Source organism: Pelorhabdus rhamnosifermentans, assembly GCF_018835585.1.
GTDB lineage: Bacteria > Bacillota > Negativicutes > UMGS1260 > UMGS1260 > Pelorhabdus > Pelorhabdus rhamnosifermentans.
The window spans coordinates 1-57,671 of the sequence record NZ_JAHGVE010000014.1 but is presented as its reverse complement, the minus strand read 5'-3'; the positions used below and the strand labels follow the sequence as shown (position 1 = coordinate 57,671).

Sequence of the window (57,671 nt, the reverse complement as noted above, 5' to 3'; positions counted from 1 at the left end):
AAATAATGCAAAATCCCGTCGTTGTTCGGACAACGACGCGTCCTACCATTCCTTCGTCTGTTAAGCATTTCTATTTTATTGCTGAACGAAGAGATAAATTTGAAATTTTAAGAAAGTTAATTGGACTTATTCAGCCGCAGCAGGCCCTGGTATTTGTTAATTCCGGTGAGTCCATGGCTGATGTGACAGCCAAGCTTTGTTATCATGGTTTTAAAGCGGCGGGACTGCATGGTGGAAATGGTAAACAAGATCGTAAACAAACGGTACAAGATGTTCTCAAAGGAAAAACGAATATTTTAGTTGCCTCTGATATTGCAGCGCGTGGTCTTGATTTTCCTGATCTGACCCATGTGTTTCAGCTGGATTTTCCCGAAACGCCTCATGCCTATTTGCATCGGGCAGGACGTACAGGGCGGGCAGGAAAAGTCGGTGTTGTTATTTCTATTGTGACAGCAAGAGAAGTGGTGGAATTACATAAGGCAGCAAGTGCTTTATCTGTGTCATTTACAGAAAAGAAATTGTTGAAAGGCAAAATAGTAGATTTACATTGAAAAATGGTACGAGAAAGCAAAGGAGGCTGTACTTATGAAGACATTTGATTCATTAGGAATCGATGAGTCTGTGATTCAATTTTTGGCTGGCTCAGGTATTCATGAACCAACTCAGGTACAACAGCAGGCCATTCCCCCGGCCTTGACTGGACGGGATATAATGGTGCAGGCTCAAACAGGAACAGGCAAGACATTGGCTTTTTTATTGCCTTTGTTAAAAGTAGTTCAAGTAACCCGGCCTTTCGTACAGGCCCTTGTGCTTACACCGACGCGGGAACTGGCTTTGCAGGTTGCAAGAGAAGCGACGCAATTAGCCAAGTTAAAGGGAATGGATGTTCTTGCCGTGTATGGGGGCCGGGATATGGACAAACAAACGAAACGTTTGTCTGGTGCTCCACAGATTATTGTGGGGACACCAGGTCGCATTTTGGATCATATGGAAAAAGGCCATCTTGTATTAAATGGTGTGCGTTATCTTGTACTTGATGAGGCAGATACCATGCTGAGTATGGGGTTTATGGAAGAGGTTGACCATATCATTACCCGTTCGTCACCAAAACGGCAGACTCTATTGTTTTCGGCTACCCTTTCTCAAGCTGTGTGTATGATGGCTAAACAGTATATGACAAATCCCGAGCGTATTGAAATCGGTAGTGCTACAGTGACTTTGCCGGAGATTGAGCAGCGCATGATTGAAACAAGTGGTGATGAAAAGCAGTCCATTCTAGCAAAATTAATTTTAGAACACCGTCCTTACTTGGCTATTGTTTTCTGTCTTACGAAGCAGCGTGCTACAGATATTGCGAGTTATCTTCAAAGTCAGGGCATTGAATGTGAAGAACTTCACGGCGATTTGTCACAAAACAAACGGGAGCAAGTGATGAAACGGTTTCGTGAAGCCAAGATTCAAGTGCTTGTAGCAACAGATATCGCTGCACGCGGTCTTGACGTCGAAGGGGTTACGCATGTTTATAATTATGATATTCCTCATGATGTAGATAGCTATATTCATCGGATTGGTCGTACCGGTCGAGCTGGTGAAAAAGGTCTTGCTGTGACACTTGTTACGCCGCGTGATCGACATTATGTAGCCATGCTTACGAAAGTTATTCGTACTTTGTCTGTTAGTAGTGTAAGTAAGTCGGCGGCAAAACCGCGGGGAATGCGACGGAGGCTGGAACGAGGCAAGAAATTAGTGGGAGATAAAAACCATGGCGGTAACAATTTGCGCAGTCGGCACAAGCAAAAAGCAGGCGCTAGCGCGAAAAAGTAAAGATTTGAGGAGGATCAACATGGATAAGGCGGAAGAAATGCTGCAGGCTAAAACATGGGCTGTTGTAGGGGCTACCGATAATCAGTCTAAATTCGGTTATAAGATTTTTAAATTTATGGTTGATCGAGGGTTTGATGTTTATCCCGTAAATCCTGGTATTAATGAAGTCTATGGGAAGATTTGTTATGAATCACTTTCAGCTCTTCCTGTCAAGGTCGATGCTGTTGACGTTGTCGTTGCGCCGCGAATCGGAGAACGGATTATGAAGGATTGCAGTGAATTAGGTATTCGCAATGTCTGGCTGCAACCTGGGGCTGATGCAGCTTCTGTGGTGCAAGTTGCGAAAGAATTGAACCTCACTGTTGTAACGGATTGTATTATGGTTCGTGGTAGAGTATGACGACAATGATGGAGAATAAAGTTGTGTGGATCGTGAGTGCCGTTTATTCATCAGCAGGGGAATTGTCTGATTATGAAATTGAAGAACTGGATTTAACGGATAAACCCATGAAAATCGTCCAGTTGATTACGGCAAAAATGGGTGCAGGTGTTTTCAATTCTTATGAAGAGGCTAAAGCGTGGGTAAGTGGTGAAGCACAATGTGAAGGCTGTAGTCAGGAGCAGTCTGATTGTAGTAAGTGTTCTTCTAGAAGGTTGTGTAAGAAGAATAACTGAAATGCATAATTATGTAATTTCAATGAAAAATATAATTTTTTCTCAGCAATATCTAGTTTTTTATTTTAACAAAGTAATCAGTGAAATTCTCCTGTAAAAGGACAAATGTTCTCTGATTACTTTGTTTTTTATAATAATATATTGTATACATGATGGAAATGTTACTACTTTACACTTGCGATGGCAGGAATTTGACACTCTATGTTGAACTTACAAAAGTGAGGAATATTACATGATATTTTTATTCGTGCATAAAATAAGAACATACTACAGAAATCCTCGGAAAGAATAAACGGAAAGGCAGGTTGGGGAATATGAAAAATAGGGGGATACCTCCTAAACAGGGGATGTATAATCCGGAGTTTGAGCATGATGCCTGTGGTATTGGCTTCGTAGCTAATTTAAAAGGAAAAAAATCGAAAACCATTCTTCATCAGGCTTTAACCGTTTTGCTCAATATGGAGCACCGCGGTGGTCAGGGAGCTGACCCAAATACAGGGGATGGTGCAGGGGTACTGTTACAAATATCCCATAAGTTTTTCAAACACGAATGCGAGTTCTTAAACATTGAGCTTCCTCCAGCTGGTTCTTACGGCGTGGGAATGCTTTTTTTACCGCCTGAACGTGTTTTAAGAGAAAATTGTGAAAAGTCACTCGAAAAGATTATTGCCGAACAAGGGCAAATTTTGCTTGGGTGGCGTGATGTTCCTTATGATGCATCTATTTTGAGTGAAACAGCCAAGTCCGTACAGCCCTTTTTGCGTCAGGTCTTTATTGCACCTGATCTAAAAACGCAACAAGACTTGAAAAATGACAACAAAGCATTTGAGCGAAAATTATTTATTATTCGTAAACGAGCTGAAAATGAAATTCGTCGTAATGGTGTTCCTGGTAATGAATATTTTTATTTCTCCAGTTTATCATCAACGACAATTGTATACAAGGGAATGCTGATGCCGAAACAGGTGGAGGAATTTTATCTCGATTTACGTCATCCGCTGATGGAAACAGCACTGGCACTCGTTCATTCTCGCTTTAGTACCAATACATTTCCAAGTTGGGAACGGGCCCATCCTTATCGCTACATTATGCATAATGGCGAGATTAATACACGCCGCGGTAACTTAAATTGGATGAAGGCCCGTGAAGCTTTGTGCGAATCGGAATTATTCGGTGATGATTTGAAGAAAATTTTGCCGATTATTGATGAAGATAACAGCGATTCCGGTATGTTTGATAATTGTCTGGAGTTTCTCAGCCTGTCTGGTCGTACCCTTCCCCATGCTGCCATGATGATGATCCCTGAACCCTGGTCGAATCATGAAAGTATGAGTGATGAGAAAAAAGCCTTTTTTGAATATCATAGCTGTATGATGGAACCTTGGGACGGTCCGGCTGCAGTTGCTTTTACAGACGGAAAAATTATCGGTGCTGTTTTAGACCGGAATGGTTTGCGTCCAGCCCGTTATTGTGTGACAAAGGATGGTATGATTGTCATGGCCTCCGAAGTGGGGGTCTTGGATATTCCAGCGGAAGACATTATTGTGAAGGAACGGCTGCGTCCAGGCCGGATGCTTTTGGTCGATACTGAGATGGGGCGCATTGTGACGGATGAAGAAATAAAAAATCGTGTTGTTAATCAGCATCCTTATCGTAAGTGGCTTGATGAAAACATGCTTAATTTGTCTGAACTTCCTACCGGAAGCAAGGTACCTGATGTTAGCCACGCCACTGTGACGATGCAGCAGCAGACTTTTGGCTATACATTTGAAGAACTTCGGAAATTATTCCGTCCCATGGCGAAAGATGGTATTGATCCGATTGGTTCCATGGGCATTGATACGCCTCTTGCTGTATTATCAGGACAGCCACAACTCTTTTATAATTATTTCAAACAATTGTTTGCACAAGTGACAAATCCGCCAATTGATGGGTTGCGTGAAGCCATTGTGACGGCTACCGGAACGGCTATTGGACCGGAAAAAAATCTCATTGATCCCCAGCCTGATAGTTGTCGGCAAATTCGGGTCGCTACGCCCATATTAAGCAATGATGAACTGGCGAAGCTGCGCGATATTGATGAAGAAGGTTTTAAAGCTGTTACGCTTCCGATGATTTATCCGGTGAAGGAAGGCGGCGAAGGATTGAAGTCTGCTTTAGATGCCTTGTGTCGTCGTTCTGATGAAGAAATTCTCGCGGGCAATAATCTGCTTATTTTGTCTGACCGCGGTGTTGATGCCGAACATGCACCTATTCCGGCTCTGCTTGCTGTGGCTTGTTTGCAGCATCATATGGTGAAGCAGAAAACGCGCCTCAAAGCCAGCATGCTTGTCGAGACAGGCGAACCACGGGAAGTTCATCATTTTGCTCTGCTTCTTGGTTATGGTGCCGCAGGGATTAATCCTTATTTGGCTTTTGAAACGATTGAAGACATGATTAAGCAAAAGATGTTAACAGATATTTCGTGCGATAAAGCCATTCGAAATTATATTAAGGCCGTTACAAAAGGGATTATTAAAGTTGTGTCCAAAATGGGTATTTCTACGATTTCCAGTTATCGTGGTGCGCAAATTTTTGAAGCGATTGGCATTTCGCAAGATGTCATTGATCACTATTTTATTTCGACACCGTCACGCATTGGCGGTATTGGTTTACATGAAATTGCCAAAGAGGCGGCAGCGAGACATGATCGAGCTTTTTCTCAGCAGCCTGGTCGCGACAAGACGCTTGACAGTGGTTCATCGCATCAATGGCGTCATAACGGGGAAGAACATTTGTTTAATCCACAGACAATTACTTTGCTTCAAGAGTCTTGCCGTAAGGGCGATTATGATTTATTCCATCAGTACACTAAGCTGATTGATGATAGCGCAACTTATACGACACTACGGGGACTCTTACAGTTTAAAACGGATCGTACACCTGTACCGCTTGATGAAGTGGAATCAGTTGAATCGATTTGTCACCGTTTTAAGACAGGCGCCATGAGTTATGGATCCTTGAGTCAGGAAGCTCATGAATGTTTAGCTATTGCGATGAATCGCATTGGTGGGAAGAGTAATACAGGCGAAGGTGGCGAAAATCCGGCACGCTATCACGTGGATGCCAATGGCGACAGCAGACGCAGTGCCATTAAGCAGGTAGCTTCAGGTCGTTTTGGTGTGACAAGTGAATATCTTGTGAGTGCCGATGAAATTCAAATTAAGATGGCTCAGGGGGCGAAACCGGGTGAAGGCGGACAGCTACCCGGTCGCAAGGTTTATCCTTGGATTGCTGAGGTTCGCGGTACAACGGCTGGTGTCGGTCTTATTTCTCCTCCACCACATCATGATATTTATTCGATTGAAGATTTGGCAGAACTCATTTATGATCTGAAAAATGCTAATCCTAACGCTCGCATTACTGTGAAGCTTGTATCTGAAGTGGGCGTAGGTACTATTGCGGCGGGTGTGGCTAAAGCCCGTGCTGATGGTGTTTTAATCAGTGGTTATGATGGTGGGACAGGTGCATCGCCACGCACAAGCATTCAGCATACGGGCTTGCCATGGGAATTGGGTCTGGCTGAAACGCATCAGACACTTTTGCTTAATCAATTGCGGGATCGTATTGTTGTTGAAACAGATGGAAAACTGATGACTGGCCGTGATGTTGTTGTGGCAACGCTGCTAGGGGCAGAAGAATTTGGTTTTGCTACGGCTCCGCTTGTTACGTTGGGGTGTGTCATGATGCGGGTTTGTAATCTCGATACTTGTCCTGTCGGTGTTGCAACGCAGAATCCGGCACTCCGCAAGAATTTTTCCGGAAAACCTGAGTATGTTGTGAATTTTATGCACTATATTGCGCAGCAAGTTAGAGAATGGATGGCAGTGCTTGGGTTTAGGACTATCAATGAAATGGTGGGTCACACAGAGGTTTTGGAACCGAAGTCTGATGTTTCTCATTGGAAAGCTCAAACCGTTGACTTGTCAGCCTTGTTATATCAACCGGAAGTACCGGATGGTTCCACTCTTTATTGTTCACAAACGCAAAATCATGGTCTGGGAAAATCCATGGATCGACGGCTTTTGGAACATATCTGTAAACCCGCTGTGGAACGCAAGGAAAAAGTTGCCATGAGTTTGCCTATTTTTAATACGGATCGTGTTGTAGGCACATTAGTTGGCAGTGAAATTACCAAGCGATATGGGTCTCAAGGTCTTGATGAAGACACGATTTGTCTGAAATTTACCGGTTCTGCTGGTCAGAGTTTTGGAGCTTTTCTCCCGAAAGGCATGACATTGACCCTTGAGGGTGACTCGAATGATCATGTGGGCAAGGGACTTTCCGGCGGAAAAATTATTGTCTATCCTTCGACAGAAGCAGTTTTCCGACCGGAAAAAAATATTATTATTGGGAATGTCGCTCTCTATGGTGGGACTGCGGGTGAAGCCTTTATTCGGGGTGTGGCTGGCGAACGCTTTGGCGTACGTAACAGCGGCGTCAATGCTGTTGTTGAAGGAGTGGGCGATCACGGCTGTGAGTATATGACAGGTGGCCGGGTTGTTATTGTGGGAAAAACAGGACGTAATTTTGCTGCCGGCATGTCAGGCGGAATTGCCTTTGTCTATGATGAAGATGGTAGTTTGCCTGTCAGAACCAATCAGGAAATGGTGCTGTTAGAAAGCCTGGAAATGGATGATGAAATTGAGTTCGTGAAAGAAATGCTTGCCAAACATGTAAAATATACGGGTAGTGATGTGGCGAGAGCCTTGCTGACCAATTGGTATTCAGCGCGTCAGCGGTTTGTTCGCGTCATTCCGAAAGATTATAAGCGTATTTTAGAAGGAATTAACCGGTTCCGTCGTAAAGGATTGTCAGAATCAGCTGCTGTTATGCATGTGTTTGAAGAAAATCGCCATGAACAGGCGCGTGTGGGCGGAAATTAAGGAAACTGACTGAAGAAATGGGGGAAAACCATGGGAAAATCAACAGGCTTTATTGAATATGAAAGTGAACACCAGGCCGACCGTCCGCCCCTGGAGCGAGTACAAGATTGGAAAGAATTTCATTGCTCCATGCCAGAAGAAAAGCTTCAAGTGCAGGCCAGCCGCTGTATGGAATGCGGAACACCTTTTTGTCATACGGGGTTGATGATAAATGGCATGGTTTCAGGATGTCCGCTTCATAACCTGATGCCGGAGTGGAATGATCTTGTTTATTCTGGTCTGTGGCAAGAGGCTTTGGGACGTTTGCAAAAAACGAATAGTTTTCCGGAATTTACCGGACGTGTCTGCCCCGCTCCTTGTGAAGGAGCGTGTACGGCAGGTCTCGCAACAGATCCTGTAACAATTAAGAACATTGAATGCACAGTGGTTGATAAAGGCTTTGATGAAGGCTGGATTGAGCCTCAGTTGCCAACAAAACGTACAGGTAAGAAGGTCGCTGTTGTTGGTTCAGGTCCTTCGGGTCTGGCTTGTGCCGCTCAGCTTAATCGAGCGGGTCATAGTGTCACCGTTTTTGAACGAGCTGACAGGGTGGGGGGGTTGCTGATGTACGGCATTCCCAATATGAAACTCGACAAACGCGTTGTAGAGCGTCGTGTTAAGCTCATGAAAGATGAGGGTGTTATTTTCGAAACAGATACTGAAGTTGGCGTAAATTATGCAGGAGAAAAACTGCTCAACGATTTTGATGCTGCTGTATTATGTGGTGGAGCTACGGTGCCTCGTGATTTGCCTATTGAGGGACGGGAATTAAAAGGTGTTCATTTTGCCATGGACTTTTTACGGGCCAATACGAAAAGTTTGCTTGATTCGAATCTTGCGGATCATCAGTATATTTCGGCAGCAGGCAAGGATGTACTTGTCATTGGTGGCGGTGACACGGGGACGGACTGTGTGGGAACGGCTCTGCGTCACGGTTGTCGTAGCGTTCATCAACTCGAAATTATGCCGCAGTTGCCGTTGGAACGGAGCGATGGAAATCCTTGGCCACAGTTTCCACGTGTATATAAAGTGGATTATGGCCAAGAGGAAGCAGCCCAGCGTTTTGGTGCTGATCCCCGTAGCTATTTAGTGACAGCTAAACGGTTTGTAGGTGATGACAAGGGACAATTGAAAGAAGTTCATACAGTTCAGGTGGAATGGGTTAAGAATGACCGCGGACAATTTTGTCCTCAGGAAATTTCTGGAAGTGAAAAAATATGGCCTGTTCAGCTTGTGCTGCTTGCCATGGGCTTCTTAGGTCCAGAGGATACCCTATTAAAGCAGTTAAATATTGAACAAGACGGACGGTCTAATGTTAAGGCCGAATATGGTCAGTTCGCGACGAATATTCCTGGCATTTTTGCTGCAGGTGATATGCGTCGTGGCCAGAGCCTTGTGGTGTGGGCTATTCATGAAGGTCGTAGTGCAGCCCGCGAATGCGACAAGTTCTTAATGGGACAGACGCAGCTCGTGTAAATGGAAAAATTTGATATAAAAAAGGATTGGACTTCATTTAAATGAAGTCCAATCCTTTTTTTGTGATATAAGAATATATACTATTTCTTATGTATTGCTAACTCTCCAACATTCTACTTGATTTTCACTTATAGCAACGAGATTCCTATGCTTACTGAGTGTTGAAAGACCGATACCGTTTATTTTGTTGCAAAATCAAGTAAATTCATGAGCATGTCGATGGAATCTGGCATCACTGTTGAGAATACGAGCAAAATAGTCAGAATAATTAAGACCCAGGTGAATATCCAGGATACGATGCTGTACCAGGGGGAATTAGCGAAAGAACCCATAATATTTTTGTCATTGGCAATAAGTACCATAAAGATTAAAATAGGCGGTAATAAAATTCCATTGATGACTTGTGATGTTAGCATAATTTGATAAAGAGAGACGTCCGGCCACAATACCAGTGCAGCCCCTAGAATAATGAGAGCTGTATATAGTCCGAAGAATACAGGCGCTTCTTCTTGGGTCTTACTAATGCCCCGCTCAAAACCAAAGGCCTCACAGACGGCATAAGCTGTACTTAAGGGAAGAATAAAGGCGGCCAGCATGGAAGCGCCGAGGAGCCCAAAAGAAAAGAGCATACTGGCATATTTTCCAGCTAGTGGTGCTAAGGCAAGGGCGGCATCCCCCGCCGTTTCAATGGAAATCTGGTTGGCGTAGAGAGTAGCTGCTGTGGCTACAATGATAAAGAAGGCGATGAGCCACGTAAAGAAGGCGCCGATCATGACATCCCAGAAGGTAAAATGGTAATCTTTGGCTGTAATTCCTTTGTCAACGACTGAGGCTTGCACATAAAACTGTCCCCACGGTGTAATGGTTGTACCAATGACACCGATGGCCATAAGCAAGAAATCAGCATCATGGAAAAAAGTAGGTGTTACAGAAGCAAGTAATACTTCTTTCCAAGGTGGATCTACTATGACTCCTGAGATGATGTAGCTTAAAAAGGTTACGCAGAGGAGCAAGAATATTTTTTCAATTCGGTTATAGTTTGCCTTGAGTACGAGCCACCAAATTAATAGGGACATGATGGGAACAGATAAATACTTGCTGATACCGAAGATCTCAAAGCTTGTAGCAATACCGGAAAATTCTGAGGCTGTTGTACCAATATTGGCAATCAAGAGTACAACCATGGCGAAAAGGGTCCATTTTACGCCGAAGCGTTCACGAATTAAATCGGATAAGCCGCGTCCCGTGACAACACCTGTGCGAGCGGAAATTTCTTGCGCAATAGCTAGGCAAATACTGCTAATAAACATCGTAAAGAGCAGTCCATAGCCATATTTGGCACCGGCGGCGGCATAAGTTGCAATGCCGCCAGCATCATTATCAGCGAAAGCTGTCACAATACCGGGGCCAATGACTGAAAAAAATAGTCCTAGCTGTGCAAATTTATTTTTAAAAAAGTTCAAGTTTATCGCCTCCGTCCGGCTTTATCGCTTAACATAAACAAAGAATAGGTATCTGTTATATTGCGTTCAGGCATTAAGACATCCAGTACATCATCGACGGTGACAATACCTAACAGTTCACGTTGCTTATTTGTAACAGGAACGGCTAAAAGACCATATTTATTGATGACATCAGCTACGCGGCGATAGTCATCAAATTCATCTACAGCAGCCACTTTGCGGTGCATAATTTCAGGTAAAGGGGTTTGGGGATCGGCAACAATTAATTCGCGTAAGGAAAATACTCCGAGTAATTGCTCATGCTCATTAATGACATATAAGTAATAAATTGTTTCAGCTTCAGCAGCTTGTTGACGTAACTGAATAATGGCTTGTTCAGCAGTGAGTTGTGGCGAAAAGGCAATGAATTCTGTTGTCATGAGTGCACCTGCAATGCCTTCGTCATACTGCATGAGTTCACGAACATCTTCAGCATCGTCTGTTTCCATTAATTTTAGCAGTTCTTCTGATTTCTCTGTGGACATTTCACTTAAGATATTAGCTACTTCATCAGGTGGCATTTCTTCTAATATATCAGAGGCGCGCTCTTGATCCATTTGCTCAATAATATCAACCTGCGTATCAAGGTCTACTTCAGCTAGTGTATCGACAGCAAGCCGTGAATCCAGATTTTGAATAAAACTTACGCGGTGTTTGTGACCCATTTCTTCTAAAAGATCGGCAATATCCGCTGGATGCAGTTCATTGAGTTGTTGTTTTTCTCGACTGAGTTGTAAATCGGAATTCCAGTTTTCCAAGGGCTTCATGTACTGTAAGCCTAATAAATTTTGTTTGCAATGTTTTACTAAACATTCACAGCCCAGTCGTCTGAATAATCCCCTTATGCCAATGTCAACGGCAACTAAAATTAAGGAACGATGAGTTTTCTGTCCAATAAAGGAGAGGCAAATATCATTGACTCGTACCATGCGTGAGCCTTTTAAATCAATAATTTGTTTGTCAAGCAGCCATTTACTAATATAAATGGCATTGTCTTTAAGTGGAATATTTTTATCCGTTTTTAAGTCGCTGACTAAGTGTACACCGTGATCATCTAAAGTAGCTATTTCATCAATGGGGATCAGATTATGCACTTTTCGTGCGTATTTTATACCAATGACTTGGGGATAGGCACCTTTCCAACGGACAGCCATATCTTTGACTTGGCCAACTTTGCGTTGTGACGCGTCATAAATTGGCTTATTCAATAGTCGGCTGAAATATAACTCACCCAATAACTTTACCTCATTCACTTTTGTCCGCCTCCCCATATTTAGCAAATGCCTATTTGTACGGCTACATAACAACTAGGATAATCACTAAATGAATTTTACGCAGATTTGCGCCATGATTCTTCATCTGAAGACCAAGATGTATAAACTGCAATTCTAATGCTACAATCTAACCTTTAGTCTGTCAACCAACTTTTCAGGATATTCCTTGTTATCACCTAATGATCATGAAAAATTAACAAAACTTGCCGTTCACGCCTTTCACTATGCAGGCATAGATTATTTTAGTAGGTACGAGAGGAGGAGCAGGCATGGATTTTCTATCTGTTATATTACTAGCAATTTCTTCTAATTTGGATAATTTAGGTGTGGGTATTTCCTATGGCACGCGTCAAGTAAAAATTCCTTGGAAGGTGAATTTAATCATTGCATTGATGACAAGTGTTGGTACAATGCTATCCATGACATTTGGTTCATACATAGCAGATTCTTTAAATCCAACTTTCTCCAGTGCCATGGGTTCATTAATTATTATGGGAGCTGGCGGATGGGTCATTTTTCTTGATCGTCATCACGGTCGATTAGGGAGAGATCGTGGTCCTGTCTCTATATACGATGTGCCGCAATCGATTGTGAGGGTGTTAGATTTTTTAAAAGAACCATTGCGGGCTGATCTAGATGCCTCAGGAACACTGAGTCTTTATGAAGGCTCTTTGCTTGGTTTGGCTTTGACGATCAATAATGTTTCGAGTGGTGTAGGCGCAGGCATGGCTGGTGTAAACGCGATGTTTACAACAATGATTGTTTTTATACTTAGTATTGTCATGTTATCAGGGGGGCTTTTGCTTGGTTCCAGTTTTGCTGCACGTTGGCTGGGTGATAAGGCTGGACTTGTAGGAGGTTTTTTACTTATTTTTATTGGATTATTTGAATTTCTCCATTAGTTCATGAATAGATAAAACGCTGAATTTCATTGTAACAAAGGAAAAATATTTGTCATGCAGAATTTAATAATAGCATAAGTTGGTTAAATTAGCTGAGGGATGACAGCAATGTGTTGATAGTTGCCGAGCTTTTTAATACTCTACAATTATTAGGGCTAGATTTCTATAGTAGGGTTCTTTGTCTATTGAAGTTGGACAAGTTCTATTTAAGCAGCTATAGTGTTTTTTGCTTCTTTTAATACGGGTGTAGGTATTAAAGAAAGTATGAGCAAGAGGAATGGAAGGACGATATTGTGCGAAAACTTTTGATTTTAATTCTTCTCTGGTGCGGCGTGAACTCGGCTGGAGAACTTTTAATTAAACTAGGTACGGGATCTTTAATGGACCCACAAACGCCTCAGGAACTCTGGACTTGGATTTGGCAGGTCATACGTAGTCCTCTGATTATGGCGGGCGTAATTGTAAGTGCTTTTGATCTCTTGCTATGGATCTTTATTCTTAAAAGCGGAGATCTTAGTGTTGTTGTACCACTTACATCATTGAACTATATCTTTGCTCTTGCTGTTGGCTGTATTATTTTCCACGAGGCTTTTACAGTTTCACGTGTCGTGGGAATTTTACTTATTTGTGGTGGTACGTATTTTTTGAGTCGTTAGCTTTACACTTTCAAAGAAAAAATGCGTATCACATAAGTGGTACGCATTTGCTCATTTTAGCAGTAAAAATTTATTTTTCCGGACTGACTTCGATTAGTAAGTCGCCGGTTTGAATGGCATCTCCGTCAGCAGCATGAACTTCTTTTACAAAGCCATCAAAGGGTGCCTGAATGGTTGTTTCCATTTTCATGGCTTCTGTTACCATGAGAGGTTCGCCCTTTTTAATTCGAGCGCCTTTGGTTACTAATGCTTTTACAACTGTTCCTGACATAGTTGCTCCCAGATGGCCAGGATTATCTTGTTCGGCTTTTTTGTTGGTAATGACCGTTGTTTTGAGGTTGTTATCTTTAATAATGACTTGGCGGGGCAGGCCATTGAGTTCAAAATTGACAGCGCGTGTACCCTCGGGACGAGGAGCTCCTACAGATAATAGTTTAATGACAAGTGTTTTTCCTTCTTCAATATCTACTCTGATTTCTTCACGCGGGACAAGCCCATAAAAAAAGGTTGGCGTATTGAGCAGTGAAATATCACCATATTTTTTCACAAAGTTTTGATAGGCGAGAAATACTTTGGGGTAAAGGGCGTAGGAGAGGAGATCTTCACAGTTAATCTGCCGTTCTAGCGCATTTTTCAATATGCCTTGGGCACGATCAAAATTAAAGGCTTCCATTAACTCGCTTGGACGTTTGGTAAAGGGCTTTTTGCCGTGTAAGATAATGCGTTGTAGTTCTTTTGGGAATCCTTGATAGGGCTGCCCAAGTTGTCCTTCAAAAAATTCCACGACGGAGTCTGGAAAATCCAGTGTTTCTCCTTGATCATAGAGATCATCTTCTGTAAGACGATTTTGGACCATATAGAGGGCCATATCGCCCACTACTTTTGATGAAGGCGTTACTTTAATAATATCGCCAAACATCTGATTTACTTGACTGTACATAGTTTGTACTTCTGTCCAGCGACTGCCAAGTCCGACAGCTTTAGCTTGTTGTTTGAGATTGCTGTATTGGCCGCCTGGCATTTCATGGTCATAAATTTCAGCGTTAGAGGATAACATATGGGACTCGAAATTTTGGTAAAAAGTTCGTACATCTTCCCAATAATGGGAGAGTTCGTTGAGTCCGTTGATGTCTACTTTTGGCTGACGTGGATGACCAGATAGGGCATGAAATAAACTGTTGACACTTGGCTGTGATGTCATGCCAGCCAAGGCGGACAGGCTGGTATCGATAATATCGACACCGGCATCAATGGCACGGGCGTAAGTATAGATACCATTGCCGCTTGTGTCATGTGTGTGAAGATGAATAGGAATGGTTACGGCGTCTTTCAGGGCCGAGACGAGGCCGTAGGCAGCTTCTGGCTTCAGTAGGCCTGCCATGTCCTTGATGCAAAGAATATGGGCACCGGCTTGTTCTAATTCTTTTGCCATGCGGACGTAATACTGAAGGTCATATTTGGTGCGTGACTGATCTAAAATATCGCCTGTATAGCATAGTGCCGCTTCGGCGACTTTGCCTGTTTCACACACACAATCAATGGCCACTTTCATGCCTTCCAGCCAATTGAGACTGTCAAAAATCCGAAATACATCCATACCTGCTTCCGCTGATTTGGTGACGAATTTTTTGATCACATTATCAGGGTAATTCTTATAACCGACAGCATTTGAGGCGCGTAGCAGCATTTGAAATAAAATATTCGGGCACTTTTCTCTGAGTAAGCTTAGCCGTTCCCATGGATCTTCTTTTAAGAAGCGTAGGGCCACATCAAATGTAGCGCCGCCCCACATCTCAAGTGAAAAGTAATCAGCCATGACTTTTGCTGTGGGATCCATGATTTTCAGCATATCGGCTGTGCGGATTCGAGTAGCGAGCAGTGACTGATGGCCATCACGCATGGTTGTGTCAGTAAGCAGAACAGAAGGCTGCTCTTTGATCCATTTCACTAGGCCATCAGGACCTTGACTGTCAAGAATCTGCTTGGTGCCTTGAGAAATTTTGTTTGGAATGGTTCTGGGAAACCGCGGAATGGTGAAGGATGGTTTTGTTTTATTGATCATGCCATCATAACCGTTTACTGTAATGTTTCCAATATAGCTTAGTAGTTTAGTACCCCGGTCTTGTGGAGTGAGGAAAATAAATAGCTCTGGCGATGTATCAATAAAGGAGGTGTCATAGGTTCCATGAAGAAATTGATCGTGTTTGACGACATTTTCCAAAAAGGAAATATTTGTTTTAATACCACGAATTCGAAATTCACCTAAGCCACGCAGCATTTTAGCAATGGCGCTTTTGTGTGTGAGTCCCCACGTAGAAAGTTTGACAAGCAGGGAATCATAAAATGGCGTAATCACTGAGCCTTGGAAGGCATTGCCTGCATCAAGGCGGATGCCAAACCCGCCGCCGCTGCGATAAGCCATGACTTTTCCTGTGTCAGGTAAAAAATTATTCGCCGGATCTTCGGTAGTGATGCGGCACTGAATGGCATGACCATTGCAAAGAATCTTTTCTTGCTCAGGAATGCCGACTTCTTCATCATGGAGGGAATGACCTTCGGCAATTAAAATTTGGGACTGAATGATGTCGATACCTGTAATCTGTTCTGTAATGGTGTGCTCCACTTGAACACGGGGATTGACTTCAATAAAATAAAATTTGTGATCCGGTGTAACGAGAAATTCTACCGTGCCTGCACTGATATAACCGACATTTTTCATTAATTTTACGGCTGCTGCACAAATTTCAAGACGCAGTTCTTCAGGTAAGGATAAGGACGGGGCAATTTCTACGACTTTCTGGTGACGGCGTTGTACTGAGCAGTCTCTTTCATATAAATGGACAAGATTACCGTAGGTATCGCCTAGTACTTGGACTTCGATGTGTTTAGGATGTTCGAGCAGTTTTTCCACATAGATTTCATCATTGCCAAAGGAAGTTTTGGCTTCCGACTTAGCTCGCTGAACGGCTTCAGTCAGGGAGGCTGTTGTGCGGACAATGCGCATGCCGCGGCCGCCACCACCTGAAGAGGCTTTAATAATGATAGGATAGCCGAATTCGTCTACAAAACTTTTTAATTCTTCAAGTGTGTTTATCGGACCTTCACTGCCCGGAATTACGGGGATGCCTGCGGCTAGTGCCTGTTGGCGGGCGTTGATTTTATCGCCAAACATATGCAAATGGCGTGTTTTTGGTCCAATGAAGATAAGACCTTCTTCTTCACAGCGCTGGGCAAGTAGGCTGTTCTCTGATAAAAAGCCATAGCCAGGATGAATGGCATCGACACCATGCTCTTTGGCGATTGTTAAAATGCTCTCAATATCAAGGTAAGCTTCAGTCGGTTTCTTTCCTGCCCCGACCAGATAGGCTTCATCGGCTTTGTAACGGTGCAAAGAAAAAATGTCTTCTTTAGAATAAATGGCGACCGTTCGAATATTGAGTTCACTACAGGCCCGAAAAACACGAATGGCAATTTCCCCTCGATTGGCAACTAAAACGGTTTTAATTCTACTCAATTTGATTCCCCCTGCTTTTATGCGCAAAATTTAATAAAATCGGTCTTTAGGCAATGTTCCGCTTTAGCTGAACAAGTTCATTGTTACACTAATTGTTACGTTATCATATATTTTATTCTGTTACAAGGCACTAGGCGTAAACATACTGTATTCATGATCCGTGCAAAAATTTGTTCAATTGACTTTCTTCGTATCACTCTTTACACTAACAGTAGAAATGTGAGAATTTCAGGAGGATAGGAAAATGGGAAAAATTCAAAAAGATCGTAGCGATTCGGAGATGTTTGCTAATTGGCAGGAAGACTCATCGTTTGAAAATATGGTCGATGGACAGACGGAATCACACCCGGTTCAGCGAGGTGTGAAATCCGATGAAAAGGGTGTTCAGTCATTTTTTACACCTGAGTTGAAAGAAGAAATTGGCAAAGCTTTGTTGGAACTGAAAGTCAATTTGTATAAGCAGGGCATTGTGGATTTTAAGTTAACAACAACTGTCAAAGATCAGCAAATTATTTTGACAGCAATGCCCAAAAAGGCTATAAAAAAATAAAGATTCTTGTTTCTGAAAACGAAATACAATGTACCAATAATGCATAGAAAGAAGCTAGGATGGCGTAAGAACGCGAAAATTCTAGCTTTTCTTATAAATATAAGAAAGTAAATTTTTAGCTCTTAAGAGTTTTTATAGATCGTAGGTCGATATTGGGAGTAGATGTAACTCGTTTTGATTTTTAATTTTTGTTCGGAATGATATAATGATTACAAATTGAGTGATAATTATAGTTAGGAAAGAAGTTGAGATGATGATCGGTGTCAGCAAACTATTATGTGATACGCAAAACTATGGTGATAGTCTGAGGTATTCATCGGCATCAAAGGGGCAGATTCATGGGACTGCTAAGGGAATTGGACCTGTTATTGCCTGGAATATTACGCGAACTTGCAATTTAAAATGTCTTCACTGCTATTCCGATTCAGATGCCCAGTTATATAATGGCGAGTTGTCTACAATTGAAGCTCTTCGGTTTATTGATGATTGTGCGGTATTTAAGGTACCTGTCTTACTATTTTCTGGTGGTGAACCGCTGATTCGACCGGATGTATTTGAACTTGTACAGCATGCGAAGAAACAAGGGATTCGCGTGACTTTTTCTACCAATGGGACACTGATTGATCGAGACATGGCGCAGAAAATAAAAGATCTTGGCGTAGGTTATGTCGGCATTAGCTTGGATGGACTTGGCAAAGCTAATGATGATTTTCGCGGCAAGATAGGTGCCTTCGAACAGGCTCTTAGTGGAATTCGTCACTGTTTGGCTGTAGGACAGCGAGTGGGACTGCGCTTTACGATCAATCGCTATAATTACGGAGATTTAGAAAACATTTTTGATTTAATTAAAGAGGAACAAATTCCACGCGTCTGTTTTTATCATCTCGTTTATTCTGGCAGGGCTGCTCATATGATGGAGAATGATGTGAGTCATGATGAATCACGGGCAGCTCTTGATTTGATTATGGAAAAAACGGTGGAATTCGGGTCGGCCTGTGAGATCTTGACTGTCGATAATCATGCGGATATTGTTTATCTCTATTTACGACAATTGAAGAAAGATCCCCTTCGGGCGGCGAAAATATGGGAATTGATGAATCGCAACGGGGGAAATCGTTCAGGTATTGCTTTTGCTAATGTCGACCCACTAGGCAATGTTCATCCTGATCAATTTACTCAAAATTATATTTTGGGCAATGTCCGTGAGCGCCCGTTTGGTGAAATATGGACGGATATGTCCCAACCTGTTCTTTCTGGTCTTAAACATCGTCAGTCCTTACTAAAAGGACGCTGTAGTCAGTGCAAATGGCTATCTGTTTGTAATGGAAATTTTCGTTCACGGGCTGAAGCTGTAACAGGCGACTTTTGGGGATCCGATCCAGCCTGCTATTTGACGGATGAAGAAATAGGCATTGATTAAGGGAAGGGGGCTTTAGGATAGATGGAAGAAGAGCATCAAGAAAATCATTTCACTGCTTCTGAACTTGTCAAAGATATTGTCCTTGGTATGTCCGATGGACTTACGGTACCTTTTGCTCTTGCTGCCGGACTATCCGGTGCCGTGGCTGTTACGGGTATTGTCGTGACGGCTGGCCTGGCTGAAATTGCTGCCGGTTCTATTTCTATGGGCCTTGGCGGTTATTTGGCAGCCCGCGGGGAAGGTGAACACTATGCGAGTGAACGTCTGCGCGAGCAACATGAGACAAAGTATCGGTTGGCTGATGAAGAACAGGAAATTATCGACTTATTCAGTTCCTATACTATTTCGTCTGAAACGAGTCGGTCTGTTGTGATGGAACTCAGGAAGAATCCTGAAGTTATGGTTGACTTTATGATGAAGTTTGAATTGGGATTGGAAGAACCAGACCCAAAGCGGGCTGTAAAAAGTGCAGCAACCATTGCCGGATCTTACGCAGCAAGCGGTGTCATCCCCCTGCTGCCTTATATGATTCTTGATAGCGGCCAGGAGGCTTTAAAGTTTTCCGTTGTTGTGACGCTTATGGCATTATTTGTATTCGGTTATATTAAAGGGCGTTTTGTGGGAAATAAACCCTGGAGTAGTGCTGCTCAAACGACCTTTATTGGTGGTGTTGCTGCTAGTGCCGCCTATTTTTTAGCGAAGCTCTTTACAGCGTAACAAAAAAAGTATTGACAAAGATAAACGTAAAGGTTACACTGATTTTAGATTACAAATTAATTAAAAACTGTGAGCAGGACGAGTAAAAATGTAAACTTTGGAACAGCGAGCCGGTGACCGAGTCTTCTCGGAGGTGTAATGATCGGACCAAAGAGCACTTTGAATGGACCCGCGAGTGTTCCCCGAAAGCGTAGGCAAGTAGGCGGAAACGGTTGCACCCGTTATCAGGCTAGAGTATCGGATTTTTATCCCGTACTTGAAAATGAGGAAAAGCTTCGGGCTTTTCGAATTAGGGTGGTACAGCGAATCATTTTCGCCCCTTGTGAGGGTGAAGAATGATTCTTTTTATTTTGTTAAATTCATAATTAAAGCTGTGATCAGGACGAGTAAATAGGTGAATGCTGGATCAGCGAGTCGGTGACCGAGTAACCTCGGAGGTGTGATGACCGGCCTAGCGAACTTATGGAATGGACCTGTGAGTGTTCTCCGAAAGCATATGCAAGTAGGCGGAACCGGTTGCCTCCGTTAACAGGCTAGGGTATCGGACTTTTTGTCCCGTACTTGAAATGAGGGAAAGCCTTTGGTTTTCCAAATTAGGGTGGTACAGCGAAGCATTTCGCCCCTTTCAGGGGTTGAAATGCTTCTTTTTATTTTTAGGAGGCGAGGGTTATGTTTAAGAGTTTTCTAGGTAGAGTTGTTGCAGGTGAAGATCTTTCGCGCGCCGAGGCGCAGCAGGCGATGCTTACCATCATGTCTGGGCAGGCGAGCACGGCCCAAATAGGTGCCTTTTTGGCGGCACTGCGCATGAAGGGAGAAACAAGTACTGAGATAGCTGGATTTGCCGAGACGATGCGTAATCAGGCCGAACCCCTCGATTGTAGCGGCGATTTGCTTGATACGTGTGGCACAGGGGGCGATCAGGCCGGAACGTTTAACATTTCCACAACAACGGCTTTTGTATTAGCGGGTGCTGGAGTAAGGATTGCTAAACATGGCAATCGGGGTGTATCAAGCTCCTGCGGCAGTGCCGATGTGCTGGCGGCCTTAGGCGTAGCCGTCGATTTAGCGCCAGATGTTGTGGCTCAGGCCATTCGGGAGATTCATATGGGATTTTTGTATGCTCCTACTTTTCATAAAGCCATGAAATATGCTGCCGGACCGCGCAAAGAATTGGGTTTTCGCACGGTGTTTAATTTATTAGGCCCCTTAACGAATCCTGCCAAGGCCAATCGCCAAATTTTAGGCGTTTATAACAAGGATTTGACGCAAAAAACGGCAGAAGCTTTGGTCGCATTGGGTGTGAAACGGGCTATGGTTGTGCACAGCCACGATGGATTAGATGAAATATCGACGCAGGCTCCGACACAAGTTGCTGAGGTGAATCAAGGAGCAATCACGACCTATGTGATTGACCCTGCTGATTATGGCTTTACTGTAGGCGAAAAGGACGTTTACCAGGGCGGAACAGCTGAAGAAAATGCGAAAATTACCTTGGCTATTTTGCAGGGACAGCCGGGTTTTAAACGAGATGTTGTTCTCCTGAATGCGGCGGCAGGTCTGGTTGTAGCCGATCAGGCAAACAATCTTGCCGATGGTTTGGTCGTGGCTGCACATAGCATTGATAGCGGGGCAGCCCTGGGAAAATTGGAAGAACTCAAAGTCTTTAGCCAAAAGTGTCAAGCAGGTTTACAATGATTGTAAAAATTTGTGGTATTACATCCTTGGAGGCAGCAGTAATTGCTGAGAAAATGGGTGCTGATCTCATTGGTTTTGTTTTTGCTCCCAGTCGACGGAAAATTTCAGTCAGTCAGGCGGCAAGGATCGCTCAGTCAGTTTCGAAAGTTGGTAAAGTGGGTGTTTTCGTGAATAGCCCCTTGGCAGAGGTTCAGGAAATTGCTGAAGTATGTAAGCTCGATTTTGTGCAATTGCATGGGGAAGAATCACCTGATTATTGTCGGGACGTGGGCATTCCTATAATCAAGGCTTTTCAAGTGGGGGAGAATTTTGATGTTTCTCAAATTGCCGATTATGATGTGGAGCGAATTTTGCTAGATACACTTGTTGCTGACCAAGTTGGCGGAACAGGGAAAGTTTTTGATTGGCAGCAGGGAGCGGCTCTCATCGCTCAGATTCGGCAACCTGTTCTTGTTGCCGGAGGATTGACGTCCGGCAATGTGGGGCAAGCGATTCGCCTGATGAAGCCGCAAGGCGTTGATGTATCAGGCGGCGTGGAAACAGGCGGCCGCAAAGATAGCGAGAAGATTCGGCAGTTTGTTCAGGCCGTTCGGCAAAGTGAAGGAGTTGTTTAAAGATGCTGAAACACATTGTTCAGGAAAAATATGCCCAGGTACAAAGGGACAAGGAACAGCGGCCGCTAGCCGAGCTTATGGAAGTTCTCGAACAGGGTACATTTGCTTTTAGTCGGGCGTTAAGGGGGACGGACTGGGCGCTGATTGCCGAATGTAAGCTGGCATCACCTGCCAAAGGGCGCTTATGTACGAAGCACTCTGTGCCGGAATTAGCACAGATTTATGAGCAAAACGGTGCTAGAGCCTTATCTGTTCATACAGACCCGCATTTTTGCGGCAAGCTGGCTGATCTTGCCGACGTTCGCGCCGTCAGCAGCTTGCCGATTTTGCGCAAAGATTTTATGATTGATCCTTATCAAATTTATGAAGCACGTGCTGCAGGTGCCGACTGTATTTTGCTTATTGCCGCCGTCCTTGATGATGATCAGTTACGATCCTTTATTGATATAGCCCATGAATTGGGTTTGGACTGTTTACTTGAAGTTCATAGTCAGGTAGAACTGGAAAGAGTCAATCAACTGGATGCCAGGATTGTCGGGATAAATAATCGCGATTTAAATACCTTTACTACTCATATTGAGACAACTTTTAAGCTGCGGCCTTATTGCCGTGAAGGAAGGCTTATGATTAGCGAGAGTGGTGTGAAAACAGGTCGCGATGCAAAGCTGCTAAAAAATGCCGGACTTAGAGGCATTCTTGTTGGTGAAGGGCTTGTTACAGCCAAGAATATTGCGCAGCAGACACAGGAATTTGCATTAAAAATAACGGAAACAGGGGGAAAGAAAGATGTCCAATAAACGAGGAAGATTTGGTCCATATGGCGGTCAATTTGTGCCTGAGACGGTAATGCCAGCCTTAATTGAACTGGAAGAAAAGTACGAAGAATTAAAGAAAGATGATTCTTTTCAACAGGAACTACATGCTTATTTTAATGAATATGCCGGTCGGCCTACGCGGCTGTATTTTGCCAAACAATTGACAGAGCACTATGGCCGTGGAAAAATTTATTTAAAGCGCGAAGATTTGCTTCATACTGGCGCTCATAAGATTAATAATGCTTTAGGGCAGGCTTTGCTTGCCAGGCGCATGGGCAAAAAGCAAATTGTGGCTGAAACAGGTGCCGGACAGCATGGTGTGGCTTGTGCAACGGTGGCGGCGCTGTTCGGGATGAAATGCAAAGTATTTATGGGGGCTGAAGATATAGAACGTCAGGCACTGAATGTTTTTCGGATGAGGCTGTTAGGCACCGATGTCGTGCCTGTTACAAGCGGCACAGGCACACTCAAGGATGCTACAAGTGAGGCCATTCGCTACTGGGCTACGCATGTCTCTGATACGCATTATATTATCGGGTCTGTTGTGGGTCCTCACCCTTATCCCATGATTGTCCGAGATTTTCAGGCCGTCATTGGTGAAGAAGTGAAGCAGGAGGTTACGCAGCTTGTGGATGCAAAACTGCGTTATCTTGTGGCTTGTGTGGGCGGCGGCAGTAATGCCATGGGACTTTTTTATGCTTTTCGTCATGAAAAGGATGTGCAAAAGCTGGGAGTGGAGGCCGCCGGAAGAGGACTTTCCACTTCAGCTCATGCGGCTTCACTGACATTAGGTAGTCCAGGCATACTTCATGGTGCTTTTAGTTATTTGCTGCAAGACGAGGATGGTCAGGTTATACCGGCTTATTCTGTATCAGCCGGCCTCGATTATCCCGGTGTGGGACCAGAGCACTCCTACTTTAAAGATAGCGGCATTGCTTCTTATCATGCCGTTACGGATGAAGCCGCGCTGGCTGCTTTTGAACGGTTGGCAAAAATAGAAGGAATTATTCCGGCGTTAGAAAGTTCTCATGCTTTAGCTTATTTGGAAGAATTGATGCCCAAGACTCAGATTGGTGAGGTTGTTGTCGTTTGTCTGTCAGGCCGGGGTGATAAAGACGTACAGCATGTGGCAAATATTATGAAGGAGGGACTATCATGTCACGCATAACGGGAAAATTTACAGAACTTCAAGCAAAAAAACGCAAAGGTCTTATTGTGTATTTGAGTGCCGGTTATCCTGACTATGAAACAACATTGCAGGCTGTCAAGGCGGCAGAAGAGGCTGGAGCTGATATGATCGAATTAGGTATTCCCTTTTCCGATCCCATGGCGGATGGTCCGGTCATTCAAAAGGCTTCCACTCAGGCGCTCAAAGCGGGTGCTACGACGGGAAAAACGCTGGAACTCATTCGACAAATTCGTCAGCAGTCAACGATTCCTCTGGCTGTCATGACCTATGCGAATGTTATTCTGCATGCAGGCATCGAAAAATTTATGGCTGATTTTTCAGCAGCTGGTTTGGATGGCATCATTGTGCCTGATGTGCCTGCTGAGGAGTCTGATTTATTTGATATCCCTTGTAAGGCAGTGGGATTGGACTTCATTCATTTTGCCGCGCCAACGACAACACCTGATCGCATACAGATGGTATGTCAAAAGGCTTCAGGATTTATTTATTGCATTTCAACGACAGGCGTCACGGGTGTGCGTCATGTTGATTACGGCGCCATTGCTAAGGTCATCACTGCCGTTCGTCAGGCGACCAAAGTGCCTCTTGCGATTGGTTTTGGAATAGGCAGCGGCGAGTCAGCACGAGAAGCAGCACAGTATGCTGATGCCGTTATTGTAGGGAGTGCCCTTGTTCAGGCAATTGGTGAACAAGGGGTTGAAGGCGTACGCAGTCTTATTCAGTCGATTCGCTGTGGACTGGATGAACAGGGGGAAGTCTAATAATGAAGGTTCTTTCGACAGGAGAAGAGTTTTGTAAGCTGGCTCAAGACTATAACGTTGTTCCCGTATTTGCAGAGTTGTCCACCGATATGGAGACCCCCATATCGGCCTATTATAAAATTGTCGGTGATGACGTGGGCTTTATTTTGGAAAGCGCCACAACAGAAAAAAACTTTGGTCGCTATTCCTTTATTGGTGCCCAGCCTTTTGCGTCGATTGCGGCACAGTGTGTGAAATCGGAACTGACGGAGAATAATAAAAAGACGACATTGTCAGGTCCGCCGCTTACAGTACTCAAAAACTTTTTTGAGCAGCATTCTTTTCCGCCTCTTACGGATTTACCGCCTTTTATTGGCGGGGCAGTGGGTTACCAAACCTATGAATCTGTGACGACATTTGAGCGCATTCGCGGTAAAAAGGTTCCTGATGGTATGATCGTAGCCGAATATTTATTTTGCCGCGTGATGATAATTATGGATCATGTGAAGCATGTAACGCGTTTGGTCTATTTGGCATTAAATCCAGCAGAAAATGATGCAAAATCTGCTTATGAGAATGCCGTAAATGAACTTCATGCAGTGGCCCGTCGGTTAGAACAAAAGGTTGTATTTCCTGAATTTCATGCTTCGCAAGCAAGTAAGAAAAAAAGGTCAGGTGCAGATACAGCTACAACGAGTCGTGGCCATTATATTGACATGGTAAACAAGGCCAAGGACTATATTGCTGCCGGCGACATTTTTCAAGTCGTTTTATCCCAGCAGTTCTGTCGTGAATTAAATCAGCATCCCTTTGCCATTTACCGGCGATTACGTCAAGTGAATCCATCGCCTTATATGTTTTATATCAACTTTGGTCAACGCCAGCTTGTGGGTGCCTCACCGGAGATGTTGGTAAAAGTGGAAGACAGCAAGGTGCTGACCTGTCCAATTGCCGGTACTCGCCCACGGGGGAAAACACCTGATCAAGATGCTCGGCTGGCAAAAGAGTTACTTGCTGATGACAAAGAAAAAGCTGAACATGCCATGCTTGTTGATCTGGGACGAAATGACATTGGCCGCGTCAGTCTGCCTGGCACAGTTGAGGTTGTGAAAATGCTGGAAGTGGGCTACTTTTCCCATGTCATGCATCTCATTTCAGAAGTGACAGGCCAGCTTGATCCGAAGTATACGGCGCTTGACGTGCTTACCGCCTGTTTTCCTGCCGGGACATTAAGCGGCGCACCGAAAGTGCGGGCTATGGAAATTATTCATGAGCTTGAACAAGATGAACGGGGCTTTTATGCCGGTGCCATTGGCTACATTGATTTTCGGGGCAATCTTGATGCTTGTATTGCCATTCGGACGCTTATGGTAGAAAACGGCCAAATGATCAGCCGCACAGGTGCTGGCATTGTGGCTGACTCGATTCCTGAAAAAGAGTATCAAGAGTCCCTTGATAAGGGGCAGGCTCTGTTTCAGGTCATGGAGGAGGCAGAAGACCAATGATCTTATTAATTGATAACTATGATTCCTTTACTTATAATGTCTATCAATATGTTGCCAATTTGGGCTTTACAGTGACTGTTGTGCGCAATGATCAGACGACAGCCACGGCACTTGCCAAACAATCGTGGGAGGCCATTATTTTGTCACCTGGACCCGGTACGCCGGCGGACAGTGGCATTTGTCCCGACGTCATCAGGCAGTTTGCCGGTCAGGTTCCTATTTTGGGAATTTGTTTGGGACATCAAACAATTGGCGAAGTCTATGGCGGCAAGGTTGTGCGTGCAGGGGAAATTATGCATGGTAAAGTTTCTGGTATTATGCATAACGCGCAGGGTCTTTACAAAGGACTGCCGCAGCCCTTTGTTGCCGGACGCTATCATTCTCTCATTGTTGACAGGGCATCTTTGCCGGATTGTTTAGAAATCACGTCCCAAACTTCGGATGGTGTGATTATGGGGCTAAAGCATAAAGAATTGGACGTAGAAGGCGTACAGTTTCATCCGGAGTCTGTCTTGACACCGCAAGGTTTAAAAATATTACAAAATTTTGTAGAAAAAATAAATAATAAGACTTGTTTGTAATCTTATAACGTGGTATAGTAATTAAAAATTAATTACTATAAAAAATGATGAAGAGGAAAAGTACATGTGAGGGTGCTTGCTTACAGAGAGCCGGGATTGCTGAGAACCGGGCAGAAAGACTTGCATGGAAGTTCGCCTTGGAGTTTCGCGCTGAAATCGGCTGAAATTAGGCAGCGACAGAGACCTTCACTGTTACTAGAAGGGGAGTATCGGCTAAGGCCTGTACTCTTAAAGTGACTCGCTGTAAGGGCGAGTAACAAAGGTGGTACCGCGAGTTAAAGCCCTCGTCCTTTTATGGATGAGGGCTTTTTTTAGTTGTTATCTTGCATTTAATGAGGAGGAAAAGTGATGGCATTGATTGGTTATCTTGGTCCGGCGGGAACGTATAGTGAAGAAGCAGCTCATCATCTATGTGACGGTGATGAACAGCAGTTTAAACCTTTTGTAACGATTGACGCGGCCATTTGGGCTGTAGCCAAGGGAGAAGTTGATACCAGTATCGTTCCCATCGAAAATTCTCTTGGTGGATCGGTGACAGTGACACTGGATATTCTAGCTCATGAAGTAGATCTGTATATTACAGCTGAATTTGTTGCAGCGATTCGGCATAATTTGCTTGTCAAACAGGACCAAGAATCAGAGGCCATTGAGATGATTTTATCACATCCTCAGGCTTTGGCCCAATGTCGCCATGTCTTACAGACACTTTATCCGGGGGTTTCGTTTAAGCCTGTTGACAGTACGGCTGAGGCAGCGCGGCTTGTTGCTGAAGGAACAGGCAGAATGGCAGCTATTAGCAGTGCGAAGGCTGCCAAACAGTACGGTCTTTCGATTGTAAATCACGATGTACAAGACAATTTAACGAATTGTACTCGCTTTGTGCGTTTGGAACGGGTACCCCAAAAGACTTGTTCGGCCGGTCCGTGCAAGACATCCATTGTTTGTGAAATCAATGGTAAAAAACCAGGCAGTCTATGTGAAATCTTGCAGGAATTTTCGATTCGCAATGTCAATTTGACGCGAATTGAATCCCGGCCCGCCCGCACGGGACTTGGCAGGTATATTTTCTTTTTGGATATGGAAGGCAGGTTGAATGATGCGGTGATTGCTGAGGCTGTTGCTGCTGTACAGAAGAAGAGTTTTTGGTTTAAAAATTTAGGAACTTATGCAGTCGGGTCATATTAAATAGCTACGGATTATTTGAATCAATTTTATTGTGCAATGGAAGATATCCTATTGTACAATAAATGTCGAATTAAGTCATTAATAGGGACTTTGTCTCTATTAATTTTTTTATACGGATTAACGAAATTAACATTAGTGGAGAATTACATTATAAAGTTTATATTGGCAAACTTGTTGAAAGGCAAGGACGCAAAGCTATGGGTCTAAGAGTCTACTTATTGGTGACTGATGATTGCCAGGTTGCAACGATTTAAGTTTATTTCGTTACAGCCATGGCAATTTTTTGTTGATTTTTCTTAAAAGGTTTGCTGTTTGTAGTTTGAACTTTCTTAATTGCCAACTATAGTAAGAGGAGAATTTATGACAAAGAATGTATGGCAACGCGGTAGTCAACTTATTATTTTTGTAACGTTACTATGTCTGACTGGCCCTGCTTTTTCTGCTGAACGACCTGACGCGGGTACAACTATCAGTGGGTTGGGGGAACACAAGCTGGTGCCTGTGGAACAATCAGTTCCACGTATCGAAGTCGATTCTAAGCAACAGACTTCCGTCCCCGCTACCGGCGGACCTCAAATCATGGTTGGCGGGATTCATATTACTGGTCAGAATATATATAGCGAGGACAAGCTGTTGTCCCTTATTAGCGACGCGTTGGGCAAGCAGCTTACCTTGGGACAACTGGAAACTCTCGCTGGTCGGATTAGCAAATACTTTCATGCTCAGGGCTACTTTCTCGCCAATGCGGTGATTCCCGCTCAAGACATAAAGGGCGGCGTAGTGGAAATTGCTGTTGTCATCGGTCAGTACGGCAAGATCGACGTCCGTAATCATTCGGCACTAAATCAGAGCAACTTAACCATCCTACTGAGCAGTCTCAAAAGCGGCGACTACATACAAAGCGAATCACTTGAGCGGACACTCCTGCGTCTAAGTGATACCAACGGCGTCGGTGCCAAGGCCACCCTTGTTCCAGGGGCGGCCCCGGGAACATCTGATCTCATTGTCGAAGTCAATGATGCCGCTAAAACGAACGGCCAGTTTTATACCGACAACTACGGCAACCGTTTTACCGGACAGACAAGAGTCGGCTTCAATATGAACATCAATAATCTAAGCGGCAACGGCGACATGGCCAGCATTGGCGGCTTACTAACCAGTGGAGCAGACATGAACGACTGTACCCTCTCTTATCTCGTGCCTACTGGTGGACAAGGCGCCAAACTCGGGGTGGGCTATTCCCATATGCACTACTTGCTAGGCGGCGAATTCGCTGGTTTGAATGCCAATGGTATTGCTAAAACCAGCAGTATCTATGAAACATTCGTACTTAACCGTTCCCGGAGTTTTAACTTAAATGGCCATATCGGCTATGACCGTAAACAATTGTTTGACCGCAAGGATGCCGTCGGCTATGTATCAGATAAACGGGCTGGTGTTTGGATGCTTGGTTTGAATGGTGACAGCCGTGATAGTTTCGGTAGCGGCGGTGTCAACAGTTTTGCTCTCACCTACTCCCAGGGTCACCTGAGCATGGAATCGGCAGATGCAAAAAGTGAGGATGTCACAGCCAAAACCGCTGGCAGCTACAACAAAACCAATCTCAGCCTTTACCGGGTGCAACATGTTACCGATCGGTTGAACTTGCATTTGTCCTTTACCGGACAGTTGGCTAATAAAAACCTCGACTCATCGGAAAAAATTTATCTTGGCGGTGCGAACGGCGTACGGGCCTACCCTCAGGGTGAGGCCTCTGGCGATGAAGGTTATTTAATGACCGGTGAATTCCGTTGGGACATGCCGACGCCTAGTTTCCAGTTAGCGGCTTTCATCGATAATGGCAGAGTGACTCTCAACAAAAATCCCTGGGACACATCGGCAAATACGCGCAGTCTTACCGGTGCGGGAGTTGGCTTCATCTGGAATCGGGCAAGCGATTATTCGATTCGTTTGGATTACGCATGGAAGATTAGTAAGAGTCTGGCGACATCAGATATTGATAAAAGTGGACGTTTCTGGCTACAGGGCGTGAAGTATTTCTAGGAGGTAAGGTCATGCAAAGAAGATGGCGTCGACAGTGGAAACGCACTGTTTCAAAATTTATATTGACATCGCTAGCGGCGGCGACACTGTCCTTTAGTGTCTATAGCACCGGCTATGCTAACCCTAGCGGTGGTACGGTTACTACCGGTGCGGGTGTTATTACTCAGAACGGTAATAACATGATTATTACTCAGACCACTGACAAAATGGGGATCAACTGGCAGAACTTTAGTATCGGTGCCGGTGAAAAAACGCAGTTTATCCAGCCGGGGACTAATTCCGTGGTCTTAAATCGGGTTATTGGCAGTAACCCCACGACCATCTATGGCACTCTTTCCGCCAACGGCAAAGTTTTCCTCATCAATCCGAACGGCGTCTTATTCGCACCCGGCGCTCAAGTCAACGTTGGCGGCCTGCTGGCCTCCACATTGAATATCGCCGATAGTGACTTTAACGCCGGGAACTACAGCTTCCGAGGCAGCGGCGGTAGTGTTATTAATAATGGAACCATCAACGCAGCCAATGGCTATGTGGCTCTACTCGGGTCAGAAGTTAAAAACCAAGGTGTCATCGCTGCCAAACAAGGCACGGTGGCCTTAGGAGCAGGCAGCCGGATCACGCTGGACATGAACGGCGACGGCCTGCTAAATCTGGCAGTCGATCAAGCGGCTATGAACACCAGTGTTACCAATCACAACCTTATTCAGGCAGACGGCGGTACCGTCATTATGACTACTGGTGCCAAAGATGCTCTCTTAAAAACAGTCGTCAGTAACAGCGGCATCATTCAGGCAAAAAGCGTGAGTAATCAAAACGGTATTATCCGCCTGGAAGGCGGCACGGTAACCAATAGCGGCACACTCGACGCTTCGGGCAACGTCACAGGACAAACGGGCGGCACAGTAAAAGTGCTGGGCGAGACGGTGCTCCTCACTGACAATGCCAAGCTAAACGCCAGCGGCGATAAGGGCGGCGGCACCATCCTTATCGGCGGCAACTACCAAGGAAAAGTGACAGAAGAAAACGCCACCAACACAACAGTTGGACAGAATGTGACCATCAACGCCGATGCGATAACAAGAGGAAACGGTGGCAAAGTAGTAGTCTGGGCTAATGATACCACGAACTACTACGGCAACATCTCCGCCAAAGGCGGGGCCAATAGCGGTGATGGCGGCAATGTAGAAGTATCAGGCAAAAAGACACTACTCTACAGGGGATTAACGAACCTTACTGCAAACAAGGGTATAACAGGCAACATGCTATTAGATCCTGGAGAATATATCATAAGCACATCAGCAACCAGTGGCAATGTATATAACACAACCGACCTAGCGAACCAGCTCAATTCGGCAAATATGACACTTCAGACAGATAGTAGTGGAATTGGTGATATCACCATTGCCAATGATGTAACTTGGACAAGCGGAAAAAGCTTAACCTTAACTGCTTTTCATAATATTAACGTCAATGCGGCCATCAATGCAGGTAGAAATGCAGATGTGACACTTGATGCTGGCCACTCAGTTGAGTTAGGTAGCAGCGGAATTATAATAACTAATAATGGAAATGTGAATGTGAAAAATCATAGTGAGACAGCAGCTTCAGGAATTTTTGACACGGATTCCACCTATTTAAAAATGGCTGATAATAGTAAGATTTACACACAGGGAGGAAATGTCATCATTAGGTCTGGAATCCTTGGTGGCAGTCAGGATGGCTATGTACAGATTGGTAACAGTGGTAGTGGAGCTGTAATAGATGCCGGTGGGGGCGATATCACTATTACAGGCGTAACTGCCAATGGAACGGATAAAGGAATTGTCGTTGGAATTAATAGTTTGCTGCAAAGCACAGGTAACGGTTCCATTATTCTCAATGGGGTGGGAAAGATTGGTGGAAATTACAGTGGAGGCGTAATAGTTTGTGGTGTTGTACAGACAATGAATGGTGATATTACTATAACCGGAGAGAGTCGCGGTACTTTAGACAACAATTATGGTGTTGAAGTAACTGCAGGATTGATAAAAAGTACAGGGAATGGAAAGGTTGTTCTTGACGGTATTGGTGGACCTGGTACAGATGCTAATTTCGGTATATGTGTCAATAATAGCGGGCGAGTGCAAGTAAAGGACGGTAGTCTTATCATCAATGGTACTTCTAAGGGGACGGGGGTAGGAAACCACGGTGTCATGCTTAGAATTGGAGCAAATATTGAATCTATAGGGAATGCTATTGTAAAAATCACAGGCATAGGCGGTAAAGGTACTCACGATAACTTTGGAATGCAAATAGATAATAGCCGAATTGCTTCTGTAGAAGGTGATGTTACGTTGGATGTTATCGGTGGTCAAGGGAGTACAGGTACTAACGTTGGGTTAGTAACAACTGGTAGCAGTACTATTGAGTCAAGTGGTACTGCCCAAATAAATATAAATGGTACTGGTGGAAATGGGACGTCAGATAATTCTGGTATCTGGATCGCTTCTGGAACGGTTAAGACAGTAGATGGAGATATTGAGTTAAACGGAGCAGGTGGCAATGGAACTGCGTCTAATAATGATGGAATTGTTCTTGGTTCATCCGCTATTATTCAATCTTCAGGTAAGGGAAAAATCAATCTTATTGGAAAAGGTGGTATAGGAACAAGTAGTAATGAGGGGATTTCTATAGGCGGTGTTATCTCATCGCAGCAAAGTAATGTTTATCTAAATGGTACAGGTGGTACAGCAACAAGCACTGGTATTCAGATGGATGTTGGAACTACTATTCAAGCTGGCGGTAATGCTACGTTGGTAGCGAGCGGAGGAAACTTTATCAATAATGGCGGTGCAAATGCCGTCAGCACCACTTCAGGTAAACGCTGGCTGATTTATTCCAGCAGTCCGGCGGGAAACGTGACAGGCGGACTAGAACTAGACCATGACTTTAGTTTATATAACACGGCATATGCTTCTGGGGTGACGCCGTCGTACAGCGGCAATGGTTTTATCTACGCTAGTCCGCTGAATTTGTCGGCTACGCTTACCGGCACGGTTACCAAGATTTATGATGGTACACCATCTGCGGCGCTGACTGCGGCCAATTTTCAGCTTAGCGGTCTTAGTGGTGCGACTGGGACAGGGGGGAGCGTGTCAGGGACTTACGACAATAAAAATGTCGGCAGCGGCAAGACAGTGACGATTAATGGCACGGCTACTCTAAGCGGAGTAAACGATCTCATCGGAAAGGCAGTATACGGTTATAACTTTGACGGAACTCTTAATGGTACAATTAGCGGAGATATTACTCAAGCGCCACTGACGGCAGCTTTAACAGGTACAGTGAAGAAAACTTACGATGGCACGACTGCGGCCACGCTGAGCAGCAGTAGCTACAGCCTAAACGGAGTGATAGGCAGTGATGCGGTAACACTTGTCACTGCGGCTAACGGGAATTATGGCGATAAAAACGTCGGCAGCGGCAAGAACGTAACTGTGAACGGACTCAGTCTGAGCGGCAGCGATGCGGGTAATTACACCATAGGTACTAGTGTGAACGGTAACGTTGGTGTTATTGACCAAGCGCCGCTGACGGCAGTTTTAACTGGTACAGTGAAGAAAACTTACGACGGCACAACTACAGCCACGCTGAACAGCGGTAACTACAGCTTAAACGGAGTGATAGGCAACGATGCGGTAGCACTTGTCACTGCGACTAACGGCACTTATGGCGATAAAAACGCCGGCAGCGGCAAGAACGTAACTGTGAACGGACTCAGTCTGAGTGGCGACGATGCGGGTAATTACACCATAGGTACTAGTGTAAACGGTAACGTTGGTGTTATTGACCAAGCGTCGCTGACGGCAGTTTTAACTGGTACAGTGAAGAAAACTTACGACGGCAAAACTACCGCCACGCTGAACAGCAGTAACTACAGCCTAAACGGCGTAGTAACAGGTGACAGCGTGAATGTAGCAAATACCCAGGGCAGCTATAACGATAAAAATGCCGGCAGCGGCAAGAACGTAGCAGTAGATGGCATAACACTAAGCGGTGGCGATGCAGGTAACTACACCATAGGTGCTAGTGTGAACGGTAACGTTGGTGTTATTGACCAAGCGCCGCTGACGGCAGTTTTAACTGGTACAGTGAAGAAAACTTACGACGGCAAAACTACCGCCACGCTGAACAGCAGCAACTACAGCCTAAACGGCGTAGTAATAGGTGACAGCGTGAATGTAGCAAATACCCAGGGCAGCTATAACGATAAAAACGCCGGCAGCGGCAAGAACGTAACAGCAGATGGCATAACACTTAGTGGTGGCGATGCAGATAACTACACTGTTGCCTCCAGTGTGAGCGGTAATGTCGGAGTCATTGACAAAGCAACTCTGACCGTCACGGCGACAGCTAATACCAAGGTCTATGATGGCACGACTGGCGTGTCAGGCATACCAAAGGTAAGCGGACTGCAAACAGGAGACACGGTGACAAACCTAAGTGAAGTCTATACGGATCAAGCTGTTGGTATAAACAAAACATTGACGGTTAGCGGATATACGTTAAGCGACGGCAATGGAGGCAACAACTACATTGTGACTACGGTGGACAATAACAGCGGTGTAATCACTGCAATACCAACCCAGGTACCAACAGAACCACAATCGGATCACTATAACGGGGCAATTGTTACAGCAAATGACAGCCATACTGATGATGCAAGCATGAACCCGGTCAGCCATAGCATAAACGTGAAATCTTATGTAGTGCCCAAACAAGGGATTGACTTGACAGTAGTTCTTCCTAAGGCGGACATCGTCGTTCCTAACGGAAGACAAATTGATGTGACAGTGCCGCGAGACACTTTACCTTTAACAGATGAAACGATGCAATTAACGGCATTACAGTCGAATGGTCAGCCGCTGCCGTCGTGGCTTAGTTTCGATCCGCAGGCAGTCCGGTTCTACGGTCAGCCGCCAACTGGTTTTAGCGGCACAATCCATGTGCGGATTACGATGAGGGATACGAGGGGGAATGAGACGTCTGCCGTATTTAAATTGATTATTGGCACTGCGGCGAACGATCAGGGAACTTTGCAGGCAGAAACTGTGGGAGATAGTACGAAGGAATGCTTGTTTTAGAAAGGGCGAGACACGAGGTCCGCATGATAGCAGGGCTTAATTCAATGGCAATAATATTTGAAAGAGGGGTATTGGTTATAACCTGAGATGAGGCAAAATTAAAGCAAGGCGGCAAAGAAAGAGCTAGTGGCTGACTTTGCCGCCTTGCTTTATGTTATTCATAAGTTTTTGGGAACACCCATTGTTTTTTTGTAACAGAAGCTGAACGGGTACTTGTTGAGTATCTGGCAGGTAAATTAGTGCTAAATACAGAATCGAATGATTATGGAGATAGCCAACCACGTTATATCTATTCCATTTTGTGAGGGGAGGTTTAATCGATGAATTACGATGCGATTTCTTATCCTTATGCATCACGGCGTAGTTTGGTATACGGAACAAATGGCATGGTAGCTACTTCTCAGCCACTTGCAGCACAAGCCGGGCTAGCGATGTTAAAGCAAGGCGGTAATGCTGTTGATGCAGCGATCGCTACAGCAGCTTGTCTGACTGTTGTTGAGCCATCAGGAAACGGTATGGGCAGCGATGCTTTTGCTATTGTTCATATGAAAGGAAAAATGTATGGGTTAAATTCCAGTGGACCGGCACCCAAGTCGCTCACAATTGAGGCACTAAAAAAGGCTGGGTATGACAAGATTCCTAAGTTTGGTATCATTCCAGTAACTGTTCCAGGTGCACCTGCTGCCTGGATTAATTTATCGCGCCGTTTTGGACGGCTGCCTTTTGCGAAGTTACTAGAGCCTGCGATTGATTATGCGGAACATGGCTTTGCTGTTTCACCTGTCATTAGCAAGTTGTGGAATGCAGCATTTTACTTGTATAGAGTACAAAATGATCCAGCCTTGAAGCCGTGGTTTGATGTTTTTGCGCCGCAAGGAAGACCGCTAGAAGCAGGAGAAATTTGGCGTTCGCCTGATCATGCGGCTTCGCTTCGGTCGATTGCCGAGACAGAAGGAAAGTCGTTTTACGGAGGAGCGCTGGCTGAGAAAATTGCAGCTTTTTCCAAAAAGTATGGCGGTTTTCTTACGGTAGAAGATTTGGCAAACTTTAAGTCAGAATGGGTTGAGCCCTTAAAAGTCAATTATCGTGGTTATGACATTTGGGAACTTCCGCCGAATGGGCAGGGGTTGGTAGTTCTCATGGCGTTGAATATTCTGAAAGGGTTTGATTTTACTGAACGAGATTGTATGGAAACCTATCATCGTCAAATTGAGGCAATCAAGCTGGCCTTTGCAGACGGTTTAACGCATATTACCGATCCGAAAATGATGAAAATGAGTGTGGAAACGCTTTTATCGGAAGCTTATGCCGAGGAACGGCGCAAACAGATTGCGAAAATGGCTCAAATTCCGCAATCAGGTCGTCCCCATAATGGCGGGACCGTTTATTTAGCTGCTGCCGATGGCGAAGGAAATATGGTTTCATATATTCAAAGTAACTTTCATGGCTTTGGTTCAGGCGTGGTGATTCCTGGTACAGGAATTAGTTTGCAAAATCGTGGCTTTTCTTTTTCCGTCGATCCTCATCACGCAAATTGTTTGGCACCAGGGAAAAGGACTTATCATACGATTATTCCAGGCTTTATTACCCAAAATGATCAGCCTGTCGGACCTTTTGGCATTATGGGAGGCTATATTCAGCCGCAAGCCCATGTGCAGGTACTCATGAATGCCCTTGATTTTCATCTGAATCCTCAGGCGGCTCTGGATGCACCCCGGTGGCAATGGATTGAGGGCAATAAAGTGGAAGTAGAATATTCTTTTCCAGAATATTTAGCTGAAAAATTACTGCGTAGCGGTCATCAAGTCATGCGGGGCGCTATTGGGGCGACGACGTTTGGACGGGGACAAATTATTTGGCGTAATTCCTATGGCGCCTTGACGGGGGCTACAGAGCCCAGAACAGACGGGATTGTCGCTGTATGGTAAAATAGTTATCATATTAAGTGGCAGTTATCAAGCGAAATGTTTTATAAGCAGATATTTGGACATGATTGTTTCTATATGAATGATGATGGTTATTCTTACTTATTTTCGTTCATCAAAGAAATCTAAACAATGATTTCTTTGATGAACGAAAAATTTTTATGAGAATTGTATCTAAGGATTGGTATATAGCGAGAACCATTTTCTAATATTTTAATTAAGTTAACAATTTTAGAATTTAAGGTTTAAAATAAAAGTTTAGTTTGATTTATTACGAATTAATAAATAATTATCGTGTGAGGTGATAAAATGTGTCCCTGTTGCAACGAATTCAAGTAACAACTCAGCAAATTGCTGAGGCTATTTCAGGTGTTTTGGATATCGAAGTAACGATTGTAGATGATACATTGGTGCGAATTGCGGGGACGGGCTATCATTACGCAACGATAGGGGAAAAAATTATCGGGCAATCCATGTATCAAAAAGTTATTAACAATAAGCGAGAGTATATTATGACAGATGTTAATACGGATCATGAATGTGTTAACTGTGCTAAAAAAGCTACCTGCAAAGAATTAGCTGGATTGTGTTGTCCGATTATTATTGGTACAAAGGTAATTGGTGTTATTGGTTTAATTGCTTTTTCATCAGAACGGCAACTGGAACTTTGTAGTAAAAATGAACGCCTGTTAACATTCGTACGTAATATGGCTCAGCTTATTGCGGCAAAAGCGATTGAACAAGATAGTTTAAGTCGGGTAGTTCTTGTAAAAAATCAGTTAGAAACAGTTGTAAACTTTATTGCAGAAGGGATCATAGCAATTGATCAGACGGCTAAGATCATTAGTCTTAATTCTGCAGCTGAAAGAATACTTAAAGTGCAAGCAAAGGATGTTATTGGTTTTTATATTAATGAAGTTTTTCCTGGAACCGTCATGTCGGATGTATTACAGGATGGTAATGAGTTTACTGAACAAAAAGTTAATTTATGGAAGGATTGTAAACGCTATCATTATCTAATGAACGCTAAGCCCGTTATTGTTGATGGGGTTATACAAGGTGCTGTAGCTAGTTTTTGGGAAGTTGATGATAGTCAGAAAGTGATCGATACACCTAATAATACAAGGTTTTCTTTTGACAGTATTATAGGCAGCAGTCGAATGATTCAAGCGGCAAAAGCGGAGGCGAACAAAATTACCTCAACTTCTGTTACGGTTTTGATTAGTGGGGAAAGTGGTACTGGCAAGGAAGTTTTTGCTCAGGCTATTCATAAAGCTAGTGATCGTGCTTTGAGACCCTTTGTAGCTGTAAATTGTGCAGCAATTCCAGAAAGTTTAATTGAAAGTGAACTTTTTGGTTATGAACAGGGATCTTTTACGGGGGCTAATAAAGGGGGGAAGGCCGGGAAGTTTTTGCTTGCCGACAAAGGAACACTTTTTCTTGATGAAATTGGTGATATGCCTTTTTCACTACAATCAAGATTGTTGCGAGTACTTCAAGAAAAAGTTGTTGAACCTTTAGGAGGGGTTAGGAATATACCGGTAGATGTACGCATTATCGCGGCTACGAATCATGATTTAAAAAGCTTAGTACAAGATGGACATTTTCGTAAAGATTTATATTATAGACTCAATGTTTTTCCCATTTTACTGCCGCCCCTAAGGGAGCGAGGACAGGATATTGTGGAATTAGCGGCATTTTTTTTACAGAAGTATGGCTTAGAATATCATAAAGAAGTTAGAAATTTGTCTGATGAAGTTAAAGTTGCACTGCAATGCTATAACTGGCCAGGTAACATTAGAGAATTGCAGAATACGATTGAATGTGCAGTTATCAAGGCAACTGGAGATCGTATTGAGATAAAAGATTTACCGATCGGAATGGTAACGAGTGCATCAAACGGTGAAATACAAATAGGATCATTTGATTCGGAAAAACAAGTGATTCTGGATGTGATGCAAGTTTTTGGAAATAGTGTTCAGGGAAAAAGGCAGGCAGCGGCGCAGCTTGGCATGGGTATTGCGACGTTATATCGCAAGCTACGTAAATACAATATTTAAACTTAAAGCAATTAAAGTCGATGATAAAATTATCAATTTTATCATCGACTTATTATATTTTATGATATAAACGTGAATGAATTTGAGATTTTTCAAGGTCTTAAAATTGGCATAAGATTTGCATAGTAATCTATTGTGATTAAAATTAATGGTATTTTTAGAAAAATCTATTACAATGGCGGCCAGTGTACTGTCGACTTATCTAGTGGATAGCTATTTATATGCGATGACTACGTAAAGATTTTTCTTATATTTCTCATTTGTAATTGAATAATAAAAAAAAGTTATCATAATGTGAAAGTTTTACTAATTGCAATCGTGATGATTCTTAAGGAGAGTGATGTAGTGTATTATTTGCAGTCCAACTGATGTGAATGTGAGATTTGTTTGGTGAATCTAATACTATTATGCGAGGAGTAATGAACATGAACGAAGTAATCACAACTCAAAAGGCACCTCAAGCGATTGGTCCTTATTCACAGGCTAGAATGACAGGAAGTTATTTGTTTTGTTCGGGGCAAACTCCCCTTGATCCACAAACAGGTACACTTGTCACTGGGGGAATTAAAGCTCAGGCAACACAAGTGATGGAAAATATCAAGCAAATCTTAATTGCAGCGCAATTAGATTTTAATGATGTTGTTAAAACTACGGTCTTTATTACTAGCATGGATAATTTTTCTGCGGTAAATGAAATTTATAGTCGCTACTTTGTGGACAAGTTGCCTGCTCGTTCATGTGTCGCTGTAGCGGGTTTGCCCAAAGAAGCATTAGTAGAAATCGAATTAATTGCGTGTAATAACCATAATTAGAAAATCAATAAACAGGTGAAATACTACTGTGTAAATCAATAGGATCCATATCTGAGACTTTTTCATAATTCATTTTATGCTGTGAGTAGTTGGCTGAATTATGAAGATTTCTCATACTGAAAATTTACAGAATATTGGTATGAATCGTTATAATTCGGAAATATTGGAGGCGTAATCAATGAATTTATCAACTTGGCAAGAAACGGTTACTTCAGACTTTTCCCCACGTAGTTTGGCCGAGCGGTCAGGTATGACGGAAGAAGAATGGCGCAAGGCGATTCGTTTCGATGGAACGGATTGGGGTTGGGTTATTATGAGTATCGGCATGGCCATTGGTGCTGGGATTGTGTTTTTGCCCGTACAAGTCGGGCTCATGGGTTTATGGGTCTTTTTACTTTCGGCAGTCATTGGGTATCCGGCTATGTATTTGTTTCAGCGCCTATTTATTAATACGTTGGCAGCCTCTCCAGAATGTAAGGACTATCCTAGTGTAATTTCAGGTTATTTAGGAAAGAATTGGGGCATTTTCCTCGGGGCTTTGTATTTTATCATGCTATTAATCTGGGTATTTGTATATTCTACGGCAATTACCAATGATAGCGCTTCTTTTTTGCAATCATTTGGGGTAACCCAGACGCTGCTGTCAAAAAATCCATTTTATGGGTTGACGTTGATTTGTTGCTTGGTTGCACTAGCTTCTCGCGGTGAAAAATTATTGTTTAAAATTTCTACAGGCATGGTGCTGACGAAGTTAATTGTCGTTGCTTTTCTCGGATTGGCCATGGTAGGACGTTGGGATTTGGCAAATGTCGGTTCGTTGCCCGAGATTGGAAAGCTTGGGAGAGATACCGTCGTCATGCTTCCGTTTACCTTGACTTCTATTTTATTTATTCAAAGCTTAAGTCCCATGGTAATTTCCTACCGCTCTCATGAAAAATCAATTGAGGTAGCGCGTTACAAAGCGATGCGTGCGATGAATATTGCTTTTGGAATTCTATTTGTGACGGTATTTTTTTACGCCGTGTCTTTCACTTTATCTATGGGACATGAACAAGCTGTTCAGGCATCGCGTGCCAATATCTCTGCTTTGGCGATGGCAGCGAATGGTGGAGGACAGCAAATCGTGAAAATATTCAGCTTGATTCTCAATATTTTTGCAGTCATGACCGCCTACTTTGGCGTGTATCTAGGATTCCGCGAAGCTTGTCAGGGATTGACTATGAATCTCTTGTGCCGGATTATGCCGGAGAATCGAATTAATAAGACTATGGTAGGTTATGGTATTATGATTTTTACAATTTTGCTGTCTTGGAGCGCGATTGTGTTAAATGCGCCTGTATTAAGCTTTACATCTATCTGCAGTCCGATTTTTGGTTTGGTTGGATGTCTGATTCCGGCTTATTTAGTTTATAAGGTGCCTTTTTTATATCAATATAAGGGATTGGCCTTGCAAATTATTATTGCTGCGGGAATTTTGCTTTGTGTATCGCCATTTTTGGCATTTTCGTAATTGGAAGTTACAAGTCTTTTATGGATTTGACTTTATATTTAAATATGTACTTGAAGGAGAGTTCGATATGCAAAAAAATATTTCGACAGAGTTGAATCCGTTATGGTTAGAAATGGTTAAAGCGGTAAAAAGAGAAGTTGTTCCGGCAGTAGGCTGTACCGAGCCGGTTTCATTGGCACTAGCTTCAGCTATTGCAGCTAAAAGATTGGGAAAATCGGTAGAGCGGGTCGAAGCTAAGGTTTCAGCGAATATGATGAAGAACGGGATGGGGGTTATTGTTCCAGGTACAGATACGGCGGGATTGTTGATTGCTGCTGCAGTCGGTGCGCTTGGTGGTGATCCGGAAGGTCAATTGGAAGTGTTGAGAAATCTGACATTAAAGCAGGTTGAAGAAGGAAAAAGGATGGTTGCAGAAAAGCGTGTTCAGATTGCCGTTGCCGATGTGCCTAATGTTCTTTATTCAGAAGCACGGGTTATCCATGGGGAAGAGTGGGTCAGGGTTTGCATTGCAGATAATCACACCCAGGTGGTTCGGATTGAGCATAATGGAGAACTGGTTTATCAAGCTCAGCCACAGGAAGGCGAAGCAGATGAGAATAGTGCTTGTTTCTTAGCAGAGATGGGAGCTCAAGATGTATTCGAATTTGCTACGAAGGCACCATTAGAAATGATTGGATTTATCAAGGAAGCAGCTAGGCTCAATGATGCTTTGGCAAATGAAGGGATGAACGGTCACTATGGGTTGCAAATTGGAGCGACGTTAAAACGACAAAGTGAGCAGGGGCTCTTAGCGGATTGTTTGATGAGTCGTGTGTTGATGCGCACGACAGCAGCATCTGATGCACGTATGGGTGGGGCGTCTCTTCCGGCTATGACCAATTCGGGATCGGGAAATCAAGGAATTGCAGCAACAGTGCCTGTAATCGTTGTGGCTGAATATGTGAAAGCCGATGAAGAAGCTTTGATTCGGGCGTTAATGTTATCCCATATGATGGCGATTTATATTCATGGGAAACTACCGAAACTGTCTGCTTTGTGTGCCGTAACTACGGCTTCTATGGGGGCGGCGGCAGGAATGGCTTGGTTGCTTAAGAAGGATTTTGTCACAGTGAGTATGGCTATTTCTAGTATGATTGGCGATGTAGCGGGCATGATCTGCGATGGTGCATCTAACTCGTGTGCGATGAAAGTGTCTACGGCAGTAGGCGCGGCATGCAAAGCGGTCTTTATGGCACTGGAAGGCATAAGGGTTACTGGTCATGAGGGAATCGTTGCCGATAATGTGGATGTTTCGATTGCGAATATAGGCGACTTGGCCTGTAAAGGAATGTTACAAACGGACAGTCAAATTTTACAAATTATGTTGAATAAGGCGTAGAATACGACTTGGTAGTGGAGCAAAGAGACACTTTATGCAAAACATAAGGTGTCTCTTTGTTGTTGTCCAGCGTGGACAGTTATTCGGCTGTAAAAGTTTGCTATGGGCTTGGTAGAGCGGGAAGTATTAGCTAAATAGCCTATGGTGGTGAACTGCAAATTGTGAGACTTATGCTGAAGCGGACTATTTTAGAAAAAGTAATTTGAATTATGGATTATTGTATGCTAGAGTGAATTTGGAACGGAGGAGGATTGGATTTGAACATTCGATTAGGCCTTTTAGGTGCTGAAGATTCTTTGCAGTGTATTCAGACGATTGCTGCTGAATATGGTGAATTTGATTGCCTTCCTTGTTTATGGTCAAAAAGAGAGGATATTGTTCCTTTATTACAAACTAATGCCGATAAAGTAGATATGTGGTTATTTGCCGGACGTATTCCGTATTTAATTGCTCAAGCGTGGGGCGGCGTTGCTCAGCCAATCTTTCATTTGCCTTATCAAGGTGCGAGTCTTTACAAAACGTTATGTGAAATTTTTTATACACAGAAAGTAAAAATGAATGAGATTAGCTTTGATTCCATTCTTTATAGTGATTTAAAGCAGGTATTCCGTGAATTGGGTATTGCCGATGAGCCCCTTCATGTAAGGCCTTTCGAATTAGGTATGACCGAAGAAGAGAGCATTCAATATCATTATGAGCTTTGGAAAACCCATCAAACGAAACTTGCAGTGACTTGTACACTTAGTGTTAAAAAAGGCTTGCAACAGTTAGGCGTCCCCTTTTATCGGGTCCTTCCTGCCAGGACTGCAGTGGAATCTACATTAAATATGATGCTGAGAACGTTTGAAATGCATAATTTACGTGATGCGCAAATTGCTATGCAAATGTTTGAATTTGATTCGCTTGCCGGTGTTTCTAAGGAATGGCTTTCTACGGACGAGCTATACATGATGGAGATGAAGGCTACTAAAAAGTTGATTGCTTATGCAAAAAGGGTCCAAGGTTCTTTAAAATTAGCAGGACCTGGTCGATTTGTTGTTTTTACTACTCGGGGAATGCTGCGCATGATTACAGAAAATTTTACTAGCATTCCTGATGTGGAAGAATTCGAACAAATCAGTTGTGGCATTGGCATTGGCCGCTCAGCCTATGAAGCTGAATTTCACGCGGCCAAAGCTTTACTGACTGCCAAAGAGTACGGAGAAGGAACATGGATGGTTTATTTTGATGATAAAACTGTTACGGGCCCGTTGGGGAAGAAAGAACAGATTAATTATTCTTATGTATCAGCTGAACTGATTGCAGTGAGTAAAGAGACCTCTTTAAGTGTTTCAACATTGAATAAATTGATGGCCATTATGAAAAAAAATCACCGGACTGAAATCAGTGCTTATGAAGTGGCACAATATATGCGAATTCTACCCCGTAGCGCACACCGCATTATTACGGAACTTGAGAAAAAAGGGTATGCTCAAATCGTAGGAGAGGAAAATCCGAATCCGCGGGGGCGTCCTAGAAAATTATATCGGATTCAATTAGAGCAGAAGTGAGAACTTTTTGCTCTTTTTTAGTTGTTGACAAGTTAACAACTAATATTTTATAATTTAAATACGGTTGCATCCGGAAATGGACCTTAAATGGTGAATTATAAGTTAGTTGGGTTACTATTTAGTTTTTTGGCAATGAAGCCAGTATATACAGAACTTCTTTGTGTATACTGGTTTTTCTTATAATTTTATTATTATAACTGGCAGCCGATCTTAGAGCAGGCCGGGAAAACAAAGGAGAGATAAAAAGTGGAGCAGCAAAAAAAACAATTGGCTTTTCAATTTGTAGAGGATCATCGGCAAGAAATGCTGTCATTGTGGCAGGAACTTGTCAACACGGAAAGTGGCTCGAGTGAGCAAGCGGGAATAGCAATGATTGCCCAAAAGGTAAAAAAGGTGCTGGCTGATGAAGGGGCAAGCATTCGCCTTGCTGAATTCGAAAAAGCCGGTAATACGCTAGTAGGCGAAATTGGGGTAAATCGGTCTAAATCCGGTGTAATTTTTATGGGGCATATGGATACGGTTTTTTCGACAGGTACTGTTGCTACAAGGCCTTTTACAATAAAGGACGGCAAGGCCTATGGACCTGGCGTTCTTGATATGAAGGGAGGAATTGTTGCCTTTCTTTATGCCATTAAAGCACTTCAGGCGGCTGGCTATAACGCGCGACCCATTAAGGTCATTTTGGCCGGAGATGAAGAGGTGGGGCATGAGAATTCCAATGTGGCAACGTGTATTGTTGAAGAAGCGAAAGGATATGCGGCGGCATTTAATTGTGAAACAGGGTTTGCTGACGATGGGATTGTCGTCGGACGCAAAGGTTCAGCAAGGTTTACTTTGGAAGTCCATGGAGTGGCTGCTCATGCCGGGAATGATCCTGAAAATGGTCGGAATGCTATTTTAGAAATGGCACATAAAGTGATTGCCATTCAGGGGCTGAATGATAATGAACAGGGAACGAATATTAATGTCGGTGTGATTCAAGGCGGCACCGTGCCGAATGCTGTTCCGGATTATGCAAAAATTATTGTCGATGTGCGTTATACTCAGCCAGAGATATTGGATAAACTGGCAAAACAAATTCATGAAATTGCTGCGAAAGTTTGTGTGGAAGGTACAACGACTGTTGTTACTTTAAAACCGGGAATTCAAGCCATGCAAACAACAGAGGGAGTCAAACAATTATTTTCTCTAGTCGAAAAAACTTATGCGGAAAATGGTTTTGGCACTCCTTATCCGAAAAAGGTGGGCGGCGGTGCCGACTCTGCCTACACAGTCATAGCTGGCGTACCTACGGTTTGTGCCATGGGTGTTAAAGGTGGACGCAATCATAGTCCCGAGGAATATGCCATTGTAGAAACACTGTTTGAAAGAGCCAAGCTATTAGCGGCCTGTGTGCTGAATTTAAATTAAGGAGAAAGCTCATGGAAAAGAATAATCAAGAAAATCTTAAAGTGACATGGAAATCGCTTTGTTTATCATGGTAATTAGCTAATCAAGGTGTAGTGTAGAAATATTAGAAAATCTATAAGTAGCCACAAACCTTCCAAAGATTTTTCAGGGTTTGTGGCTACTTTTTGATATTCAAATTATTAGTGAGGAGAAGGGTTGTTAAGAAAATAAGTTAAGGATATTTTCAGAAATAATTAAAAATAGCAAAGAAAATTCTTGAAAAAAAAAAGGCATAATGCTAATCTTTAATTATACTTAAAAAAATTATAAATAATAAATAATCACACAAAATTTTTTTTTTAGTATCAATTGTTCAAAAGGTCGGTGGAGTTACTGCAAAAATAACCATAGCCTCTTCGTTGGTCTGATTTTCCCATTTATGCTGAATTCCAGGTGGAATTCTTACGCTGTCACCGGTATCTAGCAATACAGGCTTGTCCCCTAAATATAAAATTAATTTGCCTTCCAATACATAGGCTACTTCTTCCCCATTGTGTGCAAATAGGTTATGAAACGACAGTGAATGGGGTTTTAGTTTCATCAGTGCCATTTCAATGGCTCCACTTAAGTCGGGAGTCAGTAGGGTGTATTCTAATTCTTTGTCTGGGAGCATGATTTTTTTTCCCGTACCCGCTTTGACAATTAAATCATTTGTTGTGAATTCATCTAGAAAGAAGGTGAACAAAGGAACATCTAATGCAGACGCAATGGCCCGCAGTGTGTTTAGTGAAGGGTTTATGTGGCCTTTTTCAATCTGGCTTACCAAAGAGGAGGACAAGTTAATTTTTTCCGCTAATTGGCGAAGCTTAATATTTTTGTTGGTGCGAATCGTTGAAATTAATTTACCAAGTTTTTGATTTTCAATTAAGGTACTCATGCAGAAATTTCCTCCAAGTCGAAATTTATAAGTGTTAACATTCTTCGTTTAGTATTTATATTCCTATCAAGAAAAATTACGAAAATAATACTTATTTCATAAGCTATTTAAGCGGGAAAGTGTCTATTTGGTAATAACAGTTTAGTACAAAAGAGTTTGAGGAGGGAATAAATAAATGTTAGATCTTAAGATAATTCATGGACGTATTATTGACGGAAGCGGCAGGCCGGCATACGCAGGTGACGTCGGAGTTATTCATGATAAGATTGTGACGATTGGCGACTTGCGTGATCAAGAGAGTGTAGAAACGATTGATGCTGCTGGCAATATTGTAGCTCCTGGTTTTATTGATATGCATACCCATTCGGACTTGTCTTTTAAGTATGACAGGCGAGCTAGTAGCAAGCTTTATAGTGGGGTAACTACGGAGGTCATTGGAAATTGTGGAATTTGTGTAGCGCCGGTTCGGGAAGAAAATAGACAACTCTTAATTGATTACTTGGGTACCCGTCTTATTGGTTCAATTCCTGTCAATCTTGAGTTGCCGTGGACAAGTTTTAAGGAATATTTAAACTGGTTTGATGATAATCCTCCGTCAATCAACCTTGCTCCACTTTTGGGGCAAGGTGTTGTTCGAATTGCCGTGATGGGATTTGCAAAAGGAATGCCCACTGCAGCAGAATTAAAGGATATGCAACAGATTACTGATATCGCTATGTCTGAAGGCGCCTTGGGATTAAGCTCTGGTTTAGTATATCTTCCGGGTGAATATTCTTCCAAAGAGGAAATTGCAGAATTATGTAAAGTAATGATCCCTTATCAAGGTATCTATTGTACCCATATGCGCACCGAAAGCGATGGCATCATGGATGCGATTGACGAAGCTCTTTGGATTGGCGGAACGGCAAAGGTTCCGGTTCATATTTCTCACTTGAAACTTTTGAGCCAAAATATGCTGGGCAAAACAGATTTGGTATTGGAACGGATGGCACAAGCAGAGCGCTCAGGTATTGAGGTAACTTATGATATTTATCCGTATACTGCAGGACTAACCTCTCTTTCGGCTTGTTTACCTCCTTGGATCTTTGAAGGGGGAGTTGCTAAGATGATTGAACGCTTGCAAGATCAAAGCATTCGTAGCAGAATTCGTAAAGAAATTGCAGAAGGTTTACCTAATTGGCAGAATTTTGTCAAATCAGCGGGCGGATGGGAAAAATTCTTTGTGTCATCTGTGCGCAGTGAAGAGAATAAACATCTTGAAGGGAAGTTTATAACAGAAATTGGTGAACTACAGGGGAAAGATCCTTATGATGCAGCTTTTGATTTGCTCATTGCAGAAAATGGCCGGGTTCAAATGAATTATTATGCTATGTTGGAAGAAGATGTCATGACCTTCTTACGTCAACCGCGGGCTATGATTGGGTCAGATGCCATGAGCTTATCGGCGGAAGGTATCTTGTCTTTTGGCAAACCTCATCCTCGGGCGTTTGGCACTCCAACGAGATTTTTGGGCCGCTATGTACGTGAAAAGAAGATTCTTTCCTTTGAAGAGGCTGTCAAGAAAATGACGGGCTTGCCTGCCACGAGATTGGGAATTAAGGCCAGAGGTTTTATTAAGGAAAACTATTATGCCGATATTGTAATATTTAATCCCGACACGGTTCAGGATCTAGCGACTTATGCAGAACCCAAACAATATTCGCAGGGAATTGAGGCAGTGATTGTTAATGGACAAGTTATTGTTGAAAAAGGTGCGCATAACGAAGTTTATGCGGGATGCGTTTTAGGCAGATCACTGTGAGGTGCAAAAATGAAAAAACTAGCTGAATTAATGACCCCTAATTTTTTAATCGATTTGGATAAAATGGAACGAAATATTCAAGACATGGGCGCTCTTTGCGAATCAAACGGTAAAAAACTGTGTCCAATGGTCAAAACACATAAAAGTTCTGAGCTTGCTAAACTGCAGGTGCAATACGGTGCGACTAGTTTTTTAGTAGGTACAGTTGCTGAAGCGGAGCAACTCGTAAAGTCTGGGCACAAGGAGATTGTATTCGCTTATCCCATTGCAGCAGAGGAAAATATTATGAGAGTTATTGAACTTGCTCAAAAGTCTCATGTTACTTTAAGCTTTGATGGGGTCGATGCGGCAGGACAATTTGAAGAACAGTTAATAAAAAAACACATCGTGTTGGATTACCTAATTATTATTGACTGTGGGCTTCATCGTTTCGGAGTGCTTCCAGAGAATATTGTGGAACTTGCGCAGCAGTTAAAACAATTGGGCCATTTGAATTTTAAAGGGATCGCCACGCATCCGGGACAGGTATACGGAGCAAGTAATAGAGCTGAAGTGGAAGCGGTGGAAAAAGCAGAAATACATGCATTGGAAGAAGCCAAGAGACGGTTAAATCGGGAAAAGATTGAAGTGGAAATTGTTGCTACGGGTAGTACACCGACTGTAGCAGCAATAGCTAAAAATCAAACGATTACGACAGTGAGACCTGGAAATTACATCTTTTATGACGCTATTCAAGTAGCTTTGCATGTAGTGCCGTGGCAAAGGTGTTCCTTAACTGTTTTAACAACAGTTATTTCTCAACCGAGCAAGGATGTTTTCATGGTGGATGCCGGAACAAAATGCTTTGGTTTAGATAAAGGTGCTCATAGCGTAGCCTTATTGAGTGGCTATGGTATTGTAAAAGATCATCCCGAGTTAATCGTAGAAAGTTTATCCGAAGAGGTCGGCAAAATAAGAGCTATTGGAAGTACAAATTTAAAAGTGGGGCAGAAGATAGAAGTTATACCTAATCATGCCTGTTCATCAGCGAATATGACAAGCTTTTTTATTGGACATAGAAAAGGTCTGGTCGAAAGAATGATTGCCGTAGACGCTAGAAGGAATGCTTTCAGAGAGACTTCGCTGATCTTGTAATGGACGAGAAAAAATAGAAATGGGGAAAGAAAAGTGCTAAGTAAGATTTTAGGAAAGAATGCTGATGAATGGAAACAGGATTATCCACTTTTAGAACAATTGATGGCAACGCAGGAAGTCTTTTGGGTTAATCCGCTGTATGAAAGTGGTTGTAATCGAGTGATTACACCATTATTAGGTGACAAAGATATTGATGATGCCGAACAGAGACTGGCTCGGTTTGCACCATATATTGCAAAAGTTTTTCCAGAAACGAAAGGTTCTAATGGCGTGATCGAATCACCGCTAATAGAAATTAGCAGTATGAAGCAGCAAATAGAAAATCTTTATCATCAAGAAATGAGTGGAAGATTATATCTGAAGTGTGATAGCCATTTGCCAATTTCAGGGTCCATCAAGGCACGTGGCGGGATTTATGAGATTCTCAAAGTTGCAGAAGATATTGCAATCAAGCAAAAAATGTTAACTCAATGTGATGACTATTCGATTCTGGACAGCGAACAATTTAGGAACTTGTTTTCTCAGTATACCATTATTGTAGGGTCAACAGGTAATTTGGGCTTAAGTATCGGTATCATGAGCGCTGCACTAGGTTTTAACGTGATCGTTCATATGTCTGCAGACGCAAAACAATGGAAAAAAGATATGCTTAGAGCAAAAGGTGTTACGGTTATAGAGCATCAATCCGATTACGGTAAAGCAGTGGATGCAGGTAGACAACAGGCGCAGCAAGATCCAAATAGTCATTTTGTGGATGATGAAAATTCTCAAGACTTATTTCTTGGTTATGCTGTTGCAGCAAAACGTCTAAAAAAGCAGTTGGATGAGCTACAAATTCTTGTTGACGAAGATCACCCTTTGTTTGTATATCTCCCCTGTGGTGTGGGCGGTGGACCTGGTGGCGTTACTTTTGGCTTGAAGACAGTTTATAAAGATTCTGTCCATTGCTTTTTTGCTGAGCCGACACACTCGCCAGCTATGCTGATGGGGTTAATGACAGGGTTGCATAATAAAGTATCTGTTCAGGATTTTACCATAGATAATGTAACGGATGCCGATGGTCTTGCTGTCGGTAGACCGTCGGGTTTTGTTGGAAAGACGCTTGAAAAGGATATTAGTGGCGTAGTTACTGTACAAGATAAACAATTATATCGCTGGCTTGGAATGTTGGCTGACTCCGAAAAAATATGTCTTGAGCCATCTGCATTAGCTGGTTTTGCTGGAGTAATCAAATTGTTTACAGAATCTGGCGGAAAGAAATATTTGGAACAAAGCCACCTTTTGTCTCAGATGAAAAATGCCACGCACATTGTCTGGGCTACTGGGGGAAGCATGGTCCCTAAGGAAATGATGGATTGTTTTTATCATAAAAGTGAGGAAATAAGTCGCAAGGGGAAAAATGGATGAACGGTAAATCATTACTTATGATAGTTAAGTTGTGATTGTGGCTAATATTATTTTTGATGATACTCTCATTTATATTGATGGCAAAGAAGTCTATTTATCATCGGTTTTATAAACTTTTCTATGTCTGCTTGTATTTTATTGGAAAAGTATAATTACGGAGTCTGCAATTATCAACTTTATCCATATGGGAGGAAAGTATCAATGAAAAATATTTTAATAAAAGCAAATAATTTTACTGGCAAATATCTGGTTTTTGGTCTTCTATATGTTGGTTATTGTATTTGTTATATGGATCGTGCCGCAATTAATATTGCTTTAGCATCGATTGGGAAGGAATTTAGTTTAAATCCTTCTGCAATGGGAGCTGTGTTAAGTAGCTTTTTTGTAAGCTATGCGTTGATGCAATTGCCAGGAGGATGGCTTGCTGATAAGTTCGGTTCTAAAAAAATCATACTGTTTTCTTTATTTTTTTGGTCGCTCTTTACATTGTCTACCGGATTGGCATGGTCGTTAGCTGCATTAATTGCGATACGCTTTCTATTTGGTATTGGTGAGGGCGCCTGGCCTTGTGCTTGTTTAAAGGCACTTGCTGAGTATTTTCCTAAGGCCGAACGTCCTAAAATGACAGGAGCGATTATGTCTTCCAACTATGTGGGAAGTGCTATAGCTCCCATGATTATAGCTCCTATGTTGCTCTATTTTGGCTGGAGGCATATGTTCTATACGATTGGAATCCTTGGCATTGCTTTTGTTTTTGTTTATTGGTTTATTGTGCGGCCTGCTGGAAAAGAAAAAATAGAGGAAAGTGATGAAAGTGGCAAAAATAATGTAAATTCTTTTCCAAAGGTTAATATGAAGACTTTATTAAAAATGCCTGTTATGTGGCAGTTAGTTATTGCTTGGTTTGCTTTAAGTTTAGTGAATAAAGGCTTAGATTCATGGATGCCAACGTATTTGTTGACTGTACGCCATTTGGATTTGAAAGCAATTGGTCTTTTGACACCGTTGCCTTTTATTGCTGCAGGAATATCGACAGCAATTGGCGGTTGGGTGATGGATCGTTTTTTTGATGGAAAAGAGAAATATTTATTGTTTTTTAGTGCAGCATTAACGGCTTTTTTTCTTTACTTCATGTTTACGGCGCAAACAGTGATGATGGTGATTTTGTTTCAAAGTTTAGTGTATTTCTTTAAATGTTTTGTTTTTGCTTCCGTATTGGCTCTGCCGATGAAGTTACTGCCTGGACATGTTGTGGGTTCGGCTACAGGTATGATTCAATTAGGAGGGCAGTCAGCTGGTTTTGTTTCTCCAATACTTATCGGACTGATGATTAGTGCTTTTGATGGTTCCTATGATGCAGCATTTTGGTTTTTAATTGGGGCGTCTTGTTTGTCGGCGCTGGCAAGTCTTACTATGAAAAACGGAAAAATCATTCTTTGTAAAGCTGAGTCAAAAAGCCCTAACATTTGAAAGTTTTTCTGATAGGCAATGATTTTGATAAGGCGGTGGGATAATTGTTGAAAAGTATTCAGGCAAAAATGACGATTATGATGTTGGCTATTTGTTTAGGGTCCCTTGGGTTACTCGGGGGGATCAATTACTGGCGGGCATTGGGAATTATTACTGACAACGTTACGCAAAATATGCAGCAGCAAGCCACTGTATCCGCTCGGGATGTCGGAAATTGGTTAGATACACGCAAGGCGGAAATCTCTTTTATTTCTTCAGCACCTGAGATACAAAGAGGACAAGCTCAGGAAATTTTTCCCTTTCTTTTAAATATTGCCAAGGATCATCCTTTATATGGAATTATGGGCTATATTTACCCCGATGGCACGACTATTAGTACATTGGGAAAGCCAGTTAATCTGGGGGACAGAGAATATTTTAAGCGGGCTATAAAAGGGGAAATATGTGTTTCCGATCCGCTGATTGCTAAATCCGGCAGTGATTTGCTTTCCGTTATTGCTGTTCCAGTTAAGGTAGATGGCAAAGTAACTGGCGTGGTATATGGGAGCGTGAATGTGCAGGGCCTTACTCAGCAGGTACTGGAAATTAAAGCTGGAAAAACGGGCTATGCCATGCTAACTCAGGCAGATGGATTAAGAATTGTCCATCCTGATCCGGAAATAGCTATGAAAGACAATCCTTTGAAGAATCCGAATCTCTCATTAGAGCAGAAAGCAATGAACGAACATATGGTGGCAGGAGATACAGGTGTCGTTAGAATCGCTGATAAAGGGGTAGAAAGTTTTACTGCTTATGCACCTGTACCTGGCGTCCATTGGTCGTTAGCAGTGACCGTACCGGTGTCGGAGATGACAGGTGTTATTTCGTCACTTACAGTCCTATCACTGGTAACCATTGTGATTGTCTTAATGATGGCTGCACTGCTTATTGCTTGGTATGCGCGAAAAATTGCCGGGCCTATTAAAAAAATTGAAGTAGTGGCGAATCAAATTGCCGAGGGTGATATCAGACCGTTAGAACTGAATATCTCTTCGGAGGACGAGATTGGACGTCTCAGTCAAACTTTTGTTAAAATGACAAAAAATTTGCGTCAGTTAATTCAACAAGTTTTAGGGGTTACAGATCAGGTCGCGGCATCGTCGGAAGAACTGACAGCGAGTGCAGGGCAGTCGGCTCAGGCGGCAAATCAGGTGGCCGGCTCTATTACAGCAGTCGCGGAAGGGGCGACTAGTCAGTTGAAAGCGGTGGAGAATTCGTCGACAGTGATTGAACAGATGGCGAGTCATCTCCAACAGGCTGTTACAATGAGCAATAAAGTTGCTGGGAAATCTGTGCAGGCGCATGAAAAAGCGACGGAGGGCCGTCAGTCTGTTTCCGAGGCTATTACACATATGACACAAATTCGTGAAACCGTCGATTCTTCAGCGCAAATCGTAGAAAAATTAGGGGAACGTTCCAAGGAAATTGGTCAAATTGTGGATGTGATTGCGAGTATAGCCGGTCAAACAAATCTTTTGGCATTGAATGCAGCGATTGAAGCAGCACGGGCCGGCGAGCAGGGGAAAGGCTTTGCCGTTGTAGCCGAAGAAGTGCGTAAATTGGCTGAACAGTCACAGGAGGCAGCCAAAAAAATCGCCGAATTAATTGGTGTGGTTCAAACAGATACCAATCAGGCTGTTACTGCGATGGCTGTGGGCACCGATAAAGTAAAGATTGGGGCGGAAGTGGTTGATACTGCCGGAAAAGTTTTTCAAGAAATTGAGGCTTTAGTAATGGAAGTTTCAGATCAAGTCAAAGAAATAACTGCAGTGATTCAGCAAAATGCAGTGAATAGTCAGCAAATTGTTTCTTCTGTCAAAGAAATTGATGCTTTAAGTAAAAAAGCTGTGGAGGAAACTGAAACAGTTTCTGCTGCTACACAGGAACAATCGGCATCGATAGAGGAAATTGCTTCTGCGAGTCAAGTACTTGCGAATATAGCGAAAAATCTTCAGCAAGTTGTGAGCAAATTTCAAGTGTGACAGCTATCTTTATCTATTGATTCTTTCCAATGGAAGGATTAAGATAGGAATAAGATAGTTGATGAAAAAGTTACAGTTAAATAGTGGATTCATTGACAACGGTGTCAGTACAGACAATATTCTGTAGTGGCACCGTTTTATTTTATATTGACAAAAAGGAAACTGATACTATAAAGAGGAAATTTATACTAGAATTCCAGAGTGAGAGGATGAGGAATATGGACAGACAAACGGTAGCTCAAAAAATTCTTGAGGCGAAGGCAGCCAAAGGTTTGACTTGGGCCGAAATTTCTGCGCCAAGTGATCATTCCGAATGCTGGGTTGTGGCAGCATTATTGGGGCAAGCTACTATGTCTCAGGCAGAAGCAGAAACAGTTGGCAATCTCTTAGATTTAGACGAAGAAGTGGTTACTTCCTTAACTCAGATTCCTTATCGAGGTGCGGAGGTGCAAATGCCACCAACGGACCCGCTGATTTATCGCTTTTATGAAATTGTCATGGGTTATGGTTCTACTTTTAAAGAACTGATACAAGAAAAATTTGGTGAGGGTATTATGAGTGCTATTGATTTTGAAATGGATATTCAGAAAAAAGAAGATCCCACGGGGGATCGCGTTATCGTTACTTTAAACGGGAAATTCTTGCCTTATAAGAAATGGTGAAAAAAGTAGCTGGCTATTTTTTTTGAAGGGTCTATTGCTGTTCTTTTATTGCAGTATCCTTGGATCCGAATGAAAGTTAATGTTTGATGAGTTTTGACAGAGATGTATCATGGTGTAACTGAAAGCCTTTTACTTGAGAGAAGAGTATGCCACTCATTATCAGTATGCAGCCGAAAAATTCTTGAAGCCCTAATCGTTCATTAAGTATGAGATAGCCGCCTATGGCAGCAAAGACCGTTTCCATGCTAAGAATAATGGCAGCATGAGCAGGAGAAGCATGTTTTTGTCCTTCAATTTGCAGTGTATAAGCAACACCAACGGAGCAAATGCCTCCATATAGAATGGGAGCACTTGCTTGGATGATGCCTGTTATTGTGATGGTTTCATAGAACAAAGCTGTGGCCAGACTGAGCAATGAACAAGTGAGAAATTGAAAAAAAGCTAATAATAAGGTGTTTACTTTTAAAGAAACGTGATCAATGAATAAAATATGTAGGGCCCAGAACAAGGCACCAACTAATTCAAAACAATCGCCGTATGAAATGGTGAGGCTTTCTTTTACACAAAGAAAGTATAGGCCTGTTACAGCAAGGAATGAGCCAATCCAATTATTGATTGTCATGCGTTGTTTTAGGAATATACCGAAGAAAGGCACAAGTATAATGTAAAGGCACGTGATGAAAGCTCCTTTGCCTGCTGTCGTATAAATCATGCCGATTTGCTGCAACGAAGCGGCGCTAAATAGGATGATTCCGGCGGTTATTCCAGCGTGCCAGTCCTTTTTAAATTTATCATGGGCCTGCGTTGAAAGGAACAGACTATTTTTGTGAAACAAGATGAGCGGGATTAATGAGAGGCTTCCTAAGGCAAAGCGTACACCATTAAACGTAAAGGGCCCTAAGTAATCCATGCCGACACGTTGCGCAACGAAGGCCAAGCCCCAGATTGCGGCTGCAAGTAAAAGTAAAAAATTTGATCGAGCTGCCAAATTACAACCTCCTAAAAAAGTTGTTAAGAATATCTGCTTATTGTAACTCTTTTCGTTTCGTTCGGTCAACTTTTTCCGTATAGATAAACCGGTAACTGCCAGGGCAATATACAGATAAGGTCGGACGTGTCGATTTTTTACAATCAGGCTGCGCCAGTTTATTGTATAATTAGTATGCAGATAAAATTGTAATGGCAGGGATCGGCTAATGAGATTATGTAAGTTAGTACCGAATCAATGTTTGCGACCTTATGTCAGTCGTTATTGGGTATGGGAGAATGAATCGGTTTTACCGAAGATTTTTTCCGGTACAGGTACGGAATTAATGTTTCATTATGGTGAATCACTCACAGGAACGAACCAGTCGGGTAAGGTTTTTACCTTGCCTAAGTGCTATATTATGTCGCCGCGTTTTCAGTATTATCAACTTTATCCTGGCAATCAACTTGGCTTTATTTCGATTCGGTTTCGTGCCGGGGCCTTTCGCCATTTTTGCAAGAATCCAGTTACTGAGTTCGTTGACTCATTTGTTGATATTGAAGAGTTATGGGGGAGCAAAGGACTGGAATTTAAACAACAAGTGATGGTGGCCGAAAATCTCCAACAGCGTATCGCAGTTATTGAAAAGTTTCTGATGTGCTTTTTAATTCAATACTATAAAAGCGAACAAAGTTTGGATACAGCGATCCAAACTTTATTATATGATTATAAAAGCGTAAGACTTCAAGATCTCTGTAGAAATTTATTTCTTAGTCAGCGGCAATTGGAAAGGAAGTTTAAAGAAGCTGTAGGAGTTACTCCCAAAGCTTTTCAGAAAATCTCCCGTTTTGAAGCAGTAGTGAAACATTTATTACTTTGTCGAAGTAAAAATTATTTAGATGAAGCACTTGGACAAGGATATTATGATCAATCACATTTTTTAAAAGATTTTAAAAATTATATTGGTGAATATCCAACCTCATTTTTGCAGGAAGAAAATTTTATGTCGCATTTTTACAATGAAAAATTGCCAAATGGAGCTAGAATAGATTATGGATGATACAATCAAATGATGAAAAGGGGAAGGTTAGTATGGCTTTTAAAGCAGCGTTTATTTTTATTGCGCCGGAAAATGATAGTAAGGCTCATCAGGCAGTGATTTCTGCCCCTGTTGTAGAGTTGCATGTTGTAGGTGTGAAAAATTATGATGAAGCGGTACATATTGCGAAAGAATTAGTTGAGCAGGGCGTTAGTGCAATCGAATGTTGCGGAGGATTTGGTGTTGAGGGGGTGGCGCAGATTAAACAGGCTGTAGGAGATAAGGCAGCAGTTGGTGTTGTAAGATTTGATACTCATCCAGGACTCGAATACAAGAGTGGTGATGATCTTTTTAAGTGATACTTAATGCAATTCAATAGTAGTAGGCTAATTTTTGCTGAATTCTCTTTTTTTATATGGAAAATAAAACGAAATATTCCAAGCCTTGACTTTCCATATTGATTTAGTATAATAAACTTAATATATTTTACGAACATTTTTGGCAACGGCGCCGATAGCTGAGCTTTTGGTGCCGAAAAAAGCTGGCTAATAGGCCAATGTCATTAAGATAATGCATAGAGTATGAATCCCCAAAAGAACCGAGTACGAAAAAAGCGTACCCGGTTCTTTTTTTGTACAAAAAGGT

The 57,671-nt window shown here is 42.8% G+C and carries 41 protein-coding genes, 1 riboswitch and 3 other annotated features (1 of these 45 running past the window's edge); of the genes, 36 read left to right on the top strand and 5 right to left on the bottom strand.

Features of this window, described 5'->3' with window-relative positions; all coding sequences use genetic code 11:
• From Ga0466249_RS16130 to Ga0466249_RS16105, 6 genes are all read left to right on the top strand, one after another.
• Positions 1–551: the end of a DEAD/DEAH box helicase gene (locus Ga0466249_RS16130; RefSeq protein ID WP_215830511.1), read on the top strand. It extends 589 nt beyond the left edge of the window; only the last 551 of its 1,140 coding nucleotides appear in the window; its start codon lies beyond the left edge, outside the window; its stop codon occupies positions 549–551.
• 34 nt (positions 552–585) lie between these two features.
• Positions 586–1,824, top strand: a complete 1,239-nt coding sequence (locus tag Ga0466249_RS16125) for a DEAD/DEAH box helicase (RefSeq protein WP_215830510.1) — start codon at positions 586–588, stop codon at positions 1,822–1,824.
• Positions 1,825–1,843: 19 nt separating this feature from the next.
• Positions 1,844–2,224 (top strand): CoA-binding protein, encoded by a 381-nt coding sequence (locus tag Ga0466249_RS16120; protein WP_215830509.1) that lies wholly within the window; start codon positions 1,844–1,846, stop codon positions 2,222–2,224.
• Between the two features lie 5 nt (positions 2,225–2,229).
• Positions 2,230–2,499: a hypothetical protein gene (locus Ga0466249_RS16115; RefSeq protein ID WP_215830508.1), complete on the top strand. Its 270-nt coding sequence runs from the start codon at positions 2,230–2,232 to the stop codon at positions 2,497–2,499.
• Between the two features lie 314 nt (positions 2,500–2,813).
• Positions 2,814–7,424 carry a glutamate synthase large subunit gene (gene gltB / locus Ga0466249_RS16110; RefSeq protein WP_215830507.1) on the top strand — a complete coding sequence of 1,537 codons (4,611 nt, stop codon included), beginning with the start codon at positions 2,814–2,816 and terminating at the stop codon, positions 7,422–7,424.
• A 30-nt stretch (positions 7,425–7,454) separates the two neighbouring features.
• The gene (locus tag Ga0466249_RS16105; protein WP_215830506.1) at positions 7,455–8,939 is read left to right on the top strand and encodes a glutamate synthase subunit beta; all 1,485 of its coding nucleotides are present in this window, start codon (positions 7,455–7,457) and stop codon (positions 8,937–8,939) included.
• 179 nt (positions 8,940–9,118) lie between these two features.
• On the opposite strand, the gene Ga0466249_RS16100 is transcribed toward Ga0466249_RS16105, so the two are convergent.
• A complete protein-coding gene (locus tag Ga0466249_RS16100; RefSeq protein WP_215830505.1) occupies positions 9,119–10,402 on the bottom strand; it encodes an Nramp family divalent metal transporter in 1,284 nt (427 codons plus the stop codon).
• A 2-nt stretch (positions 10,403–10,404) separates the two neighbouring features.
• A complete protein-coding gene (locus Ga0466249_RS16095; RefSeq protein WP_215830504.1) occupies positions 10,405–11,694 on the bottom strand; it encodes a magnesium transporter in 1,290 nt (429 codons plus the stop codon).
• A 290-nt stretch (positions 11,695–11,984) separates the two neighbouring features.
• Here Ga0466249_RS16095 and ytaF point away from each other — a divergent pair, with 290 nt between their 5' ends.
• Positions 11,985–12,617, top strand: a complete 633-nt coding sequence (gene ytaF, locus Ga0466249_RS16090; RefSeq protein ID WP_215830503.1) for a sporulation membrane protein YtaF — start codon at positions 11,985–11,987, stop codon at positions 12,615–12,617.
• Between the two features lie 293 nt (positions 12,618–12,910).
• Entirely contained in the window at positions 12,911–13,273 is a 363-nt protein-coding gene (locus Ga0466249_RS26660; protein WP_215830502.1) for an EamA family transporter, read from the top strand.
• A 70-nt stretch (positions 13,274–13,343) separates the two neighbouring features.
• Here Ga0466249_RS26660 and pyc read toward each other — a convergent pair whose 3' ends face one another.
• A complete protein-coding gene (gene pyc / locus Ga0466249_RS16080) occupies positions 13,344–16,787 on the bottom strand; it encodes a pyruvate carboxylase (RefSeq protein WP_215830501.1) in 3,444 nt (1,147 codons plus the stop codon).
• 244 nt (positions 16,788–17,031) lie between these two features.
• Here pyc and Ga0466249_RS16075 point away from each other — a divergent pair, with 244 nt between their 5' ends.
• The 20 genes from Ga0466249_RS16075 (at position 17,032) to Ga0466249_RS15980 (ending at position 45,609) form a co-directional block, all read left to right on the top strand.
• Positions 17,032–17,337 carry a hypothetical protein gene (locus tag Ga0466249_RS16075; RefSeq protein ID WP_215830500.1) on the top strand — a complete coding sequence of 102 codons (306 nt, stop codon included), beginning with the start codon at positions 17,032–17,034 and terminating at the stop codon, positions 17,335–17,337.
• A gap of 253 nt (positions 17,338–17,590) precedes the next feature.
• Positions 17,591–18,757: a putative heme d1 biosynthesis radical SAM protein NirJ1 gene (gene nirJ1, locus Ga0466249_RS16070; RefSeq protein ID WP_215830581.1), complete on the top strand. Its 1,167-nt coding sequence runs from the start codon at positions 17,591–17,593 to the stop codon at positions 18,755–18,757.
• 21 nt (positions 18,758–18,778) lie between these two features.
• Positions 18,779–19,474: a VIT1/CCC1 transporter family protein gene (locus Ga0466249_RS16065; protein ID WP_215830499.1), complete on the top strand. Its 696-nt coding sequence runs from the start codon at positions 18,779–18,781 to the stop codon at positions 19,472–19,474.
• Between the two features lie 60 nt (positions 19,475–19,534).
• Positions 19,535–19,798: a binding site (T-box leader), on the top strand.
• Positions 19,799–19,838: 40 nt separating this feature from the next.
• Positions 19,839–20,101, top strand: a binding site (T-box leader).
• Positions 20,102–20,143: 42 nt separating this feature from the next.
• On the top strand, positions 20,144–21,169 hold the full coding sequence (gene trpD / locus Ga0466249_RS16060; RefSeq protein WP_215830498.1) for an anthranilate phosphoribosyltransferase: 1,026 nt from the start codon (positions 20,144–20,146) through the stop codon (positions 21,167–21,169).
• A complete protein-coding gene (locus tag Ga0466249_RS16055; protein ID WP_215830497.1) occupies positions 21,166–21,783 on the top strand; it encodes a phosphoribosylanthranilate isomerase in 618 nt (205 codons plus the stop codon). The genes trpD and Ga0466249_RS16055 overlap by 4 nt, the downstream gene beginning before the upstream one ends.
• A gap of 2 nt (positions 21,784–21,785) precedes the next feature.
• The gene (gene trpC / locus Ga0466249_RS16050; protein WP_215830496.1) at positions 21,786–22,580 is read left to right on the top strand and encodes an indole-3-glycerol phosphate synthase TrpC; all 795 of its coding nucleotides are present in this window, start codon (positions 21,786–21,788) and stop codon (positions 22,578–22,580) included.
• A complete protein-coding gene (gene trpB, locus Ga0466249_RS16045) occupies positions 22,570–23,766 on the top strand; it encodes a tryptophan synthase subunit beta (RefSeq protein WP_215830495.1) in 1,197 nt (398 codons plus the stop codon). Before trpC ends, trpB begins: the two co-directional genes overlap by 11 nt.
• On the top strand, positions 23,754–24,548 hold the full coding sequence (trpA, locus tag Ga0466249_RS16040; protein ID WP_215830494.1) for a tryptophan synthase subunit alpha: 795 nt from the start codon (positions 23,754–23,756) through the stop codon (positions 24,546–24,548). The genes trpB and trpA overlap by 13 nt, the downstream gene beginning before the upstream one ends.
• A 2-nt stretch (positions 24,549–24,550) precedes the next feature.
• Entirely contained in the window at positions 24,551–26,032 is a 1,482-nt protein-coding gene (gene trpE, locus Ga0466249_RS16035; protein ID WP_215830493.1) for an anthranilate synthase component I, read from the top strand.
• On the top strand, positions 26,029–26,613 hold the full coding sequence (locus Ga0466249_RS16030; protein WP_215830492.1) for an anthranilate synthase component II: 585 nt from the start codon (positions 26,029–26,031) through the stop codon (positions 26,611–26,613). Before trpE ends, Ga0466249_RS16030 begins: the two co-directional genes overlap by 4 nt.
• 38 nt (positions 26,614–26,651) lie before the next feature.
• Positions 26,652–26,908 (top strand) — a binding site (T-box leader).
• 53 nt (positions 26,909–26,961) lie between these two features.
• Positions 26,962–27,798, top strand: coding sequence for a prephenate dehydratase (pheA, locus tag Ga0466249_RS16025; RefSeq protein WP_215830491.1), 837 nt, complete (start codon positions 26,962–26,964; stop codon positions 27,796–27,798).
• 154 nt (positions 27,799–27,952) lie between these two features.
• A riboswitch (cyclic di-GMP riboswitch) is annotated at positions 27,953–28,046 on the top strand.
• A gap of 112 nt (positions 28,047–28,158) precedes the next feature.
• Positions 28,159–29,841: a ShlB/FhaC/HecB family hemolysin secretion/activation protein gene (locus Ga0466249_RS16020; RefSeq protein WP_215830490.1), complete on the top strand. Its 1,683-nt coding sequence runs from the start codon at positions 28,159–28,161 to the stop codon at positions 29,839–29,841.
• An 11-nt stretch (positions 29,842–29,852) separates the two neighbouring features.
• On the top strand, positions 29,853–34,964 hold the full coding sequence (locus Ga0466249_RS16015) for a YDG domain-containing protein (RefSeq protein WP_215830489.1): 5,112 nt from the start codon (positions 29,853–29,855) through the stop codon (positions 34,962–34,964).
• Between the two features lie 320 nt (positions 34,965–35,284).
• A complete protein-coding gene (locus tag Ga0466249_RS16010) occupies positions 35,285–36,892 on the top strand; it encodes a gamma-glutamyltransferase family protein (protein WP_215830488.1) in 1,608 nt (535 codons plus the stop codon).
• A gap of 308 nt (positions 36,893–37,200) precedes the next feature.
• Positions 37,201–38,949: a sigma 54-interacting transcriptional regulator gene (locus Ga0466249_RS16005; protein WP_215830487.1), complete on the top strand. Its 1,749-nt coding sequence runs from the start codon at positions 37,201–37,203 to the stop codon at positions 38,947–38,949.
• A gap of 425 nt (positions 38,950–39,374) precedes the next feature.
• Complete coding sequence (locus Ga0466249_RS16000) at positions 39,375–39,761, top strand: RidA family protein (protein ID WP_215830486.1); 387 nt, start codon at positions 39,375–39,377, stop codon at positions 39,759–39,761.
• Between the two features lie 178 nt (positions 39,762–39,939).
• Positions 39,940–41,271 (top strand): SLC5/6 family protein, encoded by a 1,332-nt coding sequence (locus tag Ga0466249_RS15995; RefSeq protein ID WP_215830485.1) that lies wholly within the window; start codon positions 39,940–39,942, stop codon positions 41,269–41,271.
• A 67-nt stretch (positions 41,272–41,338) separates the two neighbouring features.
• Positions 41,339–42,649: an L-cysteine desulfidase family protein gene (locus Ga0466249_RS15990; RefSeq protein WP_215830484.1), complete on the top strand. Its 1,311-nt coding sequence runs from the start codon at positions 41,339–41,341 to the stop codon at positions 42,647–42,649.
• A gap of 257 nt (positions 42,650–42,906) precedes the next feature.
• Positions 42,907–44,199, top strand: coding sequence for a hypothetical protein (locus Ga0466249_RS15985; protein WP_215830483.1), 1,293 nt, complete (start codon positions 42,907–42,909; stop codon positions 44,197–44,199).
• Between the two features lie 246 nt (positions 44,200–44,445).
• A complete protein-coding gene (locus Ga0466249_RS15980; protein ID WP_312889787.1) occupies positions 44,446–45,609 on the top strand; it encodes a M20 family metallopeptidase in 1,164 nt (387 codons plus the stop codon).
• 352 nt (positions 45,610–45,961) lie between these two features.
• Here Ga0466249_RS15980 and Ga0466249_RS15975 read toward each other — a convergent pair whose 3' ends face one another.
• The gene (locus Ga0466249_RS15975) at positions 45,962–46,525 is read right to left on the bottom strand and encodes a helix-turn-helix domain-containing protein (RefSeq protein ID WP_215830482.1); all 564 of its coding nucleotides are present in this window, start codon (positions 46,523–46,525) and stop codon (positions 45,962–45,964) included.
• Between the two features lie 175 nt (positions 46,526–46,700).
• On the opposite strand from Ga0466249_RS15975, the gene Ga0466249_RS15970 reads away from it, so the two are divergent.
• The 6 genes from Ga0466249_RS15970 to cynS all read left to right on the top strand — a co-directional run bounded on the left by Ga0466249_RS15970 (position 46,701) and on the right by cynS (position 55,020).
• A complete protein-coding gene (locus Ga0466249_RS15970; protein ID WP_215830481.1) occupies positions 46,701–48,326 on the top strand; it encodes an N-acyl-D-amino-acid deacylase family protein in 1,626 nt (541 codons plus the stop codon).
• Positions 48,327–48,335: 9 nt separating this feature from the next.
• The gene (locus Ga0466249_RS15965; protein WP_215830480.1) at positions 48,336–49,460 is read left to right on the top strand and encodes an alanine racemase; all 1,125 of its coding nucleotides are present in this window, start codon (positions 48,336–48,338) and stop codon (positions 49,458–49,460) included.
• Positions 49,461–49,493: 33 nt separating this feature from the next.
• On the top strand, positions 49,494–50,867 hold the full coding sequence (gene dsdA, locus Ga0466249_RS15960) for a D-serine ammonia-lyase (protein ID WP_215830479.1): 1,374 nt from the start codon (positions 49,494–49,496) through the stop codon (positions 50,865–50,867).
• A gap of 201 nt (positions 50,868–51,068) precedes the next feature.
• Entirely contained in the window at positions 51,069–52,337 is a 1,269-nt protein-coding gene (locus Ga0466249_RS15955; protein ID WP_215830478.1) for an MFS transporter, read from the top strand.
• A 44-nt stretch (positions 52,338–52,381) separates the two neighbouring features.
• Positions 52,382–54,358: a methyl-accepting chemotaxis protein gene (locus Ga0466249_RS15950; protein WP_215830477.1), complete on the top strand. Its 1,977-nt coding sequence runs from the start codon at positions 52,382–52,384 to the stop codon at positions 54,356–54,358.
• Positions 54,359–54,576: 218 nt separating this feature from the next.
• Complete coding sequence (gene cynS, locus Ga0466249_RS15945) at positions 54,577–55,020, top strand: cyanase (protein WP_215830476.1); 444 nt, start codon at positions 54,577–54,579, stop codon at positions 55,018–55,020.
• Positions 55,021–55,096: 76 nt separating this feature from the next.
• Here the strand turns inward: cynS and Ga0466249_RS15940 are convergent, their stop codons facing one another.
• The gene (locus Ga0466249_RS15940) at positions 55,097–56,008 is read right to left on the bottom strand and encodes a DMT family transporter (RefSeq protein ID WP_215830475.1); all 912 of its coding nucleotides are present in this window, start codon (positions 56,006–56,008) and stop codon (positions 55,097–55,099) included.
• A 208-nt stretch (positions 56,009–56,216) separates the two neighbouring features.
• Between Ga0466249_RS15940 and Ga0466249_RS15935 the strand changes: the two genes are divergently transcribed.
• Together Ga0466249_RS15935 and Ga0466249_RS15930 are read left to right on the top strand one after the other, a co-directional pair.
• Positions 56,217–57,047: a helix-turn-helix domain-containing protein gene (locus Ga0466249_RS15935; protein ID WP_215830474.1), complete on the top strand. Its 831-nt coding sequence runs from the start codon at positions 56,217–56,219 to the stop codon at positions 57,045–57,047.
• 32 nt (positions 57,048–57,079) lie between these two features.
• The gene (locus tag Ga0466249_RS15930; protein WP_215830473.1) at positions 57,080–57,385 is read left to right on the top strand and encodes a DUF6506 family protein; all 306 of its coding nucleotides are present in this window, start codon (positions 57,080–57,082) and stop codon (positions 57,383–57,385) included.
• The last annotated feature ends 286 nt before the right edge of the window (positions 57,386–57,671 follow it).

Bases quoted from the DNA above. Each gene is read 5' to 3' on its own strand.
- trpB (WP_215830495.1), top strand. From the start codon at position 22,570: ATGTCCAATAAACGAGGAAGATTTGGTCCATATGGCGGTCAATTTGTG.
- Ga0466249_RS15965 (WP_215830480.1), top strand. From the start codon at position 48,336: ATGAAAAAACTAGCTGAATTAATGACCCCTAATTTTTTAATCGATTTG.
- nirJ1 (WP_215830581.1), top strand. From the start codon at position 17,591: ATGATCGGTGTCAGCAAACTATTATGTGATACGCAAAACTATGGTGAT.
- Ga0466249_RS15995 (WP_215830485.1), top strand. From the start codon at position 39,940: ATGAATTTATCAACTTGGCAAGAAACGGTTACTTCAGACTTTTCCCCA.
- Ga0466249_RS15955 (WP_215830478.1), top strand. From the start codon at position 51,069: ATGAAAAATATTTTAATAAAAGCAAATAATTTTACTGGCAAATATCTG.
- Ga0466249_RS16030 (WP_215830492.1), top strand. From the start codon at position 26,029: ATGATCTTATTAATTGATAACTATGATTCCTTTACTTATAATGTCTAT.
- cynS (WP_215830476.1), top strand. From the start codon at position 54,577: ATGGACAGACAAACGGTAGCTCAAAAAATTCTTGAGGCGAAGGCAGCC.
- Ga0466249_RS15990 (WP_215830484.1), top strand. From the start codon at position 41,339: ATGCAAAAAAATATTTCGACAGAGTTGAATCCGTTATGGTTAGAAATG.
- Ga0466249_RS16010 (WP_215830488.1), top strand. From the start codon at position 35,285: ATGAATTACGATGCGATTTCTTATCCTTATGCATCACGGCGTAGTTTG.
- Ga0466249_RS16020 (WP_215830490.1), top strand. From the start codon at position 28,159: ATGACAAAGAATGTATGGCAACGCGGTAGTCAACTTATTATTTTTGTA.
- Ga0466249_RS16120 (WP_215830509.1), top strand. From the start codon at position 1,844: ATGGATAAGGCGGAAGAAATGCTGCAGGCTAAAACATGGGCTGTTGTA.
- pheA (WP_215830491.1), top strand. From the start codon at position 26,962: ATGGCATTGATTGGTTATCTTGGTCCGGCGGGAACGTATAGTGAAGAA.
- Ga0466249_RS16105 (WP_215830506.1), top strand. From the start codon at position 7,455: ATGGGAAAATCAACAGGCTTTATTGAATATGAAAGTGAACACCAGGCC.
- Ga0466249_RS16015 (WP_215830489.1), top strand. From the start codon at position 29,853: ATGCAAAGAAGATGGCGTCGACAGTGGAAACGCACTGTTTCAAAATTT.
- Ga0466249_RS16125 (WP_215830510.1), top strand. From the start codon at position 586: ATGAAGACATTTGATTCATTAGGAATCGATGAGTCTGTGATTCAATTT.
- trpA (WP_215830494.1), top strand. From the start codon at position 23,754: ATGTCACGCATAACGGGAAAATTTACAGAACTTCAAGCAAAAAAACGC.
- Ga0466249_RS16115 (WP_215830508.1), top strand. From the start codon at position 2,230: ATGATGGAGAATAAAGTTGTGTGGATCGTGAGTGCCGTTTATTCATCA.
- Ga0466249_RS16055 (WP_215830497.1), top strand. From the start codon at position 21,166: ATGATTGTAAAAATTTGTGGTATTACATCCTTGGAGGCAGCAGTAATT.
- Ga0466249_RS16075 (WP_215830500.1), top strand. From the start codon at position 17,032: ATGGGAAAAATTCAAAAAGATCGTAGCGATTCGGAGATGTTTGCTAAT.
- trpC (WP_215830496.1), top strand. From the start codon at position 21,786: ATGCTGAAACACATTGTTCAGGAAAAATATGCCCAGGTACAAAGGGAC.
- gltB (WP_215830507.1), top strand. From the start codon at position 2,814: ATGAAAAATAGGGGGATACCTCCTAAACAGGGGATGTATAATCCGGAG.
- Ga0466249_RS16065 (WP_215830499.1), top strand. From the start codon at position 18,779: ATGGAAGAAGAGCATCAAGAAAATCATTTCACTGCTTCTGAACTTGTC.
- Ga0466249_RS15970 (WP_215830481.1), top strand. From the start codon at position 46,701: ATGTTAGATCTTAAGATAATTCATGGACGTATTATTGACGGAAGCGGC.
- Ga0466249_RS16000 (WP_215830486.1), top strand. From the start codon at position 39,375: ATGAACGAAGTAATCACAACTCAAAAGGCACCTCAAGCGATTGGTCCT.
- trpD (WP_215830498.1), top strand. From the start codon at position 20,144: ATGTTTAAGAGTTTTCTAGGTAGAGTTGTTGCAGGTGAAGATCTTTCG.
- Ga0466249_RS15935 (WP_215830474.1), top strand. From the start codon at position 56,217: ATGAGATTATGTAAGTTAGTACCGAATCAATGTTTGCGACCTTATGTC.
- Ga0466249_RS15930 (WP_215830473.1), top strand. From the start codon at position 57,080: ATGGCTTTTAAAGCAGCGTTTATTTTTATTGCGCCGGAAAATGATAGT.
- Ga0466249_RS15975 (WP_215830482.1), bottom strand. From the start codon at position 46,525: ATGAGTACCTTAATTGAAAATCAAAAACTTGGTAAATTAATTTCAACG.
- ytaF (WP_215830503.1), top strand. From the start codon at position 11,985: ATGGATTTTCTATCTGTTATATTACTAGCAATTTCTTCTAATTTGGAT.
- trpE (WP_215830493.1), top strand. From the start codon at position 24,551: ATGAAGGTTCTTTCGACAGGAGAAGAGTTTTGTAAGCTGGCTCAAGAC.